The sequence below is a fragment of the Agrobacterium sp. 22-221-1 genome, from assembly GCF_053522445.1.
The window spans coordinates 1-56,330 of sequence record NZ_JBNWCL010000025.1 but is presented as its reverse complement, the minus strand read 5'-3'; the positions used below and the strand labels follow the sequence as shown (position 1 = coordinate 56,330).

Genomic DNA, 56,330 nt, shown 5'->3' with positions numbered 1-56,330 from the left:
CGGAAGTCGCCGATCTCAAGGACAACATGCCGCGCGCGGAGGAGGAAGACCGTCAGGTTACCGCCGAGCTCAACGATGCGCTGTCGCGCCTGCCCAACATGCCCTTCGACGACGTGCCCGACGGCAATGACGAGCATGACAATGTGGTGGCCCGCGTGGTCGGCCAGAAGCCCGGCTGGAACCATGAGGCCAGGGAGCACTTCGATATCGGCGAAGCGCTCGGCTATATGGATTTCGAGCGCGCCGCCAAGCTTTCCGGTGCGCGCTTCACGGTGCTGACCAGCCAGCTCGCGCGTCTGGAACGGGCGCTCGGTCAGTTCATGATCGACCTCCACACCGGCGAACACGGTTATACCGAAGTGTCCTCGCCGCTGATGGTGCGCGACGAGGCGATGTTCGGCACCGGCCAATTGCCGAAATTCACCGAGGACCTGTTCAGGACCACGGATGGCCGCTGGCTGATCCCGACGGCGGAAGTGACGCTGACCAACCTCGTCTCCGGTGAAATTCTCGATCAGGAGAAGTTGCCGCTGCGCTTCACGGCGCTGACGCCGTCCTTCCGTTCGGAAGCGGGCTCGGCCGGTCGCGACACGCGCGGCATGCTGCGCCAGCATCAGTTCTGGAAGTGCGAACTCGTCTCCATTACCGATGCGGAAAGCGCCGTTGCCGAACATGAGCGCATGACGGCCTGCGCCGAAGAGGTGCTGAAGCGCCTCGGCCTGCATTTCCGCACCATGACGCTCTGCACCGGCGACATGGGCTTCAGTGCCCGCAAGACCTACGATCTGGAAGTGTGGCTGCCCGGCCAGAACACTTATCGCGAAATTTCGTCCTGCTCGGTCTGCGGCGATTTCCAGGCGCGACGCATGAATGCGCGCTATCGCGGCAAGGACGACAAGGCGACGAAGTTCGTGCACACGCTGAACGGCTCCGGCACGGCCGTCGGCCGCTGCCTGATCGCGGTTCTCGAAAATTATCTGAACGAGGACGGTTCCGTCACAATTCCAGACGTGCTGCTGCCCTATATGGGCGGTCTGAAGCGCATCGAGAAGGCGGCCTGATTGTTCGTCTTCTAAGGGCGCGGCCGTCATTCCGGCCTTGAGCCGGAATCCAGCCAGCCCAAGTCCTTGGGCTGAAAAAGACTCTTCCCGCCGCGCAGACGCGCGTCGACTGGATTCCGGCTCAAGGCCGGAATGACGGTCGTGGGGGTGCTTCTGTGAGAGAAATCATTGTGTCCTCATAGTGGGATACAGCAGCGGAGGAAAACATGCGGATTTTGCTGACGAATGACGACGGTATCCACGCCGAAGGTCTGGCCGTGCTGGAGCGTATCGCCCGCACGCTGTCCGACGATGTCTGGATCGTCGCGCCGGAGACCGACCAGAGCGGTCTCGCGCACTCGCTGACCCTGTCCGAACCGCTGCGTCTGCGAAAAGTTTCCGACAAGCATTTCGCGCTGCGCGGCACGCCGACCGATTGCGTCATCATGGGCATTCGCGAAGTCCTGCCGGAAAAGCCGGATCTCGTGCTCTCCGGTGTCAATGCCGGCGCCAACATGGCCGATGACGTGACCTATTCCGGCACCATTGCCGGCGCCATCGAAGGCACGCTGCAGGGCGTGCGCTCCTTTGCGCTCAGCCAGGCCTTCAGCCACGCCGATGGCCGCGTCGTGCCGTGGGAAGTCGCCGAGACTTATGCGCCGGATCTTTTGCGCAAGCTGATGAATGTCGATCTGCCCGATGGCACGTTCCTCAATCTGAATTTCCCCAATTGCGCGCCCAAGGATGTGCAGGGCGTTTCCGTGACCGGACAGGGCAAGCTCGATTTCGGCCTGACGGTGGAAGAGCGTCAGGATGGCCGCGGTTTTCCCTATTACTGGCTGCGCTTCGGCGAGCGTCTCGGCACCTTCCGCGAAGGCACCGATATCCACGCTTTGAAACATGGCAAGATTTCCGTCACACCGCTTAAGCTTGACCTGACGGACTACACGGTGAAGGATCGGGTTGCGCAAGCACTTGGATTCGGAGTCGCCGATTGAAATCCGCAATGGTCGAAAAGGAAGGTTTTGCCGCTCTCGTTCTCCGCTTAAGGGGCGAGGGGATTTCCGATCTTGACCTTCTGACGGCGGTCGAGCAGACGCCACGCTCCAAATTCGTGCCGCCGCAATTTGCGGCGGACGCCTATTCCAGCCGCACGATCCCGATCGACTGCGGCGCCTTCATGGAAGGCGCCGACATGGCGGTGAAGATCCTTGCCCGGCTGCAGCTGAAACCCGGCCAGCGCGTGCTGGAAATCGGCACGGGCAGCGGTTTCATGACCGCGATCATCGCTCGCCGGGTGGAGCGCGTCTTTTCGCTGGAGCGTTACAAGACGCTGGTGCAGCAGGCGCAGAACTGTCTCGACGATCTCTCCATCCGCAATGTCGTCATCCGTCAGGCGGATGGCAGCAACGGCCTGGTGGGCGAGGGCACCTTCGACCGCATCGTCTCCACCGCCGCCTTCACCACCATGCCACGCTTCTTTGCCGAGCAGATCGTTTCGGGCGGCATGATGATCGCGCCGATCATTCTTGAAGACGAGCGCTGCGTGATGACGCGCTTCTCCAAGACCGGCAGCCGCTTCGAGAAGGAAGAGCTGTTCGAGGCGCCTTACCTGCCGCTCAGCACTCATATTGCGCGTCATTTGTGACAAAATGAAAATTTTGGCGACATTCTATTTTTGTCTCCTAATGTTCTGAATTGCCGCAACTATCTGATTTTCAATATCATTATTGTATCAACATGACGCATCCGGTTTTCGTCATGGTTATCGAAGTGTCAAAAAAGCGCTGAACGGCTTAACGTTTTAACGGCGTGGTAACACTAACGCGCTTTAATCATAAACATCGACGCATGGTTTTCCCCACCTCGGGAAATGGGCCTTGCAAGAAGTGAAATTTGTGCCGGATCGGTCTCGATGCGGCGGGTTGGCGTCAGTGTAGATCGAGTCATGCGTATGAGACATTCGTCTAAAATCGGAAAATCAGTCGCAAAAATGTTCGCAGCGGCATTGCTGGCAAGCGTCGCAACGGGCTGTAGCTCGGATGCAACGCGGTTCAGCGGCCTCTTTTCCAGTGGACCGGATCAGATGACCACGGCGTCAATTCCTGCCCGTCAGGGCGGCGGTGCTTACGGGCAGGCCCCGGTTCCGCAGGGCGACATGAATGGCGGTTACGCCTCTGCCGCACCGCAGGGCGGTTATGCCAACCAGAACATGGCGGGCAATTCCTACCCGCAATCGGGTGGTTATGGCGGCGTTCAGCCTTCCACGGCCCGCTCGGCTTCGGCCTCTCCGGTGCAGCGTTCCGAGCTGTCGGCGCCGACGGCGGTGGCAAGTCGCGATCCGTCGACCCGCAACGAAGCCATGGCCCAGCCTTTCCCGTCCGCTCAGCCCAAGGCCGCGCCGTCTCTTGCAGCGCCCGCCCGGCAGGCTGCCGCTCCCGTCACCGACAATCTGACCACCGCAACCGTCCGTTCCGACAAGAACGGCTGGCACACCGATGGCGCTTCCTCCGTGACCCTGCGTCCCGGCGAAAGCATCGCGACCCTCTCCAACCGCTACGGCGTTCCGGAAAAGGAACTGCTGCGCGTCAACGGTCTGAAGACCGCATCCTCGGCGCAGGCCGGCCAGTCGATCCTCATTCCGAAGTTCGGTCAGGTCCGCAATGCCGCCAAGGACGCGGCCGGCGATATCGCTCTCAACCGCAATGGCGACCAGCCGACACCGCTGCGTAGTCCTGAAGGGAACGTGGCCGTGCTGCCGTCGCAGGCCGCCGCCCGTGACAAGGTTTCCTCCGAGGCCGGCAAGCTGACGCCTCCCGGCGGCAAGCCGCTGCCGCCGACCGGTGGTTACAAGGTTCAGCCGGGCGACAGCCTGGCGAAGATCGCCCGTGAAAACGGCGTGTCGGTCGCTGCCCTCAAGGCGGCAAACGGTCTCAGCAACGAAAGCATCCGCGTCGGCCAGACGCTCAATATGCCGGGCGCTTCGACGGATGCCATCAAGACGGCTTCCGTTCCCGCCAAGGAAGCGGCCAAGCCGGTCGAAACCGCATCGGCCAAGCCTGAGCCCTACAAGGCACCGGCTGCTGCCGCGGCTCCGACTGCGCCTGCCACACCGGCCACCGCCAGTGTCAGCGACATCGAGAAAAAGGCCGACATGGCTTCCGTCGCACCGGAATCCACGGGCATCGGCAAATATCGCTGGCCGGTTCGCGGCGCGGTCATCAACAATTTCGGCGACAATGTCGAAGGTAGCCGCAACGATGGCATCAACATCTCCGTTCCCGAGGGCACGCCGATCAAAGCTGCCGAAAATGGCGTGGTCATCTATGCGGGCAACGGCCTGAAGCAGCTCGGCAACACGGTTCTCGTCCGCCATGACGACGGCAAGGTCACCGTTTACGGCAATGCCGCCAATCTCGACGTGCAGCGCGGCCAGAAGGTTCAGCGCGGCCAGACCATCGCCACATCGGGCATGACCGGCAGCGCCAAGCGTCCGCAGGTTCACTTCGAAGTTCGCAAGGATGCGACGCCGGTGAACCCCTCCAGTTTCCTTGAATAGGTATTGCGTCTCAAGGAATGATGAAGCCGGGTGAAGAGCCCGGCTTTTTCATTTTTGGGGTGAGGGATCACGGGAGCTTGCGTCGTCGTTGCGGCAGGCGTTGTGGGTTTCGGCTTCACGGCACTTCTCCTCCGTCATGCCGGACCTGATCCGGCATCCAGCGCGTCGGCGCGGCGAGAGGGTCCTTTCAGCCCAAGGACTTGGGCTGGCTGGATACCGGCTCAGGGCCGGTATGACGGAAGTGGGGAGCCAGTCGGCTCGGACATCATCCCCGTTTCCAGCAGCAATTACCGCCTCACCAGTCCCACCGTCTTCTCGATGAAATCGGCAATGGCCCCGGTATCGTCGAGATCGAAAACCGGCAGCGCCGTGTCCGTCACCGCGTGGTCGGCGGCAATGGCGACGATATGCGGATCGAGTGGCGCAAGCGGTTCGGTCTTGGCGGCCTCCAGCCGGCGAGCTTCGATCTTCGGCACCGGCTCGTATTTATAGCCTTCGATCAGCACCAGATCGCAGGGGGCGAGGCGGGCGAGAATATCCTCGAAGGAGGGTTCCGGTTCGCCGCGCAATTCATGCATGATGGCGAAGCGGGTGCCGGAAACGATGGTGACTTCATGTGCGCCGGCCTGGCGGTGACGCCAGCTATCCGCCCCGACCTTGTCGATATCGAAATCATGATGGGCGTGCTTGATGGTGGAGACGCGGTAGCCGCGCGCCGTCAGTTCGGTGACGATACGGACCGCAAGGCCGGTCTTGCCCGAGTTTTTCCAGCCGGCGATGCCGAAGACCTTTTGTGCCGTCATGATTGCAGGTTCTCCAGATAACTGCGCGCCAGCGCCAGTTCATCCGGCGTGTTGATGTTGAAGAACGGATCGAGGCTGCCCTTTGCCGTTTCCAGCGGCGGGAAGGCCACGCCTATGGTGACATGCCGGGCGAGATAGGCGCGGATGCGCCGGTTCGCATCGTTCTTCAGCCACGCCTCGAGATCGTCGGCCAGCGCCAACGGCCACAGCGCAAATACCGGGTGAAGCTGGCCGCTGGAGGCGGCGATGACGATCGCATTGTCCGACAGGTGTTCGCAAAGCCGCGCCACGAGATCGTCCGGGAAAAATGGGCTGTCGGCAGGCGCCGTCAGAAAGTGGCTCGCCGCATCCCCGCGGTGCTGGAAATGGCGCATGCCGGCCAGAATACCCGCGAGCGGTCCGGCATGGCCGTTCAGCGTATCGGGCAGGAGCGGCAGGCCGAAACTCTCCGCCCAGCCATTGGCCGCGTTGATGGTGACATCTGAGACCTGCGGCGTGATGCGGCTGATGACATGGGAGATGAGGGGCGCATCGCCCAATTGCACCATCGCCTTGTTGCTGCCCATGCGCCGCGAAAGCCCGCCGGCGAGCACGAGACCGGGTATTTCGAAAGGGGCCGTCATTCCCGCTTTTCCTGCAGCCTTACGACATAGGTGGTGAGGAGGGCGACAAGGCCGGTCGCCAGCATCACCAGAAGAAGCGGCCAGGTTCCGTCCTCTCTGGACAGGACCGAGGAGGCGAGCACCGAGAGCGCTGCGCCGCCGCCGATGGTCATCGCGCCGCCGAGGCCGGAGGCGGAACCGGCCAGATGCGGCTGGACGCTGACCATGCCTGCATTGGCGCTCGGCAGTGTCACGCCGTTGCCGACGCCGATCAAGGCGAGCGGCACGAAAAACGCATAGGCGCTTTCCGCCCCGGCGGAGATCAGCACCATGGTCGTGGCGATGCCCGCAATGGCGATGACATTGCCCGACAGCATCATGCGGGTAATGCCGATTTCGCTGGCATAACGGCCGGAGATGAAGTTGCCGAGCATGTAACCGCTTGCCATGAAGAAGAATTGCAGGCCGAGCATGGCCGGCGCAAGCCCGTAAAGCACGCTGCCGACAAAGGGCGCACCGCCGAGGAAGGAGAAGAACATGCCTGACGAGAAGGTCGAGGTCAGTGCATAACCCCAGAACAGCGGCGAGCGCAGAAGTTCCGGCCAGGCGTGAAATTGCTGCGAAAAGCTCGCCGACTTATTGTGGTTGGTTTCGCCGAGATCGAACCAGGCGAGCACCAGAATGCCGACGCCGAGCAGGGAGAGGAGGGCGAAGCTCGACTGCCAGCCGGAGATGTCGTTAAGCAGCCCGCCAACCGTCGGCCCCACCATAGGCACCACGGACATGCCCATGGTCACGTAGCCGATCATCGAGGCCGCCTGTTCCATCGGCACCATGTCGCGCACGATGGCGCGCGCCAGCACGAAGCCGGAAACGACGGCCGCCTGCGCGACGCGCCCGATCATGAAGACGGTGATGTTGGGCGCGAGCATGCAGACGAGCGTTGCGACGATCATGATGGCGATGCTGGCCAGCATGACCGGGCGGCGTCCGAAGAGATCGGAAAGCGGGCCGATGATGAGCTGCAGGCAGGCGGTGGCGGCAAGATAACCCGAAACGGCAAATTGCATCACCGCGTAGTCGGTCTCGAAATAAACCGCCATGGCCGCAAGCGAGGGCAGGAACACATTCATGCACAGCGCCGCAACGCCGGCGATGACGACCAGCGTGATGATGTGGGGCGGGGTGGTCCTGTCCAGAAAACGGCCGCTGTTCATGTCATTCTCCCGCCTCTTCCGTAACGGCAGTTTTCGTTACGGAAGCCGGCCGTACCGTGGTCGCGGCGGTGGGTGTGGCGGCTGCGCGCTTGGCCATCTGCGAGCGCTTGCGCAGGCTTTCGCGGTAGAAGGTATAAAGGCCCGAACCGATGACGATCATGGCGCCGACGATGGTGTAATTGTCGATCTTTTCGTTGAAGAAGAACACGCCGATCATGAAACCCCAGAGCAGGCCGGTATAACGGAACGGCGCGACGAAGGAGATTTCGCCTGATCTCATCGACAGTATGATCGCCTGATAGCCGACCAGCACCAGAATGGCCGAAGCGGCCAGATGCGACACGATCATGAAGTTCATCGGTTGCCAGCCGCCGAAGGGCACGATCAGCAGGCCGCCCACCGCCATGTTGACGAAGGCGGTGATGACGGTGATGGCGAGCGAGGGCACATCGGCATACATTTTCCGGGTCAGCAGATCGCGCGCGGCAGTGACGGCGAGCGATGCGACGACCAGAAGCGCACCCGGCGTGAAGCCTTCCGGGCCGGGCCTGATGATGACGAGCACACCGATAAAGCCGACGATGATCGCCACCCAGCGCCGCCAGCCCACGGGTTCGCGCAGAAACAGCGCCGCACCCAGCGTCACCACCAGGGGCAGGGACTGCAATATGGCCGAGGCATTGGAAAATTCGATAAGGCCGAGCGCCGTCAGATAGAGCACGGCCGCAGTCACCTCGCAGAGACAGCGCAGGATGATGATGGGGCGCATGAGGGTTTTCAGCGGCCGGAGCGCGCCGAAGTGGCGGGCGGCGATGTAGATCAGCACCACCGTCATGATGCCGCGGACGAACATGATCTGGCCGGTGTTGATATAGGGGGTGACGGATTTCGTCAGGGCGTCATTGGCCGTGAAGCTTGCCATGGCGAGCGCCATCAACAGGGCGCCGCGCGTATTGTCCGTCAATGCCATTCCAAAATATCCCAGACCATGCGCGGTTTTCCCGGCCGCCCTTTCGGGGCGATTTGGGTCGCCTTTCCGGCGTGACCGCGCATTCCTCCATGTAAAGAGACGTGGCACGGCACAGCCGGCATTTCAACCGTTTATATGGGTGGGTGGACGAGAAACAGTGTCAGTCGTCGCTCAGCCGCCGGTCACGCTCATATGGCGGGAGACGGCAGGCCGGTTGTGGGTGCGGTCGATGATGAAATCATGCCCCTTCGGCTTGCGCAGAAGGGCTTCATCGATGGCGCTGGAAAGATAGGCGTCGCTGTCGGAGGCGCGCAGCGCGGTGCGCAGATCGGCGGCGTCATCCTGGCCCAGGCACATATAAAGCGTGCCGGTGCAGGTGAGGCGGACGCGGTTGCAGCTTTCGCAGAAATTATGCGTCATCGGCGTGATGAAGCCGAGCCGGCCGCCGGTTTCCTTCACCGTCACGTAACGGGCGGGGCCGCCGGTCTGGTAATCGCTGTCGATGAGCGTGAAATTCTTTTCGAGATCGGCGCGCAACTGCGAAAGCGGCAGGTAGCGGTCGGTCCGGTCTTCCTCGATCTCGCCCATCGGCATGGTTTCGATCACCGTCAGGTCCATGCCGCGACCGTGGGCGAAACGCATGAGATCGGGAATCTCGGCGTCGTTGAAGTCCTTCAGCGCCACCGCGTTGAGCTTGACCTTGATGCCCGCGGCCTGGGCGGCGTCGAGCCCCTCCATGACGCGGTCGAGATCGCCCCAGCGGGTGATGTGGCGGAACTTATCGCGGTCGAGCGTATCGAGCGACACGTTGATGCGGCGCACGCCGCAATCGGCGAGTTCTGCGGCGAATTTCGCAAGCTGCGAGCCGTTGGTGGTCAGCGTCAGCTCGGTGAGGGCGCCTGTGCGCACATGCCGGCCGAGGTTCCTCACCAGCGACATGATGTTCTTGCGCACCAGCGGCTCGCCGCCGGTCAGCCTCAGCTTGCGCACGCCGCGCGTTATGAAGACGGAACAGAGCCGGTCGAGTTCTTCGAGCGTCAGAAGGTCCTTCTTCGGCAGGAAGGTCATGTGTTCGGACATGCAATAGGTACAGCGGAAATCGCAGCGGTCGGTAACGGAAACGCGCAGATAGGTGATGGCGCGGCCGAAAGGGTCCACCATCGGTGTGCTGTTTTCCGTCAGGGTTTTCGCTTTTTCAAGCGAGCCGGAGAAACCGTTCACGTCTCCATCCTCAATGCGCCTTGCGCCGGGCATACACGCTGAATGTGTGCTCTATTAGCTGATGTAGTGGCTTGCCTATCGTGAGGCAAGTCCGTAATTCTGACGCATATGACGAGCTTGCGGAAGTGAAAAATGAGCGATGCCTGGCCGACCGAGCTGCTTGTGTCGAAAGACCGGCGCGAATTGACCGTTTCCTTCGACGATGGAAGCGTTTACCGGCTTCAAGCCGAGATGCTGCGCGTGCTTTCGCCCTCTGCCGAGGTGCAGGGCCATGGGCCGGGACAAAAGGTCACGGTGCCCGGCAAACGCGATGTTGCCATCCGTTCTATGGTCGCCACCGGCAATTATGCGGTTCGCATCGTTTTCGACGATGGCCACGATAGCGGCATCTATACCTGGAAATATCTGAAGGAACTGGGTGAGACCGGGGATGCGCTGTTTGCGGATTATGAGCGGCAGCTCGCCGAAAAGGGCTTGAGCAGGGAGCCGCGATACCGGTAAGCGGACGCAAGGCCTGCGGACGCTTCTCTCCTCATTCCTGTGCTTGTCACAGGAATCCAGCCAGCCCAAGTCCTTGGGCTGAAAAAGACTCCTCCCGCCGCGCCGACGCGCGTCGACTGGATTCCTGTGACAAGCACAGGAATGAGGGGAAGGAGGACAGCGGCATCTGAAGCCCGCATGCCTGATGGACAAATAACCCGTTGAATCTGCGCATCGTCCTTCAGTAAAATCGTTTTCGCTTTTCACGCCGATGCGCTAGGAAGTGAGGGAGGGAACACCCTCGTCTTATCGATTTTCAGCGGGGTGGCGTGTGGCTGTAGAAGCGAACGGAAATGATCTGGCCCAGGTGGTCGTGTTGCTGGCGGCAGGCGTTGTCGCCGCGCCGATCTTCAAGCGCATCGGCCTCGGTTCGGTGCTCGGCTATCTGGCCGCCGGTCTGGTCATCGGGCCTTACGGTCTCGGTTTTTTCTCCGATTCGCAGGCCATTCTGCATATAGCGGAACTCGGTGTGGTGATGTTCCTGTTCATCATCGGCCTTGAAATGCAGCCGTCGCGGCTGTGGTCGATGCGGCAGGATATTTTCGGGCTGGGGGCGCTGCAGGTGCTGGTCTGCATGGCGGGCCTGACATTGATCGGGGTCGGTCTCGGCTTTCCCGTCATCATGTCCTTCGTCGCTGGCACCGGTTTCGTGCTGACATCGACGGCGATCGTCATGCAGATGCTGCAGGAGCGCAACAGCATGTCGAGCCTGAAAGGCCAGCGCATCATCGCCATCCTGCTGTTCGAGGATTTGGCCATCGTGCCGCTGCTGGCGCTTGTCGCCTTCCTCGGTTCGGGCGGCGAACATGTCACGGCGTCGGAGCGCTGGGCTTCCGTCGGCATCGCGCTTGCCGCCGTCGGTGCGCTAATCCTTGCCGGGCGTTATCTTCTCAACCCGTTTTTTCGCCTGCTCGCGGCTTCCGGCGCGCGGGAGGTGATGACTGCCGCGGCGCTGCTGGTGGTGCTGGGTTCGGCGCTGCTGATGCAGGTCAGCGGCCTTTCCATGGCAATGGGCGCGTTTCTTGCCGGCGTGCTGCTGTCGGAATCCTCCTTCCGCCATCAACTCGAGGCGGATATCGAGCCGTTTCGCGGCATCCTGCTCGGCCTGTTTTTCCTCGGCGTCGGCATGGCGATCGATCTTGCCGTCATTGCCTCCAACTGGCAGCTCGTGGTCATCAGCGTCGCGGGCTACATGCTGCTCAAGGCCTTCCTGATCTATGGCGTGGCGCGGGCGCTCGGCACCACCCGGCGCGAAAGCCTGGAACGGGCGGTGCTGATGGCGCAGGGCGGCGAATTCGCTTTCGTGCTCTATTCGGCCGCCGTCAGCGCCGGCATTCTCGACCGGGAGGCGAACGCCATCCTGACGGCGACCATCATCATCTCCATGGTGCTGACGCCGCTGATGGTCATCCTGCATGATCGGCTGGTGCCGGCGGCGGTTCCGAATACCGACGATCTCGACGTGCCTGAAAATGTCGAGGGCAGCATTCTGTTGATCGGTTTCGGACGTTTCGGCCAGATCGTCAGCCAGCCGCTTCTGGCGCGGGGCTACACGCTGTCGCTGATCGACAAGGATGCCGACTTCGTGCGTGATGCGGCGGAATTCGGCTTCAAGGTCTATTATGGCGACGGCTCGCGGGCGGAAATCCTGCATGCCGCCGGTGCGGGCACGTCGCGCGCGGTTCTCATCTGCGTCGACGACAAGGAGGCGGCCGTCAGGATCGCGGAGATCGTCAAGCACGAATTCCCGCTGGTTCCGGTTCTCGCCCGTGCTTACGACCGCGGCCACGCCATCGATCTGCTCAAGGCTGGCGTCGATTACCAGATCCGCGAAACGCTGGAATCGGCGCTGAATTTCAGCGAGGAAGTGCTGGGCGCCATGGGTGAGGAGCGGGAAGACGCCGCGCGTCTGGTGGAAGAATTCCGCGACCGCGACGAGGAACGTTTCGCCATGGAAGTCGTCGGTGGCATTTATGCCGGCCGTTCGCTGATCCGCGGCAACGCCCAGCCGGCCGACCTCGTTGCCGCCCGGACCGCGCGCGAGCGGGCCGAGCGGGAAAAGGCGGAAGCGGCAGAGGAATAGGACGCCCCGGTCTTTCGGCGGCGACAGAGGGAATTGGCAGGGATAGGAACGGACATGACGATCATTCGCACGGTTGAGGAATTGAAGGCCATCTATGACAGCACGAGCGAGGCATCTATCGCCAAGGTGACAGCCACGCTGACGGCCGAATACCGGCTGATGATCGAGACTTCGCCCTTCCTGGCGCTTGCGACGGTCGGGCCGGAAGGCATGGACTGTTCGCCGCGCGGCGACAAGGGCGGCGTGGTCCGGGTGGCCGATGAGGGGACCGTGCTTTTGCCGGACTGGCGCGGCAATAACCGCGTCGATTCGCTTCTGAACATCGTGCGCGATCCACGCGTGGCGCTGATGTTCCTGATACCCGGCTCGAATACGACGATGCGCATCAACGGCCGCGCCGTGGTCTCCGTCGATCCCGATCTGCTGGAAAGCTTCGAGATGGATGGCAAACATCCGCGCACCGTCATCGTGGTGACAATCGATGAAGTCTATTTCCAGTGCGCCCGGGCGCTGATGCGCTCGGAATTGTGGAACCCCGATAATTTCGTCGACCCGGCCTCGCTTCCGACACCCGGTCTTCTGCTCAAGGCGGCCAAGGCGGAATTCGATCAGGAGACCTATGACCGGGAATGGGCGGCGCGGGCGGCGAAGACCATGTGGTGAGGCTTCCCCCTCCCACCCTCATTCCTGTGCTTGTCACAGGGATCCAGTCGACGCGCGTCTGCGCGGAGGGGAGGAGTCCTTTCAGCCCAAGGACTTTGGGCTGGCTGGATTCCTGTGACAAGCACAGGAATGAGGGTGGGGAGAGCGCCGTGTTTTTAATGCGCCCAAATTGGCGCAATTTGCTTCACGTCCGATAAATCAGCCAGTTCTTGCCGGTATAGTTCTTCTGCATGCCGTCCTCGTAATAGACGGAGCGGTTCCGGCCGGTTTCCTTGGCATGGTAGAGCGCGGTGTCGGCATGGCCGTAAAGCTCGCTCGGGTTGGTGGCCTGTGCGGCGGAAGCGAAGCCGAGGGAGATCGTCACCGTGCCGTAGTCGGCGCCCGATCTCGAATTGCGGAAGGGTGTGCTTTCCAGCGACAGGCGGATGCGCTCGCACATCACCATCACCTCTTCCGGCGTATTGCCATCCAGAATGATGGCGAATTCCTCGCCGCCGCTTCTGGCGACAAAACCATCTTTGCGGACATTGGCGCGGATGACCGAGGCGACGGTGGCGAGAATCTTGTCGCCGACCGGATGGCCGAAAGTGTCGTTGATCCGCTTGAAATGATCGATATCGAGCAGGACGAGCGTGGTATATTGCAGGCCGATGGAGCTGTCATAGACGGATGCCAACCGGTCGTCGAAGGCACGCCGGTTGGACAGGCGCGTCAGCGAATCCGTATTGGCGATGCGCTTGTACTCATCCAGCTCCAGACGCACCTGATGCATTTCCTCGGCATGGCGGTTGACATCGTTGAAGGCCTTTTCGCCGTCGATGATCTTCGAGCCGGTGGCCTCGGCCAGCAGCGAAATCGCATTCCTCAGAATATTGCTGCTGGCGGCATTCTTGTCATCGATGCGCTGGCGCGTTTCGCCGAGAATCCTGTTGTAGTTTTCGATGGAGGATTGTTCGCGCCTCAGGGTGCCCAGAAGGCCCTCCAGTTCGCGTCTGAGCTTCTCATGCGCATCGTCGATGGACCGGGCGGGATTGCCTTCCCCGTAACGTGAGGACAGCTCGTCCAGATCCTCCTGCGTGACCCGGTTTCCAAGCGCTGCCAGATCCTTCGTCAGGGCAGGGTTCGAACCGATATAGGCTTCGTAAAAGAGGCTGTAGTTACGCGGGATCGGCGAAACACCCATGCTCCGCATGGCATAGGCAATCTGCCCGGCAATGTCGGGCCCCGTGGTTTTGGGCGTGGATGCCGTGTTCATCAAGAAACTCCAGTGAGTCTGCTTATCGACTATGATCATTATTATGAAGCTCGTTTTGGAAAGCTTAATTTATGGGAAACTAATTTTTGTGCCCGGAAACTTCATTTTCGTCACTTTTTATTTTATTTAATTGATAAATATAAGTAATTTTCATTTTGAAGAATTCCGGAAGTTTTTCCCTCTACTATTCGCCTTGGTGACAGCATCGCATTTATTCTGTCAATCCCAATAACGGGATTCGTGTGATTTATTTTGGCACAACAATATGGAGAAATAATCCCGCGGCGGAAAGGCATGGTGGTTTTTGAATTCGTGGAGATCCCGCCTATAGGCGGTTTTTTTTGTCATTCGTGTCGGGATACAGGAATGTTACAGTCTTATCTTCGGTTTCCGTGCCATGCGGCACGCGGCGGTGCCGTTTTGTGACGGCGCGGCAACCATTCGGTAAGGTTCAGAAGGAGGCGAGTTATGCTGCTGGCCGCAGGTCCGGCCGTATCGCCTGCGTGTCAGGATCTCAGCCTGATGACCGGGCATTCCGCGCCGGCCACCGCCGCCGGCGCATTTGGCGGGCGCACGATCAAGCCGTCGGAATGGGCCAATATCTTCATCATCGATGAATCCTGCTTCGCATGGGCTTCCGCCACCAGCAGGCCGTTTTCGTCCGTGCTGAAACGGGCGCGCAGATAATCCTGCCGGTGATCATTCGCTTTCAACGGCGTGGCGGTGCGGGCGATGGCCGCGCGTTGCAACGGCGCGCGGCCGGCGATGCTGCGGAGCAGCGGCTCGAGGAACAGCAGGCCGCAGACGAGGCTGGCAACCGGGTTTCCGGGCAGGCCCAGAACCTGCATGGCGCCGATGGACCCGACCATCAGCGGTTTCCCCGGACGCATGGCGATGCGCCAGAAATCGAGCTGCATGCCTTCCGCCTTCAAGGCGGCCTGCACGAGGTCGTGGTCGCCGACGGAGGCGCCGCCGAGCGTCACCAGCACATCGACCTTCGCCGCGACCGCTTTGCCGATGGCGGCGCGGATCAGCCTGTCATCATCGGCGATGATACCGAGATCGACAACCTCGGCACCCGCCTGCCGGGCGAGGGCGGCGACGCCGAAGGTGTTGGAGGCGATGATCTGGGCGGGCTGCGGCGCGCTTCCCGGCGGCAGCAGCTCATCGCCGGTGGCGAGGATGGCGATGCGCGGCCTGCGATAGACGGTGAGCGCGGCATGGTTCATCGCCGCCGCGAGCGTCAGGTCGGTGAAACCGAGTTCCCGCCCGGCCTTCAGGGCCGCTTCGCCTTCGGTAAAATCCTGTCCGCGCGGGCGGATATGTCGCCCGGCGGTGACGTCGAAGGCGGTGCGGATTTTTCCGCCCTCCAGCACTTCGGCATCTTCCTGAATGAGAATGGTATCCGCACCCTGCGGCACGGGCGCGCCGGTGAAGATGCGCACGGCCTGACCTTCACCCACCGTGCCGGTAAAGGCATGGCCGGCGGCGGCCTGACCGATGACGGTGAGGACCGAGCCGATCTCCGCCGCATCGGTGCTGCGCAGCGCATAACCGTCCATGGCCGAGGCATCGAAGGGGGGCTGGGTGAGGCGCGCGGTGAGATCGGCCGAGAGAACCCGGCCATCGCATTCGGCGAGCGGCAGGGTTTCGCTTTCGGTCACCGGAACCGCTGCTTCCAGAAGGCGTCTCATGGCCTCATCCACGGGCAGCAGCGGTTTCATTCACGTCTCCTGTCGCCGGAAATCGCCGGATTTTCCGCCGCTCTTTTCCAGAAGGCGAATATTGACGATTTCCATCGCCTTGTCGGCGGCCTTGGCCATGTCATAGATCGTCAGGCAGGCGATGGATACGGCGGTCAGCGCTTCCATCTCCACGCCGGTCTTGCCGGACAGTTTCACCAGCGCTTCGACCCGCAGGCCGGGCAGGGCGGCGTCTTCGGCAATGTCCACCGCCACCTTGGTCAGCATCAGCGGATGGCAGAGCGGGATGAGGTTTGCCGTCTGTTTGGCGGCCATGATGCCGGCGAGGCGCGCGGTGCCGATGACATCGCCCTTCTTGGCGTTGCCCTCGCGGATGAGCGCCAGCGTTTCCGGCTTCATCTTCACGAAGCCTTCGGCGACGGCGACACGGACAGTTTCGGTCTTGTCGCCGACATCGACCATATGCGCTTCGCCGCCGGCATCGATATGGGTGAGCTTTCCCGCCTCGCTCATCGGTGCATTATTCCGCGGCCAGAATGCCGGATTGGCCGGTCAGAAGGGCTTTGGTGGCCGCCGTCACATCGTCCTTGCGCATCAGGCTTTCGCCAACGAGGAAGGTGCCGATGCCGCTTTTTTCGAGACGCTTACAATCCTCGAAGGTGGAGATGCCGCTTTCGCCGACCAGCAGCTTTTCGGCCGGCACGAGGCCTGCGAGCTTCTCGCTGGTTTCGAGGCTGACTTCGAAGGTGCGCAGGTTGCGGTTGTTGATGCCGAGAAGCGGCGAGGAAAGCTTCAGCGCCCGTTCCGTTTCTTCCTCATCGTGCACTTCCACCAGCACATCCATGCCGAGCGCGAAAGCCTCGTCCTCAAGGCGTTTCGCCTCGTCGTCGGACAGCGAGGCCATGATGAGGAGAATGCAGTCCGCGCCCCAGGCGCGCGCCTCATGCACCTGATAGGTCTCGAACATGAAATCCTTGCGCAGCGCCGGAAGCGAGCAGGCATTGCGGGCGGCGGTCAGGAATTCCGGGGCGCCCTGAAAGCTTGGGCTATCCGTCAGCACCGAAAGACAGGCGGCGCCACCGGCTTCATAGGCGGCGGCCAGCGCCGGCGGATCGAAATCCGGACGGATGAGGCCCTTGGAGGGGCTGGCCTTCTTGATTTCGGCGATCAGGCCGAACTTGCCTTCGGCCTGCTTTGCCCGGAGCGCCCTGTAGAAACCGCGCGGCGCGCTCTGGTCGGCGGCCATGGCCTTCAGGTCGGCCAGCGAAACCTTCGCCTTGGCGGCGGCGATTTCCTCGCGCTTGTAAATCTCGATCTTTTTCAGAATGTCGCTCATGATCTCGCTCTCATTCCTGATCCTCGTTGGACACGGCAACCAGACGGTCGAGCGCGGCTGCGGCCTTGCCGCTGTCCAGCGCCTCGCTGACGATCGCCATCGCCTGAGACAGTGTTTCCGCCTTGCCGGCGATAACCAGCGCTGCGGCCGCGTTGCACAGCGACACGTCGCGATAGGCGTTGCGCTTGCCGGACAGGACCTCGCGCAGCGCCGCCGCATTGGCAATGCCGTCGCCGCCCTTCAAATCTTCCATGGAAGCGGGCTCGACCCCGAAATCCTTCGGCGTCAGGTCGAAGGTGCGGATCTTGCCATTTTCCAGTGCCGCGACATGGGTAACGCCCGTGGTCGTCACCTCGTCCATGCCGTCGCCATGCACGACCCAGATGCTTTCTGAACCCAGATCGCGCAGCACTTCGGCAAGCGGCACCAGCCAGCGCGGCGAAAAGACGCCGAGCAATTGCCGTTTGGCGCCGGCCGGGTTGGAGAGGGGGCCGAGCAGGTTGAAGATCGTGCGCGTGCCGAGTTCGACGCGGCTTGGGCCGACATGGCGCATGGCCGAATGGTGAAGCTGCGCGAACATGAAACCGAGACCCGCCTCGCTGATGCAGCGGGCGATGAGTTCCGGGCCGATATCGAGCTTCACGCCGAGCGCGGAGAGCGCATCCGCCGTGCCGGATTTGGAGCTCAGCGCCCGGTTGCCGTGCTTGGCGACCGGCAGGCCGGTGCCGGCGACGATGATCGAAGCGAGCGTCGAGATATTATAGGTGCCGATGCCGTCACCGCCGGTGCCGACGATATCGATGGCATTGGCGGGGGCCGAAACCGGCAGCATCCGGGCACGCATGGAGGAGACGGCGCCGACGATTTCATCCACCGTCTCGCCGCGCACGCGCAGCGCCATCAGGAAACCGCCGATCTGCGACGGCGTGGCTTCGCCCGACATCAGAATGTCGAAAGCCGCCCGCGATTCCTCGCGGTTCAGGCTTTCTCCATTTGCGACCTTGGCGATTAGCGGCTTCAGTTCGGCCATCTTGTCGCCCCCCGGGTTAGAAGCCGACCATCGCCTGATCGGCGAGGGCCTGATTGATGGTGACACCATAGTCATTCTGCAGGCGGTTGACCATCTGGTCCAGCATGTCGTCGCCGGCCGCGCGGGCAATGGCGGCGAACTGCTGGTCGTCATTGGCGAGCGCGTCGGCAGGCGCATTGGTGTCGACCGAGGTGACCTTGAAGAGGATACGGCTGGAACCGTCGGCATCGGCCGCCGTGCCCACCTTGCCCTCCGCGCCGGAGAAGACCGCCGCGATGGTCTGCTGGCCGAAAATGGCATCTTCGCTGTTGCGGCGCAGGCCGGACTTCTGTTCGACGGCAAGGCTCAGCTCACCGGCCACGGCTTCCAGCGTGTCGCCCTTTTCGACGCGCGCCTTCAGTTCCTCGGCCTTGGCGGCAAGCGCGTTGCGCTGCTGCTCCGCCGTCCAGTCGGCCACGACATCGTCGCGAACTTCGGCAAGTGTGCGGTCGCGGGCGGCGATGATCTGGTCGACATCGAACCAGATGTAGCCTTCACGGCCGAGATTGATCGGCAGCGCTTCCGTGCCGGGTTCGGTCTTGAAGACCTCCTGCGCGAGCTGCGGGGAGGGCAGGCCCTGAACCGCATCGCCCTTTTCATCGAGGCCGGAAGCGTCGATGGCGGCGATGGTGACGGGTTTCAGGTTCAGCTGCGTTGCGGCATCGGCGAGCGAAGAACCGCCGGCGCGCAGATCCTCGTAACGGTCGTGAACATTGGTGATTTCTTCCGCAGCGGCGGCGGTGGCGAGGTCCTTGCGGATATCTTCCTTCGCCTCTTCCAGCGTGCGGGTCGTTTCCGGCTTGATGCCGGTGACGCGCAGGAGAACCGGGCCGAAGGAACCCTGGACCACCGGCGATACGCCGCCATCCTTCTGGATGGCGAAAGCGGCGTCGGCAATCGACTGGTCGGGGATGGTATCCTTGGTGAATTCGCCGAGAGTGACGTCGGAAGCGGTCTTGCCCTGATCCTTCACCACCTGGTCATAGGTGGTGTTGCCGAGGCGGATCTGCTCGGCGGCGGCCTCCGCCATTTCCTTTTCAGGGAAGGTCAGTTGCTCCACCGTGCGACGGCCGGCGGTGCGGAAGCTGTCCTTGTGGCTGTTATAATAATCGGCGATCTGGGCGTCGGTGACGGCGGCCTGATCGGCGATATCGGACGGCTCAAGCTTCACATAGGTGAACTTGCGGAACTCGGGCGCGCGATATTTCGTCTTGTTGGTTTCGAACCAGGGGGCAAGCACGTCGTCGCCCGGCGCCTTGACCGGCGGAATGACGGCGTTCGAAAGAATGACGTAATCGACGGCGCGCTGCTCGTTGCGATATTGCTTCAGCGCATCCACCAGCACCTGCGGTGCGGCAAAACCGTCGGAAACGGCTTCGACGATCTGGCTGCGGACGGCGACCTTGCTGCGTTCCTTGATATAGTCATCCTCGCGGAAACCGGAATTGCGCAGGCGCTCGCTGAAGAGATTGCGGTCGAACTGGCCGTTCACCGCCTTGAAGGCCGGGTCTTCGGCAATGAGATTGGCGAGGCGGTTTTCCGAGAGGCCGAGATTCATTCTGGACGCGAGCTCATCAAGCGCTGCACCGGCGGCAAGCTGGCTGAAGACCTGACGGTCGATGCCGAAGGCCTTGGCCTGCTCGGTCGTCAGCCTTGTGCCGAACTGACGGCTGAGATCGGAAATCTGGCGCTGATAGGCGAGGCGGAATTCCTCGGGGCTGACCGTCTGGTCGCCCACCGTCATGACGGCGTGGGAATTGGCGGTGACAAGCGATGCGGAAACGCCCCAGATGCCAAAAGAGACAACAAGCAGGAGAAGCAGCAGCTTGGCTGCCATGGTTCGAGAAGCATTTCTCAGGGAATCGAGCATCGTTATGCAAACCTCACAGGAACGTCATCGCGGTCGCCGGCTGTCCGGCCCGCAACGTATCGGCGTTCCTTAAATCAATCCAAACGGAAATTGAAGGGAATTTGCCTTGGAAAAACGGGGTTTTGAAAACGCTTGTGTGATTGGAGGCGGGATTTTCCGCCATCGTCTTTGCCCCATCGCCCCCCGCGAGGCGCAAAATAAAACCGCCCGGAAGGTCCAGGCGGTTGAAAAGAATCACTTTTAAGCGGCCGTCTGCCCGGCCCGTCGCGCTCAGAAGGCGCGGTCGCGCCGGATCATCGCCTTGAATTCCTCGTCTTCACGCCGCATCTCGGCGACCACGGAGACCATCGATGTCACGAACATAACGCTGATCAGGGCAAGAAGCATTGTCAGAAATGTGAACATGATATCGTCTCCGGGAGTTTCGAGAAAATTCTCTCCGTTATCAGTAGTAATTCATATACTGATAACGGGCGGTCAGCTGCGGATAGTCCGGGCCCAGCTTTTCAGGCTTCTGTTCATAAAGGCTAAACGTCGTTGCTACCATTGCGATAACCAGTACTGTCCAGGCTGTGCTGATGACGCTGATTTTCGCCGAAGTAGACTGTTTTTCTCTTATAAACATCTGTCCGTTCCTTTGGTTCTTTCTTAACGCGCCATGTCTCGACATGTTCCGCGTCAACCGTAAAAATCGATTAGCATCGCGCCTGTGAAACTTCCTTGAATGGCTCGTTCATCTGGCGTTCAGGAAACTGGCTGATGTCGTCATTCGAGAAAAAGATACTCGGCAGCGAATGAAGCGATGATCGAAAGGACGATCATGAAGGCCAGCATTTTCAATTCTCCGGATGCTTAACGAGTGAGGGGCGTTTCGGTTTCCCGATGCCGTGCATTTAGACAAAATAGCTGTGAAACCGCACTGAACGGCCCATTCATCCGCGGTTCACGCCGCAGCCGCGCTTGTGAGGGGTGGTTATAAAGTCTTGCGCCGCGTGCCTCTCCATGACAAAAGGCGGCACATATGCTGAAGCGTCGAGACGCGCCCACCACCTGAGAGCGATATGACGATTGCCTTTTATCCAGGATCCTTCGATCCGATGACCAACGGACATCTGGATGTGCTTCTCCAGGCGCTGAACGTGGCGTCGAAAGTCATCGTTGCGGTCGGCATTCATCCCGGAAAAGCGCCGCTGTTCAGCTTCGAGGAGCGGGCAGGGCTGATAAAGCGGGCGCTTGCCGAACATCTGCCGGGCGAAGCGGCGCGCATGGAAGTCGTCTCTTTCGATAATCTGGTCGTCGATGCCGCCCGAGAGCACGGCGCGCGCCTTCTCCTGCGCGGCCTGCGCGACGGCACCGATCTCGATTATGAAATGCAGATGGCCGGGATGAACCGCCAGATGGCGCCCGATATCCAGACCGTATTCCTGCCCGCCGGCACCTCGTCGCGACCCATTACAGCCACATTGGTCCGGCAGATCGCCGCCATGGGCGGCAATGTCGACGCCTTCGTGCCGAAAGCCGTGCTTGAAGCCCTCAACGCCAAGCTGAAGCGCTGACTTCAGCCCCACATTCTGGAGCCAATCCGATGAAACTCGTTCGATTTGCCTTTGCCGGCGCCATGTTTGCAGGCGCGCTCGCCGCCAGCACCTTCGCTTCCGCCGCCGAACTCCTGACCGTGCAACTGAAGGACGGCCCCGTTGTCATCGAACTGATGCCGGATGTCGCGCCCAAGCACGTGGCGCAGATCGAGGCGCTGGCCAAGAAGGGCGCTTATGACAATGTGGCCTTCCACCGCGTCATCGACGGCTTCATGGCGCAGACCGGCGACGTTCAGTATGGCAACATGGAGAAGGGCTTCAGCGCCCAGCGCGCGGGTACGGGCGGTTCCGACCTGCCGGATATTCCGGCCGAATTCTCCAAGGTTCCGTTCACGCGCGGCGTGGTGGGCATGGCCCGCTCGCAGGATCCGAATTCCGCCAATTCGCAGTTCTTCATCATGTTTGCCGACGGCCCGTTCCTGAACGGCCAATATACCGTGGTCGGCAAGGTCGTGTCCGGCATGGAAGCCGTCGACAAGATCAAGCGCGGCGCCGGCGGCAACGGCGAAGTTTCCAACCCCGACCGGATGATCAAGGTCACCGTCGGCAAAAAGTAAGGTAAGGGCAATGGAGCCCGAACAGAGGAGAATAGTCATGGCCGAGATCAAGGATCCGGAAAACACCATCATCATGGAAACGACGACCGGCAAGGTCGTGATCCAGCTGCTGCCGGAAGTTGCTCCGGGCCACGTCGCCCGCATCAAGGAACTCGTATCGGAAGGCGCTTACGATGGCGTCGTTTTCCACCGCGTCATCGAAGACTTCATGGCCCAGACGGGCGACGTGAAGTTCGGCAAGAAGGGTGCGGAAAGCTTCAACCCGGCCCGCGCCGGCATGGGCGGCTCCGACAAGCCGGACCTGAAGGCCGAGTTCTCCGCCATTCCGCACGTGCGCGGCACCTGCTCCATGGCCCGTTCGCAGAACCCGAACTCCGCCAACTCGCAGTTCTTCATCTGCTTCACGGATTCTCCGTGGCTCAACAAGCAGTACACCGTCTGGGGCCAGGTCATCGAAGGCATGGAAGCCATCGACAAGGTCAAGCGCGGCGAGCCGGTGAAGGACCCGGATTCGATCGTTTCCATCAAGCTCGCTTCTGCGGCCTGATTTTCGGAAATTGCAGTTCGACCCGTCTCGCAGTCTATGCGAGGCGGGTTTTGACGTTTATTGACGGTACGTGATTTTAAGGATGGACGCGGCAGTTTTGACGCTTGCCATCCGTCGCGCCGTTCTCTTCTTCCCTCATTCCTGTGCTTGTCACAGGAATCCAGCCAGCCCAAGTCCCTGGGCTGAAAGGACTCCTCCCGCCGCGCAGACGCGCGCCGACTGGATTCATGTGACAAGCACAGGAATGAGGGGCGAGGGGTGCAGATGCGTCAGGCCGCAAAACACCGTGCCGTGTCAAATTGGATTTCTGGAAGACCCTTTCATGCGTGTAGACCTGTTCGATTTCGATCTGCCCGAGGAGAATATCGCCCTGCGCCCGGCGAACCCGCGCGACAGCGCGCGCCTGTTGGTTGTCGATCCGAATGAGAACCGCATGGAAGACCATCGCGTCTTCGATCTGCCGTCCTTCCTGAAGCCCGGCGATGCGCTTGTCTTTAACGACACCCGCGTCATTCCCGCCCAGCTCGAAGGTGTACGCCTGCGCGAAGGCGCGCCGGAGACGGCGGTTTCGGCCACGCTGCACATGCGCGCCGATCAATCCCGCTGGAAGGCTTTCGCGCGTCCCGGCAAGCGCATCAAGCAGGGCGACCGCATCCGTTTCGGTTATGAGCGCGACAATGCCTGCGGCCTTGCCCATCTGGAAGCCACCGTCGAGGAGAAGGGCGAGGAGGGCGAGATCACGCTGCTGTTCGACGTTTCCGGGCCGGTGCTGGACGAGGCGATTGCCTCCGTCGGCCATATTCCCCTGCCGCCCTATATCGCCGCCAAGCGGCCGGAAGATGCGCAGGACCAGACCGATTACCAGACCATCTACGCCCGCGAGAAGGGAGCCGTTGCCGCCCCCACCGCCGGGCTGCATTTCACGCCCGATCTGTTTGCCGCGCTGGACAAGGTGGGCATCGAGCGGCATTTCGTGACGCTTCACGTTGGGGCAGGCACTTTCCTTCCGGTGAAGTCCGACGATACCGACGATCACAAGATGCATTTCGAGATCGGCCATGTGTCGCGGGAAACCGCCGACCGGCTGAATGCCGTGAAGGCACGCGGCGGACGGATCGTTTGCGTCGGCACCACCTCGCTGCGCCTGATCGAAAGTGCGGCCGACGAAAATGGCGTTGTCCACCCGTGGTCCGACGCCACCGGCATCTTCATCACGCCGGGATACCGCTTCCGCGCGGTCGATATTCTGATGACGAATTTCCACCTGCCGAAATCGACGCTGTTCATGCTCGTTTCGGCTTTCTGCGGTCTCGAAACGATGCGTGACGCTTATAAGCACGCCATCGAAACCGGATACCGCTTCTATTCCTATGGCGATTCCAGCCTGTTGTTCCGGAAAAACTGATGCACGACAAATTCACTTTCACCCTGAAAGCCACGAGCGGCGGCGCACGCCTCGGCGAAGTCGCCATGCCGCGCGGTGTCATCCGCACGCCCGCCTTCATGCCGGTCGGCACGGTCGGCACCGTCAAGGCCATGTATCTCGATCAGGTGCGGGAGCTGGGGGCCGATATCATTCTCGGCAATACCTATCACCTGATGCTGCGGCCGGGTCCGGAGCGTGTTGCCCGCCTTGGCGGCCTGCATGAGCTGATCCGCTGGCCGCACCCGATCCTCACCGATAGCGGCGGTTTTCAGGTGATGTCGCTTTCCGGCCTGCGCAAGCTTGACGAGCAGGGTGTGACCTTCAAGAGCCATGTGGACGGTTCTCTGCACCATATGTCGCCGGAACGGTCCATCGAAATTCAGGGTATGCTCGATTCGGATATCCAGATGCAGCTCGATGAATGCATCGCGCTGCCGGCCGAGCGCAAGGAAATCGAGCGCGCCATGGAAATGTCGCTGCGCTGGGCCGAGCGCTGCCGCGTGGCCTTTGGCGAGCAACCCGGCAAGGCCATGTTCGGCATCGTGCAGGGCGGCGACCAGCCGGATCTGCGCGTCCGTTCCGCCGAAGGGCTGAAGCAGCTCGATCTGAAGGGCTATGCGGTCGGCGGCCTTGCCGTCGGCGAGCCGCAGGATGTGATGCTCGGCATGCTCGATATCACCCTGCCGGTGCTGCCCACCGAAAAGCCGCGTTACCTGATGGGCGTCGGCACGCCCGATGACATCCTGAAATCGGTGGCGCGCGGTATCGATATGTTCGACTGCGTGATGCCGACCCGTTCCGGCCGTCACGGGCTTGCCTTTACCCGTCGCGGCAAGGTCAATATCCGCAATGCCCGCCATGCTGAGGATATGCGCCCGCTTGACGAGCAGTCCAACTGCCCGGCCTCGCGCGATTATTCCCGCGCCTATCTGCACCATCTCACCCGCGCCAATGAGGCGCTGGGCGGCATGCTGCTCTCCTGGCACAATCTTGCCTATTATCAGGAGCTGATGCAGGGTATCCGCAAGTCTATCGAGGAAGGCCGTTTCGCCGATTTTTATGCGGAAACCATCGAAATGTGGGCGCGGGGCGATATAGACCCGGTTTAGGTTGCAGAGCTTCCCCCACACTCGACGTCATCCTCGGGCTTGTCCCGAGGATCTACCAATGTAGCAGAAATCAACGAGCGGCAGATCCTCGGGACATCCTCGGACTTGATCCGGGGACCGAGGATGACGGAGGAGAGGTTTCTATCCGCCGCTTTGAACACCCTAAACCTTCCTTCTACGGATTTTTCCTTGGCACACGCGCCTTACGTTCTTTTCCGGGATGATACGACCGGCACGGTGACAGCCTTCACCGAGCCGGAAGACATCATCGTCGCGGATGAACCGGCGTCGTTTTTTGCTGCGCTCAAGCGCATGGAAGAGCTGCGCCGGGCCGGGAAATACCTCGCCGGCTATATGTCCTACGAGGCGGGCTTCCTGTTCGAGCCGAAGCTTGCGCCTTTCGCGGACGAGCCTCGCAACGTGCCGTTTCTCAATTTCGGCGTCTTTTCCGGTCCGCAGCCGGATGAGGGACGGTTTGCGCGGCCGGCAAATCTGCCGGATGCGGATGCGTTTCTGTCCGATCCCGTGCCCGCATGGACCATTCAAGACTATTGCCAGCGTTTCGAGCGTCTGCACGACCATCTGCGTCGCGGCGACTGTTACCAGGGCAATCTGACCATGCCCGTTCATGCCCGCTGGAGCGGCGATCCGCTGACGGCCTTCTGGTCGCTGATCGAACGGCAGCCGGTGAAATATGGCGCGCTGGTCGATCTCGGCGGGCCGGTCATCCTCTCGCGCTCACCGGAACTGTTCTTCTCGGTTGACGGGGAAGGTTTCATCGAAACTCATCCGATGAAGGGAACGACACCGCGCGGAGCCGATGCGGAAGAAGACCGGGCGATTATCGCCGCAATGCTGGCGGACGAAAAGACGCTCGCCGAAAACCGCATGATCGTCGATCTGCTGCGCAACGATATTTCCCGCATCACCGAAGTCGGCAGCCTTGATGTGCCGCGGCTGTTCGATATCGAGACCTATCCGACCGTGCACCAGATGGTCAGCCATGTGCGGGCGAAACTTCTGCCTGACATGGCGGTGGAAGATATCTTCGCCGCCCTGTTTCCCTGCGGCTCCGTTACCGGCGCACCGAAAATGTGGGCGATGAAAATCCTGCGCGAGCTGGAAGCGACTCCGCGCGACGCCTATTGCGGCGCAATCGGCTTCATGTCTCCAAGTGGTGATATGCGCTTCTCCGTGGCGATCCGCACGCTCAGCCTGTTTGACGACGGCCGCGCCGTCTTCAATGTCGGCGGCGGTATCGTGTTCGATTCCGTTGCCGAGGCGGAGTATGACGAGTGTCTGCTGAAATCGAAATTCGCGGTGGGGGACAGGTTGCTTCGGGGTTAGTCGCCTCCCTCATTCCTGTGCTTGTCACAGGAATCCAGCCAGCCCAAGTCCTTGGGCTGAAAAGACTCCTCCCGCCGCACAGACGCGCGTCGACTGGATTCCTGTGACAAGCACAGGAATGAGGGAGGTTGGAGGAAGCTCCGGGGTAAGCAGCCAAATGTGTGCCCTTAGGAAAGCCGGCTACGGTTTTCGCTACCAAACGTCCTCAGCGCCCGATCACCTCAAACACACCATTCTCCACCAGCACCTCTTTCGCCGCCGCATGGCTCAGAAAACCCGCAGGGCTGGCGCTGGCGCCATAGGCGCCCGATTGCAGGATGGCGAGGAGATCGCCGGCCTTGAGCTTCGGCAGCGCCGCATTGCGGGCAAGCGTATCGAGCGGCGTGCAGAGCGGGCCGACGATGGTTGCCGTCTCTTCATGCTTCGCCAGCATCATGGCCGGTGCGACAATGGGATAGTTGCGCTTGACGATCTGGCCGAGATTGCCGGAGGCGGCGAGGTGGTGGTGCATGCCGCCATCCATCACCACGAAGGTGGTGCCGCGCGAGGTCTTTACCGAATTCACCTCCGCCACATAGACGCCGCCGGGACCGGCGAGGAAACGGCCGGGTTCGACGATGACATGGGCGTCGGTTATCAGCGGATGCGCCTTCAGGAGCGCCTTGAGGTCGGGAATGGCGGTGCTGACTTTTTCAAGATCGAGCGGCGTTTCGCCTGCGAAATAGGGAATGCCGAGACCGCCGCCGAGATCGATGGTTTCGAGCGGCTTACCGAGCATCTCGGCCATGCGCGCGGCAAGGGAAATGCCGTGTCTCCATTGGGAGACAAGCGTGTCGGCATCGAGAATCTGCGTGCCGCCGTAAATATGGACGCCGACGAGATCGATATATCGGGCGTCCTTGAAGAGCGGCAGGACATTTTCCAGCTCTTCCTCATCGAAACCGAAGGCGGTGGCCTTGCCGCCCATGCGCATCGCGCCGGCCTGTGCATCCGGCACCGGATTGATGCGGATCGAAGCTTTGACCGGCTTGCCGACTGCCTCGATGCGGGTGATTTCCTCGGCGCTTTCGATGTGGATTTCGCCGATGCCGCCCTCGATCACTTCGCGCAGCTCGGCCATTCCTTTGCCGGGGCCGGCAAAGATGATGTTTTGCGCTGCGACACCGGCCTTGATGGCGGCGCGGTATTCGCCGACGGAAGCGATTTCCGCACCCGCACCTTCCTGCCGGAAAAGCGAGACGATGGCGGGCAGGGGATTGGCCTTCACCGAATAATAGATATCGGCAAAACCGCCGAGCGCGGTTTCGAGATCGCGATAGGCGCGGCGCATGGCGGCGGCGTCATAGAGGAAGCAAGGCGTTCCGGTCCCGGCGACAATATCGCGCACGGGAAGTCCACCGATCATCAGATCGTTCTCGCTTATGTCGAATAACGCGGCTGCAAAAGCCGGGCGGTGGCTCTGGGGTTTATCCGTTGGCGTCATTGTCCGTCCGTTCGCGCACCAGCGCGCGGTAATCCACCTTGCCATTGGCCGTGACCGGCAGTCGTTCCACCAGTTCGATGGCGCGCGGGATCATGAAGGGGGCGAGCATTTCGGCTGCTTTCTTCAGAGCCGCCGTCACATCGATATTCTGGTTGGCGGCAGTCGCCACGGCATGGACCTTTTCGCCCGCAAAGGGGTCGGGCAGGCCGATGACGGCGACCTGCTGGAAAAGGCCTGTCGACATCAGGCTTTCCTCAACCTCGGTCGGGCTGATGCGATAGCCCGACGATTTGATCATTGCATCGTTGCGGGCGACGAAGCTGAAGAAACCATCCTCGTCCTCCACCGCCAGATCGCCGGAATAACACACGGTCTCGCCGCCCATCGCCGCCGGAATGAAGGGGTGAGGGCGCAACACCTTTGCCGTATCCTCCGGCCGGTTCCAGTAACCCAGCGAGACGGTCGGGCCGCGATGCACGAGAATGCCGGGTTCACCCGGCTTCGCCTTTTGTCCCTCGGCGGTGACGATGAAAATTTCGCATTCGGGAATGGCCTTGCCGATGGAGGTCGGGCGGCGGTCGATTTCTTCAGGCGGCAGGAAGGTGGAGCGGAAGGCTTCCGTGAGGCCATACATCAGGTAGATTTTCGTATCCGGCAGCTTCTCGCGCAGCGCTTTTACGGTTTCCTGCGGCACGCGCCCGCCGGAATTGGTGATGTAACGCAGATGCGGCAGAGGCGTCTTTGTGAGCGACGGGGCCGCCTTCGTCAGGATCGCCCAGATCGTCGGCACGCCGGCGAGACCCGTGATGGCATGGTCGCGCAGATCGCGGACGATCTCGTCGCCCAGCCGGAAGGTGGAGATGATCGTGGCCGCGCCCTGTTCCACCGCTGTCAGCAGCTGGTTCAGGCCATAATCGAAGCTGAAGGGCAGGAGGGACAAAATGCGGTCGCTGCCGGTAATTGCCAGATAGGTGCGCACGATGCGCGCGCCGGCGAGAAGATTGCGGTGCGACAGCATCACGCCCTTGGGCGATCCGGTGGAGCCGGAGGTATAAAGAATGGCGGCCAGGTCTTCGCCGATTGCCGCTGAAGGCCGGGCGGGTGTGTCGGCGCGGGCCTCTATCTCTTCCGCCAGCAGCACCGTGACCTCGGGAAGGTCTTCCAGTGCCGCTTTCAGCTCTTCCATCATTGCGGCGTCGCTGATGACGATTTTTGCGCCGCAATCCCTGACGATATGGCGGATCTGCTGCGCCTTCAGCAATGCGTTCACGGGCACGAAGACGCCGGACGCCATGCTCACGCCAAAGATCGACCAGCATTCCTCAATGCCGCGCGGCAGATAGATGACGACGCGGTCTCCGCGTTGCGCTCCGGCTTCCTGCAATGCCGCCGCGCAATGGGCCGCCGCTGCGGAAAATTCGCGATAATTCAGCGATCGGTCCTTGTGGACGAGGGCCTGATCGTCGCTCGCCGCGCGGGCGGTAAGCAGGTGGTGCAGCAGGAAATGGGGTGTCATCTCCTCCGTTCCCTGAGGACGAAGGCGATGAGATCGGCCGGCGTGCCGAGATTTTCAGGCGTGAAATGTTCGTCATCGAGAATGATGCCGAAACCCTCGCCGAGGAAGATCATCAGTTCCAGAAAGCCGAGCGAATCGATCACGCCTCCTTCGAGAAGCAGCGTATCGGCGGAAAAGGGGGCATAGGCGGGAAAACGGTTGGAGAGGTAGGAATAGATGGTATCAGCAACGTCGATTTCACTCTTTTTCGCTGCAAGCATGCTCGTTCTCCGATTTCCCGCGTGTTTCCCAATGACCTGCCCGGAACGGCGTTTTTTCTTTAAAGGCCAAGATTCCGTCAAGTCGCGCACGACTCACTAAAATACCTACGGTGGCAATAACACCAACTCTGAGTATGCTTCGTTAATAAATCGTGGGTTCCATGCGCCTTTTACTTGTATCGGTGCAGATTTATGTGCGGCAAGCCCGCCGACCTTTCGCTCTGCGCCCATCGCCGCCATGGTCAGCGCAAGCCGGCCATGGCCAAGAAGGTGGCGGGCAATTGCGGATATGTGCCTTTGCGCGACCTGCCGGTCTTCGCAATGGATGAGGCGCGCGGATGGCAGTCTTTTGGTCGCGGTTTTCAGGAAGACCAGCGGGTAATGGCGGTTCTCCGCCTCCATAACCGCCACGATGCAGCCGAGACGGGCGTGGTCTTCCAGCATGTCGCGCATTTCGGCGGAGAGTATTTCCGGTTTTATCTCGCCTGGCGGGCGCAGCCGTGCGCTTGCCGGGCGAAGTGCCGTGAAGGGCAGCGGATAAAAAAGCGTGCAATCGGTCACCGTCGCAAAGCCCAGCCTCTCATTCAGCTTGCAGGCTTCGGGAGAGGGGGTGAGATCGGTAAAGATTTCGTCCTCATTGGAGGAGGCCATCTGCAACATGCGCGGGGCGAACCAGCGGCAGGAAGGCTCCACATACCAGCTGGACAGGTTGACGACGATCCTGCCGGTTTCCGGCAGGCGGCTTTTGATCGTCAGCAGCACACCTGCGGCATCGTCGCCCTTCATCAGCAATTGCCCGATAGCGCCGAGTTCGCACCGCTCGTGATGTTCGCTGACGAGCGACAACCCGCGCGACCAGAAGGCCTCGCTTTTTTCCGGGAAGCCTTTCGCCAGAAGAGCGACGGCGGCGACGCGGTTTCCGTTGTCGATCGGTACGATTTTCAGGGTCGCTCTCCGCAGGTCTGGCGTCGTTCTGGGCGGGGAGGGATTTTCAACTCCACCGCGTAGTATCGGCTTACGACGATAGATTTACCGTCCCGTTAATCGCAATGGCTGCAGCGGGTTGGAGGCGATCACATTTGCATGAATGGCGGGCGGGCGCGGTTTCGCGCGCCCGCCTGCGTCTTGTCCAATCAATAAACCACGACGCCGCGAATGCTTTCGCCCTTATGCATCAGGTCGAAGCCCTTGTTGATGTCTTCGAGCGGCATGGTGTGGGTGATCATCGGGTCGATCTGGATCTTGCCTTCCATGTACCAGTCGACGATCTTCGGCACATCCGTGCGGCCGCGTGCGCCGCCAAAGGCGGTGCCCATCCAGTTGCGGCCGGTGACGAGCTGGAACGGACGCGTGGAGATTTCCTGGCCGGCACCGGCAACGCCGATGATGACCGACTTGCCCCAGCCGCGATGCGAAGCTTCCAGCGCCTGGCGCATGACCTTCGTGTTGCCGGTGCAATCGAATGTGTAATCCGCGCCGCCGATCAGGTCGCCATTGCGCTTCGTCATGTTGACGAGATAGGGCACGATGTCGTCGCCGACTTCCTTCGGGTTGACGAAGTGGGTCATGCCGAACTTCTCGCCCCAGGCCTTGCGGTCGGGGTTGATATCCACGCCGATGATCATGTCCGCGCCGGCAAGGCGCAGGCCCTGCAGCACGTTGAGGCCGATGCCGCCGAGACCGAAGACGATCGCCGTTGAGCCAATCTCGACCTTGGCGGTGTTGATGACGGCGCCGATGCCTGTTGTCACGCCGCAGCCGATGTAGCAGACCTTGTCGAAAGGTGCGTCGGGATTGATCTTGGCAAGCGCAATCTCGGGCAGAACCGTATAGTTCGAGAAGGTCGAGCAGCCCATATAATGATGGATCTTGTCCTTGCCGATGGAGAAGCGCGAGGTGCCGTCCGGCATCACGCCCTGGCCCTGTGTGGCGCGGATGGAGGTGCACAGATTGGTCTTGCGCGAGGTGCAGGAATAGCATTCGCGGCATTCCGGCGTGTAGAGCGGAATGACATGGTCGCCCTTCTTGACCGAGGTGACGCCCGGTCCGACATCGACGACGACGCCCGCGCCCTCATGGCCGAGAATGGCCGGGAACAGGCCCTCCGGATCGGCGCCCGACAGGGTGAAATCGTCTGTATGGCAGATGCCGGTCGCCTTGACCTCAACCAGCACTTCGCCGGCGCGCGGGCCTTCGAGTTGAACGGTCATGACCTCAAGCGGCTTTCCGGCCTGAATGGCAACTGCGGCGCGAACGTCCATATCTTATCTCCTGGCATTGTCTTGTGATTGAACAGGGCTGTTTTGCCCGAGCTTGGCTGGAGGGACAAGGGGCGAACCCAAGTTTGTGTTTTCGGAAGAAACCGTGAATGCAAACCCCACACTGCCGTCACGCGGTCATACGATTTTATTGGCTGGCTCTAATTTACTAATAAATAAACTAAGCATATGAATTTGCTTCATATTTTTAGGTTCCGATTGAGCTTTGATTTACGGTTTGCGTGTTAATTGACCCCTGTATTTCAGTGGTCAGGCGAAGTTGCTCGAAAAGCAGCGCCGCCGGCGACCAACGAGCAATTTTTGAGCGACCGGCGTGAGCCGGACATTTTTTAGCGTCGCAGAAAGCCAGGCCTGTCGCTTTTCACAGCGCGCCTTTCCCATGGCGATGAGCGACATGAGACGGTGTTTTGATGACGAGCAGGCGGATAAAAAAAGCGGCATGGAAATGGAGCCTGTTTTCATCGCTCCTCAGGGACCGTGCGGGTACCTTCGCCATCATGACCGCGCTGCTGCTGCCGGTCTTTATCATTTTGCTGGGGCTGCTTTTTGAGGGTGGCAGGGCGCTGGCCTATTACAACCAGTCAAAGCGGGTCATGGCGATGGCGTGCGAAAGAGCCACCAAGCCGACTCGCACCTTCACATTGTCCGATGAAGTGCGGCGCGCCAATGTGGCCGGGGCCTTCGATGCGATGATTCAATCCACCAAGCAGAAGGTCCTCTCGCGAGACGTGCAAGTGAAATGGACTGAGACAAAAATCAATGCCGAGTTCAGTTACGGGCTGATTTTCTCGGAGATGTTCAATCTCGAGAAGCTGAAATATCGCCTTGATGAGTCCTGCGAAGGTATCCCGCCCTATCCCGAGGACGATGCGGTTATCATTGACAATATGTTCGAGAGCAACGCTCTCGGCGTCGAGCGGGTTCTGAAAAACGGCGTCACCAAGGAAACCCCCGGCGGTTGCTGGGGTGTCTATCCCTATTCGGAAATCGGATGGGATGGTGGGACCGGCCCCGGCGTCGAGTTGCAGGACTGGAGCAGCCCCTGCTGCCGCCGCAACCACAATTGGGAGGGTTATCCGGCGGGAATGCAGAGCAAGAAACTCAACGAGGCCCCTACCGCCAACGACAAAGCCTGCACTTTGAAGGAGGTCGATAAGGCAAAGACCACCGACAAGATCGAAATCGACAAGAAGGCAGGCGCGGAGCTCTCATTGCCAACCCGTTATGTCATGGAGCTCGATAGTGACTGGGGCCCGCCTAAGCCCGGCAAGAAAAAAAATATCGAAGCCAATAGCTCGATTTACAAGAATGTCGAGCTTCATCCCGGAATATATAAGATCATGGTTTGGTATAATGGGCGCCGGGCCGCCGAGGACGTGGAAAAAACAAACGGAATCAAGATCTCGCTCCAACAGCTCCTTCCTGACCTGCAACCCCAGCAGAGGGTGTGGGAGTTGACCCAGGATAAGAAAAGTATTGCCTGGACGCCGAGGGAGTACATTTTAAGGGTCAAGGCCTACTCGATCTATCGGGTGACGATTGAGGCAACCGGCCTGAGCGACAGCTTCGGTGGCATCATCACCGGTTTCCAGCTCATCTACGTGGATCGAATGGAAGAGGGCTGAGATGAAATCTCTCCTTTTTTCGCGCCAGGATCAGAGCCGCGGCGTCGGGCTGAGATACCGGTTCGCGCATCGCTTATGCTCCCGGCTGCTCGGCGACCGAAAGGCAGCAACGGCGGTTGAGACGGCTCTGCTGTTGCCGCTGTTTTTTGCGCTGATTTTCGGGACGCTCGAAATCGGCCTGCTGATGCTCTACTACCTCTATCTCTCGTTCGCATCGAATGCGGGTATCGAGTATCTCCGCAAGGCGGCGGCGGACGGTAAACCGGCGACCGAGATTGCGTTGCGCAAGGCAATTTCCTCTCGCTTTATTGGCGGGACGGATGAGACCACTCTCAAGATTGCTCTTTTACCGATCCCCGACGACGATATTGCCGAAGCCAAAGTGCCCATACCGATCGTGAACGATTTTCGCCCGCCCGCCGATACCGCCGGGCAGTACATTCTGGCCATCGGTTACAACTGGAATTTTTTGATGCCAACGACGCGTTTCCTTGTGCCGGACACGGGCGGCATTCATCAGTTGCGCAATATTTCCCTGGCGATCACTGCCGTGCGGGTGACGGAATGAAAAAGACGACATGGGTGTTGCGTCTTGCTGGTTTCGGCCGTTGCCGTTCTGGCGCTGCGGCGTTGGAAATGGGGCTTTTGGCGCCGCTGCTTGTCCTTATGCTTGCAGCGATCATTGAGGTCGGGCGGGGTTGGCTCAGCTATGACCGGTTCATGACGATAGTCGACGATTCAGCGCGCTGGGCGGCAAGATTCCCCGAATTCGAGGAACGGGTGCGCACGGGGGTTCCGAGTTTCGTCGTCCTTTCCGGCAGCGGCATTCTCCAGACGGGCAAACTCGACCTGACGCTGAGAAGCGTCAAACTGGTGGATAAGGTCGCCCGGCTGCAATTTCCCGCCCACAATTTTCTGGGATCTGCCGAAGATGTGCCTTGGGAGAAAACCGTGATTGCCAACGGTTTCGTCGCTCAGGAAGCTATCATCGTCGTCTCTGGGCGGTACAGCTATCGGCCTCTGATCGCTGCCGTGGCCGATATCTCGCTCAAATTCGAATATGTCGCGGCCGTCAACCCGTTCTTTTCCCAGCGATATCCCTACCAGAGCGGCAAATCGGATTTCGCAAAGTGGAACCTCAAGCGCTCGCCGTTCAAACCGAACTGAGCGGCCTCAAGGCGCTTCTGTCTCGGCATGCGTTTCACCAAGCCACGCCGCACAATCCCGCAACGCCCGCGCTGCAATGAGCTGGCGTTTCATGATCGTCTTGTCCTTGCCGCGAAAACGCTTCACGCCTTCCGGCTTGACGATGGAACCCGGCGCCAGTTCCGGGAAGAGGCCGAAATTGATGTTCATCGGCTGGAAGGAGCGTTTGCCCGGCTCATCATCGGAAGAGAGGTGGCCGCCGGTGATGTGGTTGAGGAGCGAGCCGAGCGCGGTGGTGGCCGGCGGCAGGCTCGGGGCTTCGCCCTTCTGTTCGGCAGCGGCGAAGCGGCCGGCGAGGAGGCCGACGGAGGCGCTTTCCACATAACCTTCGCAGCCGGTGATCTGGCCGGCGAAACGCAGGTCCGGCCGCGATTTCAGTTTCAGCGAGCGGTCGAGCAGGATCGGGGAATCGATATAGGTATTGCGGTGCAGGCCGCCGAGGCGCGCGAATTCCGCATTTTCGAGGCCGGGTATCATGCGGAATACATCCGCCTGCACACCGTATTTCAGCTTGGTCTGGAAACCGACCATGTTGTAGAGCGTGCCGAGCGCATTGTCCTGTCGTAGCTGCACGACGGCATAGGCCTTGACGGTGGGGTTATGGGCGTTGGTCAGTCCCATCGGCTTCATCGGGCCATGGCGCAGCGTTTCGCGGCCGCGCTCGGCCATGATCTCGATAGGCAGGCAGCCGTCGAAATAGGGCGTGCCTTCCCATTCCTTGAAACCGACCGTGTCACCGGCAATCAGCGCGTCGATGAAGGCGTTATACTGCTCTTCGTTCAGGGGGCAGTTGATGTAATCCTTGCCGGTGCCGCCGGGGCCGACCTTGTCGTAACGCGACTGGTACCAGCAGATATCCATATTGATGCTGTCGCGGTGGACGATGGGGGCGATGGCGTCGAAGAAGGCGAGCGCATCCTCACCCGTCTCTGCCTGAATGGCGGCTGCGAGATCCGGCGAGGTGAGCGGGCCGGTGGCGATGATCGAGTTGCCCCATTCCTTCGGCGGCAAGCCGTTCACCTCTTCGCGGATAATTGTCACCAGAGGGTGACTTTCCAGTTCTTTCGTCACAGCCTCGGAGAACCCGTCACGGTCAACGGCGAGCGCGCCGCCGGCCGGCACCTGGTGCCTGTCGGCGCAGGCCATGATGAGAGAACCGGCAAGCCGCATTTCGGCGTGGATGACGCCAACCGCATTGGCGGTCGCATCGTCGGAGCGGAAGGAGTTGGAACAGACCAGTTCCGCCAGCGTATCGCCCTTATGCGCATCCGTGCCGCGCACGCCGCGCATTTCATGCAGGATGACGGGCACACCGCTTTGCGCGATCTGCCACGCGGCTTCCGAACCGGCCAGTCCGCCGCCCACGACGTGAATGGGAGAGTTGGTCTTGTCTTGCATGCTGGCGTCCATGGGCGGCCGCGGGCAAGGGCTCCCGTCCGGCGCTGTCTTTCGAGTGATTGTTCCGCGCGGGTCCCGAAGGACGCGGCATTGTTTGCGGATGCACTAGCATGCATGGCCGGGGCAGCCAAATGTTTTTGAGGGTGGGGGATGTGAGGGAGGGGATGTGGAGCGGGCGGGTGCCGCTTGTTTCTTCTCCCCGCCGGGGAGAAGGTCGCGGCAGCGGGATGAGGGGGCGAGCGTGCGGTCAATCGCTGGCGTTGCCCCCTCATCCGACCCTTCGGGCCACCTTCTCCCCGGCGGGGAGAAGAAATATGCCGCGATGCCGGGCGCCTTTCCAAAGGCCGGTTCCTCCAGCCAAACCCCAGAATCAAAAACGGCGCCAGAGGCGCCGCTTTTTTTACCTGTCGCTCAATCGTCGCGCCCTGGAGGTCGGGCAGCGGGACGATCGTTTACGCCTTAGCGGAACGAACGGGCTGCTACGTTACGGATGTCGTAACGGGTCAGGCCGATGTCGCTCAGAGCCTGGTTGGAAAGGCTGCCAAGTTCGTTGATCGTGCGGCGGTAGGAGATCCAGTTCTTTGCGATGCGGATGGGGTTCATGGTCGTTTCCTCAATCTATCTCTGTTGATTTCGTCTGCCGGCTCAGCGTTTCTCTGTGCTCTCGGCTGTTGAGGTTTATATATAGACATTGAGCCATGTTGTGCAGTGCAGAATTTAGGCTACTGCCATGCATTTGTGCAGTATGTCGGCTAAATTTGCGGCTTTGAATATCATCTGAGCAAAATATGAGCGGAAATGCCTGTGTTTCAGGCGGTTTTGACGGGTTTGGCAGCCTTTCGCGGCGCTAAAGGGGTTTTGCGGCGTGAAAAAGGGGTGTCGGGAGGGGCTCGGACGCTATCCGGGCGCTGCGCAAATGGTCGGCCATCGATGCATTTTTCATCTGCCGACGCTGCTGGCGGCTGTCGCAGTGCCGCTTCGACCCGGGGAACCGCCCAAAACGAAAAAAGGCCGGAGGCGGGAGCCTCAGGCCTTTTTGGGTGGGTCGTCTCGCATCCGCCGCAAGAAGCGGTGGGGCGTATAATCAGAAGCCGACGGCGGTCTTGGCGACGCGGCGGATGTCCTGACGGCCAATGCCGAGGTCACTCAGTTCGCGGTCGGTCATGCGGCCGAGTTCGGTTACGGTCTGACGATACTTGCGCCAGTTGGTGAGCGAGCGTGCAATGTTCATTTTCATCTTCCTCTTCGTGCTGTTCAGTCTCTGCGGCCAGTCTTGGGAGGCTTTGGTCCGGGGCTGAACTCGATCTCTGTATGACCATGAATATAATCGGTTTAATCAAAACAAAAACAGACAAAGCAAGATGTCACCTATGCACGTATTGCAATGCAAGCCGGTAAAACAGGCCGATTGCGGCGATTCATGCATAATTTGTGACCAATTTGTGTGCTTTTGGTGATCGTCTGGGGTTCGGCTGTGCGAAGGCGTGAGGGATGACCGGATAAGGGGCGGGGCGGGGTGCGGAGGCCCCTCAATTGCTGGTCTGGAGCAGCGGCCGGCAATCCGGTAACTGGGCTGCGGGGCGCGCTATATATAATGTCAATGTAGCCGCATAAATATTGCCTGTTTCTCCGCCTGCCTGCATGCGATGCGCCGGGCGAGGTGGTGCGGGAAGGCGATGAGAGGCGGATGCGGTGCGGCGCCGTTTTCCGCGCCAAATCGCCTCTGTCCGGCTGTTGCGTCCTGTTCCCCGGCGCGGGTGGCGAATAAGCGGAGAGGGTGGCCGGCTCCTGCCACCGGCGCGGGGGATGAGAAAAGTCCGGAGGAAACGAAAGGCGGCGATAAGGCGTGCTTGACCCTTTCTGAACATTGTGACATACCGCCGCCCAACGTGCGGGTATGGCGGAATTGGTAGACGCATTGGTTTTAGGTACCAACGCTTCGGCGTGGGAGTTCGAGTCTCTCTACCCGCACCACAAGCAAGGCATGGCTGCGCCACGCTTGCGCCAGAGTGCATCTTTATAAGATGCGGGGAGCTTCGGGGTTCATTTCTCCCCTTTGGTCTTTTCTCCGGTGCAGGCTAAATGGTGTCCGGCAGGCGCTTGTGTAAAGAAATAAGGGAAGCCACGGCCGGGGAACGATGTTTCCGGCGCAGTGCTCGAAAGTAAACCAACGGCTGTCTGAGCACCGCCGCCATGATGTGAAGGTTAGGAAAATGCAGGTTATCGAAACGCTCGCTGAAGGGCTGAAGCGCGAACTCAAGGTCGTTATTCCGGCCGCCGACATGAAGGCCCGTCTGGACGAGCGCCTGGTTGACGCCAAGGACAAGGTTCGCATCAACGGTTTCCGTCCCGGCAAGGTGCCGATGGGCCACCTGAAGAAGATGTACGGCAAGTCCATCATGGCTGACCTCGTCAACGAGCTGGTTCGTGAAAAGCCGACCGAAATCCTCTCCAGCCGCGGCGAAAAGTCTGCGACGCAGCCGGCCATCTCCATGACCGAAGACGAGCAGGAAGCCGAAAAGATCCTGTCGGCCGAATCCGATTTCGAATTCACCGTTGCCTACGAAATCATTCCGGCCATCGAACTGAAGGCCAATGACGGCATCAAGGTTACCCGCGAAGTCGTTGAAGTCTCCGAAGACGAAATCAACGAGCAGATCCTCAAGATCGCCGAAAGCGCCCGCACCTACGAGACCAAGAAGGGCAAGGCCGCCGATGGCGACCGCGTCACCATGAACTATCTCGGCAAGGTTGACGGCGTTGCCTTCGACGGCGGCGCTGCCGAAGATGCCGAACTGGTTCTCGGTTCGGGCCGCTTCATTCCCGGCTTCGAAGACCAGCTGGTTGGCGTCAAGGCTGGCGATGAAAAGACCATCACCGTGACCTTCCCGGCCGATTACCCGGCTGCGAACCTCGCTGGCAAGGACGCCAACTTCGACATCACCGTCAAGGAAGTCGCTGCCGCCGCTGCTGTTGAAATCAACGACGAACTGGCCACCAAGCTCGGTCTCGAATCGGCTGAAAAGCTGAAGGAAATCGTCAAGGGTCAGATCGAAAGCCAGTACGGCAACATCACCCGCCAGAAGGTCAAGCGTCAGATCCTCGACCAGCTGGACGAGATGTACAAGTTCGACACGCCGGCTGGCCTCGTCGACGCCGAGTTCGACAATATCTGGCGCCAGATCAACACCGATCTCGCACAGTCGGGCAAGACCTTCGCTGACGAAGACACGACCGAAGAAGAAGCCCGCGAAGAATATCGCAAGCTGGCTGAACGCCGCGTCCGTCTCGGCCTCGTTCTCTCCGAAATCGGCGAAAAGGCCGGCGTAGAAGTGACCGAAGAAGAAATGCAGCGCGCGCTGTTCCAGCAGCTGCAGCAGTTCCCGGGCCAGCAGAAGGAAATCCTCGATTTCTTCCGCAACACCCCCGGCGCTTCCGCTTCGCTGCGCGCTCCGATCTTCGAAGAAAAGGTCATCGACAAGCTGCTTTCCGAAATCTCGGTAACGGACAAGACCGTTTCCAAGGAAGAGCTTCTGGCTGACGACGGCGAAGAAGCAACGGAAACCAAGAAGAAGGCCCCGGCCAAGAAAAAGGCTGCTGCCAAGGCTGACGACGCCGCTGAAGGCGAAGAAGCCGCTCCGAAGAAGAAGGCTCCGGCCAAGAAGAAGGCCACTGAAGGCGACGCCGAATAATCTTCTTCAGTGCAAGCTGATTGAACAAGGGCCGTGGCGAAAGCTGCGGCCTTTTTGGTTTGGGCGTCCGGTTTCTGGGCGGTATTGCCCACCCGGTTTCGGACTTTTGACATCGTTGCGTTATTCTGGATCGCTATAATTAGAGATCGTGGCGGCAGAACCGGAAGGTGTAGACACATCGTCGCGAGGCTGATGAATGTTGGAGGGCCGTGCCATGGGCGTCAGAAACTATTTGATCGAGGGTGTTTCCGGCACCGGTAAAACTTCCGTGGCAACGGAACTCCAGCGGCGTGGCTATCATGTCATCCACGGCGACCGCGAACTTGCCTACAAGGGCGACCCTGAAACCGGCGAACCGGTCGATCTCTCCCTGTTTCAGGGCGATGGGGATATGGTCTACCGTCACCGGCGTCATATTTGGGATGTCGAAAAAGTTCAGGCGCTTGTCACAGATCGGCGTCACGCAAATACGTTCTTCTGCGGCGGCTCAAGGAACTTTCAGCGTTTTATAGAGCTCTTCGATCAGGTTTTCGTTCTCGATGTCGACGTTGCGACCCTGCGAAGACGGTTGACGGAGAGGCCCGAGGACGAGTTCGGCGGAAAACCGGCCGAACGTGAATTTGTCCTGCAACTCCATGCGACGAAAGAAGACCTTCCCGCAGATGCAACGGTCATTGATTCATCAAGGTCCTTGGACATGGTGGTCGATGATATTCTGGTCCGCTGCGTTGACTCAGCCTGAGGAAACTTGCAGCGCGCGGGCTTGCGTACCTTCGTTTCGATCACAATGCAGTGCAGCATGATTTTTTGCTGCATCTGCTCTTGTTCATCTCCCGTTCATCTGGCACCCTGCGCAGCATGATTTGCCCCGGCCGCTGCATGCGGTCGTTCGGGCATTATGTGCCGCTCTTACGCGGCCTTATCGCTGCCAAACCATTGGCCTTAAGCTTTTACCGTGCCTGCCGGGTTCTCCTGGTGCGCCCTTAATTTGCCAGGGGACAAGTATGTCACTCCGTACGGGTTCCGCCCTCTTCATCGCCCTTTATGCCCTCACGGGAGCTGCCGCCCATGCGGATGAGGCCGGGCTGATCTGGAAGCCGGTCAAGAATTCCGACCGCTCCTACACGGCGCGCATCGGCGCGAAACTGCCGGTCGATACGCCGATCCGTGCCGGGCTTGAAATGGGCATGAATGCCTCGAAGACAGGGCAGGTGGTGGATACGCCGGTGCGGGTATGGGGCAATGTCACGCTGCTGGCCGAACAGTTGCCCGGCGTTTCGCTGGCCCGTGATGTCGGCGTCATCTTCAACGCGCTGACAGGATCGAGCAGCGTTTCCGTGACCTCGCAGCAGAAGCGCATCGTCACACCGGAACTGGATATCGAGGCGAACCGCAATTTCACCGTACGTTACGACGGCACGGCGCAGCAATGGAATGGCCTCGATGTGTCGCAGTCGCTGCGTCTGTCCCGCTCGGAGACCGGCACGGCTTTCGTGCTGACGGGGGCGAGCCGCAACAGCTTCAACGAGTTCAGCAGCGGCGTGGCGGTGGAGCAGAAGATCGGCGACAATCTGACGGTGCGGGGAACGCTGGATCAGGGCTATGCGGATCATTTCCGGCCGGGGGTGAGTGCGCGGTATAGTATTCGGTGGTGAGTGCGGCGGGCTGCTTGGGCCGGGATCGTCTCTGGACAAGAGGAAAGATGCAGGTGAATGTCTCTCTTCCGTCATGCCGGACCTGATCCAGCATCCAGCCACGGCGCGTCTGCGCCGTGAGGCGAGTCTTTTCAGCCCAAGGACTTGGGCTGGCTGGACCCCGGATCAAGTCCGGGGTGACGAGGAGAGGAGGCTACGACCTTACCACAAGCGCCCGTATGGCGTTGTGCCGTCCCGCTGAATACTCTCTCAATCCTTCTTGATCTCACCCATGCGGTTCCACGCATCAAGCCCGGCAATCTTGTAGGCTTCGGCAAGGGTCGGATAGTTGAACGTATTCTCCACGAAATATTCCACCGTGCCTTTGAGATTCAGTACCGCCTGGCCGATATGCACCAGTTCGGTCGCGCCTTCGCCGACGATGTGGACGCCGAGCAGGCGGCGGGTTTTGAGCGAGAAGATCATCTTCAAGAGGCCGCTGTCGAGACCCATGATGTGGCCGCGTGAGGTTTCGCGGAAATGGGCGATGCCGCATTCATAGGGAATGCCGCGTTCGATGACTTCTTCTTCCGTCAGGCCGCAGGTGGAGATTTCCGGTACGGCATAGATGCCGTAGGGGAAGAATTGCGGCGGTTCGCCGGCCGGTGCGCCGACGGCGTGGCGGGCGGCGATGCGGCCCTGTTCCATGGAGGTGGAGGCAAGGCTCGGGAAACCGATGATGTCGCCGGCGGCATAGATGTTCGGCACCGAGGTCTGGAAGGTCTCGGGATCGACTTTCAGGCGGCCGCGGCTGTCGGCCTCCAGCCCGCAGGCCGAAAGATTGAGCGTATCGGTGGCGCCGACGCGGCCGGCGGCAAACAGCACCGTCTCGGCCTTCAGCACGCGGCCATTGCCGAGCGAGACGAGGCATTTGCCGCTTTCGTCGCGCTCCACCTTTTCCGCCTTCTGGCCGAAGATCAGTTTCATGTTGCGGTCGCGTAGCTGATAGGTGAAGTCCTCGACGATTTCCTTGTCGATGAATTCCAGCATGGTTTCGCGCGGCTCCACCACCGTCACCTGCGTATCGAGCGCGCTGAAGATGGTGGCATATTCGATGCCGATGACGCCGGCGCCGACGACGACCATGGAGCGCGGCAGTTCCTTGATCTCGAGAATCTCGTCCGAATCGAGCACGGCCTGGCCATCGAAGGGAATATGCGGCGGCCGGTAGGGGCGGGTGCCGATGGTCAGCAGGATGGAGGTACCCGTCACGGTCATGATCTCGCCGTCGCTCTTCACCACCTTCATGGTGTTGGCGTCGATGAAGCTCGCCGTGCCGCGAATGTGCTGCACGCGGTTGCGGGCGAACTGGTGTTCCAGCACTTCCACTTCGTGATCCAGCGTGATGAGCAGGCGGCGGCGCAGGTCTTCCGCATCGATCTCCTGCTTGACGCGATAGGCGCGGCCGTAAAAACCACGCTCGCGCCAGCCGGTGAGGTTGAGCGCCGTCTCGCGCAGGGTCTTCGATGGAATGGTGCCGGTGTGCACGGAAACGCCGCCGACGCGGCTGCCCTTCTCGATGACCAGAACCCTCTTTTCGAGCTTGGCGGCCTGAATGGCGGCCCGTCTTCCCGCCGGACCGCTGCCGACAACAATCAGATCGAACTGGTGCATGAAAAACCCCGGAACAGAATTATTGCGATGACCGGATGTCGCATCCGGCATGGCGTTGCCGCGAAATGGTCGTGATGCCATTTTGACGATGGGGAGTGATTCCCCTTCAGCCTTGCCCGCAAGAGTGCAATGCAACAAACGCCTGCGTCAATCTGTAGCGTAAGAATCTGACGGATTCGTAACTGGGGGTGAGGTTTCAGGAGGTTGTGCGATTCATGCAGGGGCGAAGGAGCGTGGGGCTTACCCCCCTCTGCCCTGCCGGGCATCTCCCCCTCAAGGGGGGAGATCGGCAAGAGGCCCTCTTGTCGCTTCATTCTCAAGCTTCAAGATGGACGAGACATCGCCGCAGATCGATCTCCCCCCTTGAGGGGGAGATGCCCGGCAGGGCAGAGGGGGGTAAGCCCCGCGCACTTCGGTCGACTTTTCCTGAAAACGCCCAAAACCCAACAGCTTCATCCCGCCCGGCGTTGCCGGTCGGGGATACTCAGCTTGCGTCGGGCGATTGCCCGGCTGCGCTTCGGTTGAGGTTGGTGTGGGTCGGATGCGTTGCGCAGCCGGGTCTTTCGCCATGCCGTATTTCGCAAGCGGCGGTGCACCGCCTTTTGCGAAATGGTCCTTTCCACGAACGTTGCCAGCGTTCCACCACCAGGACCGTCCCTCGGTTTCCGCCACGTCTGGCGTCCACCCGGCGGGACTGCGTTTAATCTAACAGCGCGTCGCGGGGTGGGGAAAAGCGGGGACGAATTTTTCCGGCGTCAGTCTTCCTTGCGGGTGACATGGCGGTGAAGTGCCGCAAGGTCCTGACGGAGCACGGCCAGTTCGGCCAGCACCTTCACATCGATCTTTTCATGCAGGGAAAGAACCTCAAGCTCGGCCTTCAGGTTCACCTCATAGTCCTTGGCGGCCTCGAAACGGTCGCGGGCGGCCTGGCGGTTCTGCGACATCATGATGATCGGCGCCTGAATGGCCGCCAGCATGGAAAGCAGCAGGTTGAGGAAGATGAAGGGGTAGGGATCGAAGGCGCCGGTCGTCAGGATGATGGTGTTGATGACAGCCCAGAAGATCAGGAAAAAGCAGAAACCGAGGATGAAACCCCAGGAGCCGCCGACTTTGGCGATATTGTCGGCCAGTCTGTCGCCGAAACTGGCGCCAGCGGAAAACTCCGCATTGGTGTCGCTCGAAACCAGCTTCTTCTGGTGCGACAGTTCCAGAATGCGCCGCTCCACTTCGCCGATTTCGCGAGAGGAACGCTTGAAATGCGAAACGATATAGTCGGAGATATCTGACACGGTGTGTCTCCGGTTCTGATGGGGCGATGCGGATGTTATCCCGAGATAAACCCGCATGGCGGTGGAATTCAAACGATTTCCACCGCCATGCGGTTCAGGCGTCCCCGCCGAAAAACATCAGACCGATGGCGCGCCCTCGTGCAGCCAGTTGAAACCGGGGAAGAAGCGCTCGCGGCCATATTGCTGACCGAACATCATGTCGAATTGCAGCAGGCGGTAATCGCGCACCACGTCGGGAACGGCATTGGGCGCGATCGACCAGTCGGGCAGGGCCTTGCCGTCGGTCGTCACCAGCATATGCCGGTCGATGACGGAAAAGGCCTGGTGAACCTCGCCCAGCGTGCCGGTATAGAAGGGATCGGAGAAGCCCGCCGTCTTCAGCACGTGATAGGGCAAAAGCGCCGGGCTGATGGTGCCGATATTCTTGCGTACGCCCTTCTTTGAGGACCAGACGACGAGCGGCGTTTCGTGTTCCTTCTTCATCACCTCCAGCGGCGCGCGGCGGCTGGCCACCATGCCCGGCATGTAGCCGCTTTCCACGAAGGCCTGGCCGAGCGGTGGCAGGTGATCGCCGAAGAGGACGACGATGGTTTCACGGTCGCGCTTCTTTGCCCAGCGCATCAGTTTCAGAAGGGCCTCGTCGGCCTCCACCACCCCTTGCGAATAGGTCGCGAGCGCCTGCGATGCCGAAGGAGAAAGATCGCCTTCCACGCTGACTGTATCGGCGGCATAACGGCCCGCCTCGTAGGGACCGTGTCCTTGCAGGGTGACGGCGAAGAGGAAGAGCGGGTTGCGGGCCTGCTCGGCCGTCGCCATGATCTCGTCCATCAGCGCGTCGTCGGAGGCGAAGTTGCCGCGTTTTTCCATGGCTGGCAGCGTCTCTTCGGAGCGGAATTCCTCGAAGCCGAAGTTTTTGTAGACCTGCTTGCGGTTCCAGAACCATTCCTGGAACGGGTGCATGGCGATGGCGGAATAACCTTCGCCACGGAAGAAGCTGGCGAGCGAGGGCACCGGGCGGCGGATATATTGCTGATAGGGAATGCTGCCATAGGGCAGGAAGGCGTTGGAAAAGCCGGTCAGCGCCTCGAATTCCACATTCGCCGTCATGCCGCCGAATTCCGGGGAAAAGATATTGCCGGACTGTTTGGCGCGGATCGTCGGCATGGGATCGGCGGAGAGCTTCACATTTTCCAGCCGCGTCGGATCCCACAGCGATTCGCTCATCAGCATGATGACATCGGGGTAATCGCCCTTGTTGGCGGCGAAGGCGGCGGGCTCGGAGGTCAGGTCGGCAATGGTGTTTTCGCCGTAACCCTGCGGCGCCGAGACATTGGCCATCGGAATATTGAAGGCGAAGGCCATCAGGAAGCCGTTATGGCGGTAATTTTCCTGCTGATCCCACATCATCGGAATGATGTTGAGGCGATCGCGCACCCAGGAATAATGCGAATAGTCCATAAGCGAGGCAAGGCCGGCAAGAAGCGGCAGCGCCAGCGCGAGACCGGCGGCGCGTTCGCGCCAGCTCAAGCCCGGTGAATGGCGGCGCGCCAGCAGCCACAGCGCTGCGAGAGCGGCAATCGTGGCGCAGATGCCGAGGGCGACGAGTGCTGCCGTCATCGGCTGGGCCTTCAGCATTGTCGGCAGAAGCTCGAGAATCTGGCGGCCGAACAGCAGGTCGGAGGGGTAAAGCGGATCGGAAAGATAGGTCTGTTTCTGTGCCGAAATCAGCCCCGTCAGCGCGCAGAGCGGCGCAAGCGCGATCAGCGACAGGTAACGCCTGCCAAGAAGTGCATCCAGCGCCACGAGAAGGGCAAGCACGGCGGCAATGGTGGTCATGCCGGGGCGGGCGGAGGAGGTGAGGAAAGCGCCGACATCGTTCAGCGAACCGCGGGCGATCCACTCCAGCGCCACGACCAGCACGACGGACGCGACCGTCAGATTGGCAAGCGGATAGGCGATGCCCGAAAGCTTGGAAAGGCTCCTTGTCCATGCAGGCGAAAAGACGAAACCAGCCTTTTCGGAAGCCGTTGTTTTTGGCGCCGAATCTCTCAAACCCATACTCCGGTATTGCAGGCGGCACGGCCGATCCGGGGAGGTGAATCGGGTGTCGCAAAAGTGTCATGTAACTGTCACATAAGCGCGATGAACGCGACATGAACTTTGAAGAGTCTGGCCGGCGCGGCGATAACCTTAGCGTGAACGCGCGCGGCCGAAGCGTAACGGACGCCGCCATGCAATTGCCGCGTTGCGGAGCGGGCACGGGCGCGGTATTGAAAAGCCATGAGCGACAGACACGATATCCAGAACCATCTCCGGATTGCCGTCGGGCAGTTCAATCCCACCGTTGGCGACGTGGCGGGCAATCTCGCCAGGGCGCGCGAGGCAAGGGCCGATGCGGCGACGCAGGGTGCCGATCTTCTGCTTTTGACCGAGCTGTTCATATCCGGCTATCCGCCGGAAGATCTGGTGCTGAAACCGGCTTTCCTGAAAGCATGCTTGAAGGCCGTGGAAGAGCTGGCGGCGGAAACCGCCGATGGCGGGCCGGGCATCGTCATCGGTTTTCCGCGACAGGGTGAGACGGGACGGCACAATTCCGTGGCGCTTCTGGATGGCGGCAAGATCATCGCGCTGCGCGACAAGATCGACCTGCCGAATTACGGCGAGTTCGACGAAAAGCGTGTTTTCTCGGAGGGCTCAATTTCCGGTCCCTATAATTTCCGTGGGGTCAGGATCGGCATTCCGATCTGCGAGGAAATCTGGAACGATATGGGTGTCTGCGAGACGCTCGCCGAAAGCGGGGCGGAAATCCTGCTGGTGCCGAACGGTTCGCCCTATTATCGCGGCAAGCTGGATGTGCGCCATCAGGTGGCGCTGCGGCAGGTTATCGAAAGCGGCCTGCCGCTCGTCTTCGCCAACCAGTTGGGTGGGCAGGACGAGCTGGTGTTCGACGGCGCAAGCTTCGGCTTTAATGCCGATACGACGCTCGCTTTCCAGATGAGCCAGTTCGAGGCCACACTTGCCGTCACCGACTGGAAACGCACGGCAGACGGCTGGCATTGCGACAGCGGACCTTTCTCGAAGATTCCCGAAGGCGAGGAGGCGGACTATCGAGCCTGCATGCTGGGCTTCCGCGATTACGTCAACAAGAACGGTTTCAAGAGCGTGGTTCTCGGCCTTTCCGGCGGCATCGATTCGGCCATCTGTGCCGCCCTTGCCGTCGATGCGCTGGGCGAGGAGCGGGTGCGCTGCATCATGCTGCCTTACCGTTATACATCGGAAGAATCGCTGAAGGACGCGGCCGATTGCGCCAAGGCGCTGGGCTGCCGTTACGATATCGTGCCGATTTCAGAGCCGGTGGAAGGATTCCTCTCGGCGCTTTCCGATCTCTTCGAGGGCACGGAAGAGGGCATTACCGAGGAAAACCTGCAGAGCCGCACGCGCGGCACCATTTTGATGGCCGTCTCGAACAAGTTCGGCTCCATGGTGGTGACGACGGGCAACAAGTCGGAAATGTCGGTGGGTTATGCCACGCTTTATGGCGACATGAATGGTGGTTTCAACCCCATCAAGGACCTCTACAAGATGCAGGTCTATGCCATTTCCAGCTGGCGCAACGGTAATGTGCCGCCGGGCGCGCTCGGCCCTTCCGGCGAGGTGATCCCCGCCAATATCATTTCCAAGGCGCCCTCGGCCGAATTGCGCCCCAACCAGACCGACCAGGATTCGCTGCCGCCCTATCCGGTGCTGGACGATATTCTGGAATGCCTCGTCGAGAAGGAAATGTCGGTCGAGGAAATTCTGGCGCGCGGCCATGATGTGGCGACGGTGCACCGGGTGGAGCATCTGCTTTATCTCGCCGAATACAAGCGCCGGCAATCGGCGCCGGGCGTGAAGATCACCAAGAAGAATTTTGGGCGTGACCGGCGTTATCCGATCACCAACCGGTTCCGGGATCGGTGATTAAACAGGTAGCGCGGGTAGGGAGATGTTTTGCCCGGCGTTGCCGTGCGTTTCTTCTCCCCGCCCGGGAGAAGGTGGCCCGAAGGGTCGGATGAGGGGGCAACGCTGCCGTAACTCACTGCCCTTGCCCCCTCATCCCGCTGCCGCGGACTTCTCCCGGGCGGGGAGAAGAAACAAGGGGCATGCGCTCGTTCCACAAAAAGCCTTCGTGTTTAAGCAAGCGGCGCGGAGAAAACCCCGCGCCGTTCGCTCATCTCAAATAACCTGCCCCACATCGATGCGGTTGCCATCCGGGTCTTCAAACACAAAGGCGCGCAGGCCGTAATCCTTGTCCTGCAGGCCCTTGATGATGCGCAAGCCCTGGCTCTTGCAGAGCGCATGCAGCGCATCGACATCGCTCACCATCATATGCGCCACATTGAAGGGTGCCGCCTTGTGGGTGGGCTGCAATGTCAGGTGCAGCTCGGCATTGCCCTGTTTGAGGATCATGAAGCCGACGGGGGTGCCGTTTTCGGAGGTCTTTTCAAAGCCTAGAACACCGACATAAAAATCATGGGCCTTTTCGATGTTTTTGACAGGAAGCATTGCGGCGATCCGGCCGAAGCGGATGCCGTGATCGGCGATGGTATTCATCGCGGAACCTCGGTTTTAGGAGAAACGGCAAGGGTCGCGGACGGTGCCGGAGCGCTGGCGTTTTTTCCGGTTTGAATTTGCAGGACGGTGCCTGCCGCCCTAGGATCATAATCATGGCGATGGCGGATGCAAACGGAATGTCTGCACCGGGCGCTTTGAACGAGACACGGACACGCCCGGGAGGCAGAATGCGCAGCTCCATCGAAATCTTCAACATCCGCACCCGGCAGATGCGGGTGGTGTGGCAGACGCCCGATCTTTTCGAAGCACCGAACTGGTCGCCGGATGGAAAATATCTGCTGCTGAACAGCGAAGGGCTGCTTTACCGCCTGTCCCTTGCCGGTGATGCGTCGCCGGAAAAGGTCGATACCGGCTTTGCGACGCTCTGCAACAACGATCACGGCATTTCGCCGGATGGTTCGCGCTACGCCATTTCCGACAAGGTGGAATTCGGCAAGAGCGCCATTTATCTCATGGCCTCGACGGGCGGCGCGCCACGGCTGATGACGAAAAATCTTCCCTCTTACTGGCATGGCTGGTCGCCGGATGGGAAAGGTTTTGCCTATTGCGGCATTCGCGATCAGGTCTTCGACATCTATTCGATGGATATAACAAGCGGTGCCGAGACGCGGCTGACCCATGGCGAAGGCCGCAATGACGGGCCGGATTATTCGCCTGACGGTGAGTGGATCTATTTCAATTCCAGCCGCACCGGGCGGATGCAGATCTGGCGCGTGCGGGTGGATGGCTCCGCCGTCGAGCGCATCACCGACAGCCTCTATGGCGACTGGTTTCCGCACCCGTCTCCCAAGGGAGACAAGGTGGTGTTCGTTTCCTATGACGGCGATGTCTTCGATCATCCGCGCGATCTCGATGTGCGGGTGCGGCTGATGGATATGGATGGCGGCAATGCCGAGACGCTGTTCGAACTTTTCGGCGGGCAGGGCACGATGAACTCGCCCAACTGGTCACCGGATGGGGATGAGTTCGCTTATGTCAGGTATTTCCCGGTGGAATGATGCGGTAAAAGGAGGACCCGTCATTCCGGCCTTGAGCCGGAAACCAGTCGACGCGCGTCTGCGCGGCGAAAAGACTCCTCTCAGCCCAAGGACTTGGGCTGGCTGGATTCCGGCTCAAGGCCGGAATGACGGAGGTGAGGGGTGCCATGGTCACATCGCCGCATCGCCCGCAAAGAAGCTTGCATTCGCAAACTTTTTTGCCCATAGCTTGCCTGTCAGGTGCCCGCCGTTGCGGCGGGAGAATCGGGAATCCGGTGAAAGACCGGAACGTGCCCAGCGCTGTGAGGCGGACGTTCTTTTTTAAAGCCACTGGAGCAATTCGGGAAGGCGAAAAGGGCGGATGAAGCCTAGTCAGAAGACCGGCCTGACGGGATAGACCGAACCGCGCGGACGGCGGCAGGTTGTTGTCGAGGCGGGGTGCGCATTTGCGCCCGGCCTTCGCATTGTTGGGGATAAACGATGCCAGCCGATTCGTCCGTAAGCAATCCGCCCTGCGCCAGTTCGTTCGATCATGCGCTCTCGCCCGCCCGCCCGTTTTCCTGTGAGGAACGCGAGGCGATTTATCGTGCCATCGAGACCCGTCGCGACGTGCGCGACCAGTTCCTGCCGGACCCGCTGCCGGACGATCTGGTGGAGCGTCTTTTGAAGGCGGCCCATTCCGCGCCCTCGGTCGGTTTCATGCAGCCGTGGAATTTCACCCTCGTCACCGATGGCGCGATCCGTCAGGCGGCCTTCGTGGCCTTCAGCCGCGCCAATGAGGAGGCGGCGGCGATGTTTACGGGCGAGCAGCAGGCGCTTTATCGCAGTCTCAAGCTTGAAGGCATCCGCAAGGCGCCGCTCAGCATCTGCGTCACCTGCGATCCGACGCGCGGCGGCAAGGTGGTGCTGGGCCGCACCCATAATCCGCGCACGGATGTTTATTCCACCGTCTGCGCCATCCAGAATCTCTGGCTCGCGGCGCGCGCCGAAGGCATCGGCGTCGGCTGGGTCAGCATTTTCCACGATAGCGACATTCGCACCATTCTCGATATTCCCGACCATATCGAAATCGTCGCCTGGCTTTGCCTCGGCCGTGTCGATGCGCTCTATAACGAGCCGGAACTGGCGGTGAAGGGCTGGCGGCAGCGCGTGCCGCTGGAGGAACTGGTGTTTCGTAACCGCTGGGGCGGGGTGTAGAAGCGGAGGCCTGTGAATAAGGCGGGACGTTGCCGCGTGTTTCTTCTCCCCGCCGGGGAGAAGGTGGCCCGAAGGGTCGGATGAGGGGGCAAGCTCTCCGAATATCGCTGACGCCGCCCCCTCATCCCGCTGCCGCGGACTTCTCCCCCTCGGGGAGAAGAAGCAAGGGGAGCGCGCTCGCTCCGCGATGTATGTCACTGCTGCGGCTGTATACCCTTCAATGCCGGGTTCTTCAGGTCGATCCGGCCCGTCTGGTCGGGTAAGAACTTCGGGCCTATGACGCGGACGCGGCTGTCGTTCGGGTCATAGTCGCGTTCGGGAACGGGCTGTTCCGGCGGCTTGGCGGCCTGTTGCTGTTCGGCGGGTTTCTCAGCCTTGTCAGCTTGCGGTGATGGAATGGTGGTGATGCCGGAATAGGGTTTTTCGGGCTGCGGCCGGGCGGCCTCTTCCTGCTTTTGCATTTCCTTGTGATAGGCGGCCATGTTGCAGGCGCAGCTTGGCGCTTTTGCCGTGGCGTTTCTGTAAGCGAAGGCGGTTGGCAGGTCCCTGTAGGGTTTGCCTGTTTCTGCAGACACCATATCGGCGGTTTCCTGATCCGTCATGGAGTGGAAATAAAGCTCCGTCTCGGTCCCCGGACACATCTTTTCGCACTGCTCCGCCTGGGCGCGGAAATCGAGCGGCGAAGCATTGGAGGCGATGGGGAAAAACGAGCCGTCGCAGGTGCGCACGCAGAGGGTGCGAAGCCCGCCCTCGGCGGCGGCGTTGGGGTAGGGCGAAAGCCCCGCCTGTCCCGGATCGTCGCCATTCTGCCGAAACGCGTCGGGATAACGCGTCACATCCGGAGGCGGTGGCAATTGCGTTTCCGTTTGCGGCACGGTGTTGCAGCCATTCGCATCGAGGGCGGCGAGAATGCGCTGACGCCTGATGTCGCCGTCGTCGCTACGCGCGGCCGCCATGGCGTCGTCGCGGTCACGGATGATGGCGTTGCGCTCGCTTTCCGCTTCCGCCAACGCATCGCCGATTTCGGCGCAGATACCGGCATTGGGATTGCCATAGACGATGACGCTGCCGGATGAGCAGCCATAGCCGCGCAGGTCGTTCCTGATCTTGCGGATGACGATGTTCTGGCGGGCGAGCGCATTGGCATAACGGCGCACCTCGGCCGTATTGCCGATGACGCGGGGCGGTTCGCGCAATTGCGCATAAAGCGTATCGCAGACCTGATCCGCAAAAGCGGCGGCCGGGGCGATGAAAACAAGGGGAAGCAGGAGGCCGATGATGCGGCTGCGGCGGGTCAATTGTTCGATCCGTTCGATGTCCCCGGCCGGTGGCAGGGGCGTTATACTTCACGACATCCGTGTTTCGGGAAGATAACATAAGCTGTTGCCGCAAGGCGGCAACAGCCAGTTCAAAATTGCGTTAATGCGGCCTCTATCACACCGAAGGATGCGATGCCTGCACCACGGCAAAGGCCGCCATGTTGACGACGCCGCGCGAGGTGACGCTGGGCGACAGGATATGGGCGGGCAGGGCCGTGCCGAGCAGGATCGGGCCGACATGCAGGCCCTCCGTCAGCGTGCGGGTGACGCCGAGGGTGATGTTGGCGGCATCGAGGTTCGGGAAGACCAGCAGGTTCGCTTCGCCGGTCAGCACGCTGTTCGGCATGGCGCGCTTGCGCAGCGCTTCCGAAAGGGCCGAACCGCCCTGCATTTCGCCATCCACTTCCAGTTCCGGTGCGGCTTCCTGCACGATCTTCAGGGCGCGGCGCATCTTGCGGGCGCTTTCGGAATCGCGCGAACCGAAATTGGAATGGCTGGCGAGGGCGATCTTTGGCGTGATGCCGAAGCGGCGGATTTCCTTGGCCGCGAGAATGGCCATTTCCGCCACTTCCTCGGAGGTCGGGTCATAGTTCACGAAAGTGTCGGTGAGGAACAGCGCGCCCTGCTGGGTGATGAGCAGGCTGAGGCCGGCGAAGGAACGCACGCCTTCCTGCTTGCCGATGATCTGGTTGACGTCGCGCAGGTGGCGGTCGTAACGGCCTTCGAGGCCGCAGATCAGCGCATCCGCTTCGCCGCGCTTCACCGACAGCGCGCCGATGACGGTCGTGTTGGTGCGCACGATGGTGCGTGCTGCTTCCGGGTTGATGCCGACGCGGCCGACAAGGGCGAAATAGTCATCGACATAGTCGCGGTAGCGCGGATCGTCTTCCGGGTTGACCACGGCGAAATCCGCATGCGGGCGGATGCGCAGGCCGAAGCGCTTCAGGCGCGTTTCGATGATCTGTGGACGGCCGATGAGGATCGGGATGCCGGTGCCTTCTTCCAGAAGCACCTGGGCGGCGCGCAGCACGCGCTCGTCTTCGCCTTCGGCAAAGATGATGCGCTTCTTTTCGGCGGCTTTCGCGGCATTGAAGACTGGCTTCATGATGAAGCCCGAGCGCCAGACGAAACGGTTCAGCTGATCGAGATAGGCTTCGAAATCGGTGATCGGCCGGGCGGCGACGCCGCTTGCGGCGGCAGCGCGGGCAACGGCTGGCGCAATGCGCAGGATGAGGCGCGGATCGAAGGGCGAGGGGATGAGGTAGTTCGGGCCGAAGACCGGGGTTTCGCCGCTATAGGCTTTTGCCGCGACTTCGGAGACTTCCTCGCGTGCCAACTCGGCGATGGCCTGCACGGCGGCCATCTTCATTTCCTCGTTGATCGTCGTCGCGCCGCAATCCAGCGCGCCGCGGAAGATATAGGGGAAGCAGAGCACGTTGTTGACCTGGTTCGGGAAATCCGAACGGCCCGTGCAGATCATCGCGTCCGGGCGGGCCGCACGTGCAGCCTCCGGCATGATTTCCGGATTGGGGTTGGCAAGCGCGAGGATCAGCGGGTTTTCCGCCATGCGCTCCAGCAGTTCCGGCTTCAGCACGCCGGCGGCGGAAAGACCGAGGAAGACATCCGCGCCGTCGATGGTTTCGGCCAGAACGCGCTTGTCGGTCTTCTGGGCGTAAACTTCCTTCCACTCGTCCATCAGCGTGTTGCGGCCGTCATAAACGAGGCCTTCGATGTCGTGGACCCAGATGTTTTCTTTCTTCGCGCCCATGGCGACGAGGAGGTTGAGGCAGGCAAGGGCTGCCGCGCCGGCGCCCGAGGCGACGATCTTGACGCTCGAGAGCGATTTTCCGGCGAGTTCCAGCGCATTGGTGACGGCGGCGGCGACGATGATCGCGGTGCCGTGCTGGTCATCGTGGAAGACCGGGATATTCATCTTTTCGCGCAGCTGGCGTTCCACCTCGAAACATTCCGGCGCCTTGATGTCCTCAAGGTTGATGCCGCCGAAGGTGGGCTCCAGCGCTGCGATGGTGGAGACCATGTCGTTGATGCCGGGCGCATCGATTTCGATATCGAAAACGTCGATGCCGGCGAATTTCTTGAAGAGGACGGCCTTGCCTTCCATCACGGGTTTGGAAGCGAGCGGGCCGATATTGCCGAGGCCGAGCACCGCCGTGCCGTTGGAGATGACGGCGACGAGGTTGGCGCGGGCTGTATATTCCGCCGCCGTTTCCGGATTTTCATGGATGGCGAGGCAGGGGGCGGCAACACCCGGCGAATAGGCCAGCGCCAGATCGCGCTGGTTGCCGAGCGGCTTGGTGGCCTGGATTTCCAGCTTGCCGGGACGCGGATAGCGGTGGAAAAAGAGCGCCTGTTCCTCGATGTCGGCCTTTGCCGTGTTGGCGGGCGTGTTGTTCTTATCGTGAGAGGTCATTTTCCACCGTCATGTCTGGTTCAATTCCGGACCCCTGAATACAACAAACTTCCCCGTGGTACAGCCGTTATTTGACCGCACCTTATGCAAATGCGGCCATGGCTTATTCGCGTTTTCGTGAAGGCTTTCGTCATATTCCCTATAAAAACCGGCGTCTGTCATGTTGCTGAAACACGAGTCTGGTTCTGAGAGGTAAGAAAGCCGCAGGGACGCAACCGAACAGGGGGATGAAATCCGTGGCCGGTCAAATCGAAACCAGACAGTTCAGAACGCTTTTCATTTCGGATGTTCATCTTGGCTCCAAGGCGGCCAAGACGGATTATCTGCTCGACTTCCTGAAATATCACGAGGCCGAGACGATCATTCTCGTCGGCGACATCGTCGACGGCTGGCGCCTGCGTCGCAGCTGGTACTGGCCGCAGGGCTGCAACGACGTGGTGCAGAAGCTTCTGCGCAAGGCCCGCAAGGGAACGCGCATCGTCTACATTCCCGGCAATCACGATGAATTCCTGCGGGAGTTTCCCGGCATGCATTTCGGCGGCATCGAAGTGGCCGAGCGCATGATCCATGAGGCCGCCGACGGCAAGAAGTACCTCATCATCCATGGCGACGAGTTCGACGTGGTGGTGCGCAATGCCCGCCTGCTCGCCTATCTCGGCGACTGGGCCTATGACGCGGCGATTGCGCTCAACATCGCCATCGCCGCCGTGCGCCGCCGCATCGGCCTGCCTTACTGGTCTTTTTCGGCCTGGGCCAAGCTTCAGGTCAAGCACGCGGTCAACTTCATCGGCGAATTCCAGCGCGTGGTGGCCGAAGAGGCGCGCCGCAACAATGTCGATGGCGTCATCTGTGGACACATTCACCATGCTGTCATGGAAGACATGGACGGCATCCGCTACATCAACACCGGCGACTGGGTGGAAAGCTGCACGGCGATTGCCGAAAACGCCGATGGCAGCTTCGAGCTGATTACCTGGATGCAGACGAGCGACGTTGCCGCCGAACAGGCATCGGACGAGATGGAGCCGGTGGATATTCCGGGGCTGATCGGGAAACATGCGGCCTGAGTTGGGCGCTGCTTGATGGCGGCGGCGATCCCTAAGCGTGGTCTCACTCTCTGACGTCATCCTCGGGCTTGTCCCGAGGATCCAACCAAGCCTCGTTTAAAAGATACGTCGCAGATGCTCGGGACAAGCAACCGTGGATCTACTGTGCGAATGC

General features: G+C 60.8%; 51 protein-coding genes, 1 tRNA gene and 1 riboswitch (1 of these 53 running past the window's edge). Of the genes, 24 read left to right on the top strand and 28 right to left on the bottom strand.

Annotated features, from left to right (window positions below):
• The 4 genes from serS to ACQZ5N_RS24585 all read left to right on the top strand — a co-directional run.
• Positions 1-1,061 carry the 3' portion of a serine--tRNA ligase gene (gene serS / locus ACQZ5N_RS24600; protein WP_059760200.1) on the top strand. 223 nt of this gene lie to the left of the window's left edge, so 1,061 of the gene's 1,284 nt are visible here — the last part of the coding sequence; its start codon lies beyond the left edge, outside the window; it ends in the stop codon at positions 1,059-1,061.
• A gap of 206 nt (positions 1,062-1,267) precedes the next feature.
• Complete coding sequence (gene surE / locus ACQZ5N_RS24595; RefSeq protein WP_020811580.1) at positions 1,268-2,038, top strand: 5'/3'-nucleotidase SurE; 771 nt, start codon at positions 1,268-1,270, stop codon at positions 2,036-2,038.
• Positions 2,035-2,688 (top strand): protein-L-isoaspartate(D-aspartate) O-methyltransferase, encoded by a 654-nt coding sequence (locus tag ACQZ5N_RS24590; protein WP_003522731.1) that lies wholly within the window; start codon positions 2,035-2,037, stop codon positions 2,686-2,688. The genes surE and ACQZ5N_RS24590 overlap by 4 nt, the downstream gene beginning before the upstream one ends.
• 345 nt (positions 2,689-3,033) lie before the next feature.
• Positions 3,034-4,599 carry a peptidoglycan DD-metalloendopeptidase family protein gene (locus tag ACQZ5N_RS24585; protein ID WP_448734393.1) on the top strand — a complete coding sequence of 522 codons (1,566 nt, stop codon included), beginning with the start codon at positions 3,034-3,036 and terminating at the stop codon, positions 4,597-4,599.
• Between the two features lie 287 nt (positions 4,600-4,886).
• Here the strand turns inward: ACQZ5N_RS24585 and mobB are convergent, their stop codons facing one another.
• The 5 genes from mobB to moaA all read right to left on the bottom strand — a co-directional run bounded on the left by mobB (position 4,887) and on the right by moaA (position 9,445).
• Positions 4,887-5,402: a molybdopterin-guanine dinucleotide biosynthesis protein B gene (gene mobB / locus ACQZ5N_RS24580; RefSeq protein ID WP_269832058.1), complete on the bottom strand. Its 516-nt coding sequence runs from the start codon at positions 5,400-5,402 to the stop codon at positions 4,887-4,889.
• Positions 5,399-6,025 carry a molybdenum cofactor guanylyltransferase MobA gene (gene mobA / locus ACQZ5N_RS24575; protein ID WP_020809124.1) on the bottom strand — a complete coding sequence of 209 codons (627 nt, stop codon included), beginning with the start codon at positions 6,023-6,025 and terminating at the stop codon, positions 5,399-5,401. Before mobA ends, mobB begins: the two co-directional genes overlap by 4 nt.
• Positions 6,022-7,221: a multidrug effflux MFS transporter gene (locus ACQZ5N_RS24570; protein WP_304982689.1), complete on the bottom strand. Its 1,200-nt coding sequence runs from the start codon at positions 7,219-7,221 to the stop codon at positions 6,022-6,024. Before ACQZ5N_RS24570 ends, mobA begins: the two co-directional genes overlap by 4 nt.
• A gap of 1 nt (position 7,222) precedes the next feature.
• Positions 7,223-8,191, bottom strand: a complete 969-nt coding sequence (locus ACQZ5N_RS24565) for a DMT family transporter (protein ID WP_003522736.1) — start codon at positions 8,189-8,191, stop codon at positions 7,223-7,225.
• A gap of 171 nt (positions 8,192-8,362) precedes the next feature.
• Entirely contained in the window at positions 8,363-9,445 is a 1,083-nt protein-coding gene (gene moaA / locus ACQZ5N_RS24560; protein ID WP_448734392.1) for a GTP 3',8-cyclase MoaA, read from the bottom strand.
• A gap of 99 nt (positions 9,446-9,544) precedes the next feature.
• Here moaA and ACQZ5N_RS24555 point away from each other — a divergent pair, with 99 nt between their 5' ends.
• From ACQZ5N_RS24555 to ACQZ5N_RS24545, 3 genes are all read left to right on the top strand, one after another.
• Positions 9,545-9,913 carry a gamma-butyrobetaine hydroxylase family protein gene (locus tag ACQZ5N_RS24555; RefSeq protein WP_142779303.1) on the top strand — a complete coding sequence of 123 codons (369 nt, stop codon included), beginning with the start codon at positions 9,545-9,547 and terminating at the stop codon, positions 9,911-9,913.
• A gap of 310 nt (positions 9,914-10,223) precedes the next feature.
• Positions 10,224-12,035 (top strand): monovalent cation:proton antiporter-2 (CPA2) family protein, encoded by a 1,812-nt coding sequence (locus ACQZ5N_RS24550; RefSeq protein WP_304982688.1) that lies wholly within the window; start codon positions 10,224-10,226, stop codon positions 12,033-12,035.
• 54 nt (positions 12,036-12,089) lie between these two features.
• Entirely contained in the window at positions 12,090-12,698 is a 609-nt protein-coding gene (locus ACQZ5N_RS24545; RefSeq protein ID WP_448734391.1) for a pyridoxamine 5'-phosphate oxidase family protein, read from the top strand.
• 184 nt (positions 12,699-12,882) lie between these two features.
• Here ACQZ5N_RS24545 and ACQZ5N_RS24540 read toward each other — a convergent pair whose 3' ends face one another.
• The 9 genes from ACQZ5N_RS24540 to ACQZ5N_RS24500 all read right to left on the bottom strand — a co-directional run bounded on the left by ACQZ5N_RS24540 (position 12,883) and on the right by ACQZ5N_RS24500 (position 20,556).
• The gene (locus ACQZ5N_RS24540; RefSeq protein WP_020809132.1) at positions 12,883-13,953 is read right to left on the bottom strand and encodes a GGDEF domain-containing protein; all 1,071 of its coding nucleotides are present in this window, start codon (positions 13,951-13,953) and stop codon (positions 12,883-12,885) included.
• A gap of 506 nt (positions 13,954-14,459) precedes the next feature.
• Entirely contained in the window at positions 14,460-15,677 is a 1,218-nt protein-coding gene (locus ACQZ5N_RS24535) for a molybdopterin molybdotransferase MoeA (RefSeq protein ID WP_448734390.1), read from the bottom strand.
• The gene (gene moaC / locus ACQZ5N_RS24530) at positions 15,678-16,169 is read right to left on the bottom strand and encodes a cyclic pyranopterin monophosphate synthase MoaC (RefSeq protein WP_269832053.1); all 492 of its coding nucleotides are present in this window, start codon (positions 16,167-16,169) and stop codon (positions 15,678-15,680) included.
• 7 nt (positions 16,170-16,176) lie between these two features.
• Positions 16,177-16,992 (bottom strand): indole-3-glycerol phosphate synthase TrpC, encoded by an 816-nt coding sequence (trpC, locus tag ACQZ5N_RS24525; RefSeq protein ID WP_448734389.1) that lies wholly within the window; start codon positions 16,990-16,992, stop codon positions 16,177-16,179.
• 10 nt (positions 16,993-17,002) lie between these two features.
• The gene (gene trpD, locus ACQZ5N_RS24520) at positions 17,003-18,022 is read right to left on the bottom strand and encodes an anthranilate phosphoribosyltransferase (RefSeq protein ID WP_020809137.1); all 1,020 of its coding nucleotides are present in this window, start codon (positions 18,020-18,022) and stop codon (positions 17,003-17,005) included.
• Positions 18,023-18,038: 16 nt separating this feature from the next.
• The gene (locus ACQZ5N_RS24515) at positions 18,039-19,931 is read right to left on the bottom strand and encodes a peptidylprolyl isomerase (RefSeq protein ID WP_080707256.1); all 1,893 of its coding nucleotides are present in this window, start codon (positions 19,929-19,931) and stop codon (positions 18,039-18,041) included.
• Positions 19,932-19,944: 13 nt separating this feature from the next.
• Positions 19,945-20,169 carry a hypothetical protein gene (locus ACQZ5N_RS24510; protein WP_162935799.1) on the bottom strand — a complete coding sequence of 75 codons (225 nt, stop codon included), beginning with the start codon at positions 20,167-20,169 and terminating at the stop codon, positions 19,945-19,947.
• Positions 20,170-20,201: 32 nt separating this feature from the next.
• Positions 20,202-20,336 (bottom strand): hypothetical protein, encoded by a 135-nt coding sequence (locus tag ACQZ5N_RS24505; RefSeq protein ID WP_003522748.1) that lies wholly within the window; start codon positions 20,334-20,336, stop codon positions 20,202-20,204.
• 40 nt (positions 20,337-20,376) lie between these two features.
• The gene (locus ACQZ5N_RS24500) at positions 20,377-20,556 is read right to left on the bottom strand and encodes a hypothetical protein (protein WP_003522749.1); all 180 of its coding nucleotides are present in this window, start codon (positions 20,554-20,556) and stop codon (positions 20,377-20,379) included.
• Between the two features lie 436 nt (positions 20,557-20,992).
• Here ACQZ5N_RS24500 and coaD point away from each other — a divergent pair, with 436 nt between their 5' ends.
• The 6 genes from coaD (at position 20,993) to ACQZ5N_RS24470 (ending at position 26,515) form a co-directional block, all read left to right on the top strand.
• Positions 20,993-21,487, top strand: coding sequence for a pantetheine-phosphate adenylyltransferase (gene coaD / locus ACQZ5N_RS24495; protein WP_448734388.1), 495 nt, complete (start codon positions 20,993-20,995; stop codon positions 21,485-21,487).
• Positions 21,488-21,516: 29 nt separating this feature from the next.
• Positions 21,517-22,086: a peptidylprolyl isomerase gene (locus tag ACQZ5N_RS24490; RefSeq protein WP_020810244.1), complete on the top strand. Its 570-nt coding sequence runs from the start codon at positions 21,517-21,519 to the stop codon at positions 22,084-22,086.
• 37 nt (positions 22,087-22,123) lie between these two features.
• Entirely contained in the window at positions 22,124-22,633 is a 510-nt protein-coding gene (locus ACQZ5N_RS24485) for a peptidylprolyl isomerase (RefSeq protein WP_020810245.1), read from the top strand.
• A gap of 322 nt (positions 22,634-22,955) precedes the next feature.
• Complete coding sequence (gene queA / locus ACQZ5N_RS24480) at positions 22,956-24,038, top strand: tRNA preQ1(34) S-adenosylmethionine ribosyltransferase-isomerase QueA (RefSeq protein ID WP_448734387.1); 1,083 nt, start codon at positions 22,956-22,958, stop codon at positions 24,036-24,038.
• Complete coding sequence (tgt, locus tag ACQZ5N_RS24475) at positions 24,038-25,168, top strand: tRNA guanosine(34) transglycosylase Tgt (RefSeq protein ID WP_448734386.1); 1,131 nt, start codon at positions 24,038-24,040, stop codon at positions 25,166-25,168. The genes queA and tgt overlap by 1 nt, the downstream gene beginning before the upstream one ends.
• Before the next feature lie 189 nt (positions 25,169-25,357).
• The gene (locus ACQZ5N_RS24470) at positions 25,358-26,515 is read left to right on the top strand and encodes an aminodeoxychorismate synthase component I (RefSeq protein WP_448734385.1); all 1,158 of its coding nucleotides are present in this window, start codon (positions 25,358-25,360) and stop codon (positions 26,513-26,515) included.
• A 205-nt stretch (positions 26,516-26,720) separates the two neighbouring features.
• Here the strand turns inward: ACQZ5N_RS24470 and ACQZ5N_RS24465 are convergent, their stop codons facing one another.
• From ACQZ5N_RS24465 to ACQZ5N_RS24445, 5 genes are all read right to left on the bottom strand, one after another.
• A complete protein-coding gene (locus ACQZ5N_RS24465) occupies positions 26,721-27,998 on the bottom strand; it encodes a type III PLP-dependent enzyme (protein ID WP_448734384.1) in 1,278 nt (425 codons plus the stop codon).
• Positions 27,982-29,514 (bottom strand): AMP-binding protein, encoded by a 1,533-nt coding sequence (locus ACQZ5N_RS24460; protein WP_448734383.1) that lies wholly within the window; start codon positions 29,512-29,514, stop codon positions 27,982-27,984. The genes ACQZ5N_RS24465 and ACQZ5N_RS24460 overlap by 17 nt, the downstream gene beginning before the upstream one ends.
• Positions 29,511-29,774, bottom strand: a complete 264-nt coding sequence (locus ACQZ5N_RS24455; RefSeq protein ID WP_020810249.1) for an acyl carrier protein — start codon at positions 29,772-29,774, stop codon at positions 29,511-29,513. The genes ACQZ5N_RS24460 and ACQZ5N_RS24455 overlap by 4 nt, the downstream gene beginning before the upstream one ends.
• Positions 29,775-29,879: 105 nt before the next feature.
• The gene (locus ACQZ5N_RS24450; RefSeq protein ID WP_448734382.1) at positions 29,880-30,620 is read right to left on the bottom strand and encodes a hypothetical protein; all 741 of its coding nucleotides are present in this window, start codon (positions 30,618-30,620) and stop codon (positions 29,880-29,882) included.
• A 287-nt stretch (positions 30,621-30,907) separates the two neighbouring features.
• Positions 30,908-32,035 carry an S-(hydroxymethyl)glutathione dehydrogenase/class III alcohol dehydrogenase gene (locus ACQZ5N_RS24445; protein WP_003525152.1) on the bottom strand — a complete coding sequence of 376 codons (1,128 nt, stop codon included), beginning with the start codon at positions 32,033-32,035 and terminating at the stop codon, positions 30,908-30,910.
• Positions 32,036-32,463: 428 nt separating this feature from the next.
• Here ACQZ5N_RS24445 and ACQZ5N_RS24440 point away from each other — a divergent pair, with 428 nt between their 5' ends.
• The 3 genes from ACQZ5N_RS24440 to ACQZ5N_RS24430 are packed head-to-tail and all read left to right on the top strand — an operon-like array spanning position 32,464 to position 34,845.
• A complete protein-coding gene (locus ACQZ5N_RS24440; RefSeq protein ID WP_448734381.1) occupies positions 32,464-33,678 on the top strand; it encodes a TadE/TadG family type IV pilus assembly protein in 1,215 nt (404 codons plus the stop codon).
• 1 nt (position 33,679) lies between these two features.
• Positions 33,680-34,246 carry a TadE/TadG family type IV pilus assembly protein gene (locus ACQZ5N_RS24435; RefSeq protein ID WP_448734380.1) on the top strand — a complete coding sequence of 189 codons (567 nt, stop codon included), beginning with the start codon at positions 33,680-33,682 and terminating at the stop codon, positions 34,244-34,246.
• Complete coding sequence (locus ACQZ5N_RS24430) at positions 34,243-34,845, top strand: TadE/TadG family type IV pilus assembly protein (protein ID WP_448734379.1); 603 nt, start codon at positions 34,243-34,245, stop codon at positions 34,843-34,845. Before ACQZ5N_RS24435 ends, ACQZ5N_RS24430 begins: the two co-directional genes overlap by 4 nt.
• Positions 34,846-34,851: 6 nt before the next feature.
• Here ACQZ5N_RS24430 and trmFO read toward each other — a convergent pair whose 3' ends face one another.
• The 3 genes from trmFO to ACQZ5N_RS24415 form a co-directional block, all read right to left on the bottom strand.
• Complete coding sequence (gene trmFO / locus ACQZ5N_RS24425) at positions 34,852-36,294, bottom strand: methylenetetrahydrofolate--tRNA-(uracil(54)-C(5))-methyltransferase (FADH(2)-oxidizing) TrmFO (RefSeq protein WP_448734378.1); 1,443 nt, start codon at positions 36,292-36,294, stop codon at positions 34,852-34,854.
• Between the two features lie 447 nt (positions 36,295-36,741).
• Positions 36,742-36,885, bottom strand: a complete 144-nt coding sequence (locus tag ACQZ5N_RS24420; RefSeq protein WP_003495735.1) for a DUF1127 domain-containing protein — start codon at positions 36,883-36,885, stop codon at positions 36,742-36,744.
• A 481-nt stretch (positions 36,886-37,366) separates the two neighbouring features.
• The gene (locus ACQZ5N_RS24415; protein WP_004433052.1) at positions 37,367-37,513 is read right to left on the bottom strand and encodes a DUF1127 domain-containing protein; all 147 of its coding nucleotides are present in this window, start codon (positions 37,511-37,513) and stop codon (positions 37,367-37,369) included.
• 660 nt (positions 37,514-38,173) lie between these two features.
• On the opposite strand from ACQZ5N_RS24415, the gene ACQZ5N_RS24410 reads away from it, so the two are divergent.
• The 4 genes from ACQZ5N_RS24410 to ACQZ5N_RS24395 all read left to right on the top strand — a co-directional run bounded on the left by ACQZ5N_RS24410 (position 38,174) and on the right by ACQZ5N_RS24395 (position 41,629).
• A tRNA-Leu gene (locus tag ACQZ5N_RS24410) sits at positions 38,174-38,256 on the top strand.
• Positions 38,257-38,495: 239 nt separating this feature from the next.
• Entirely contained in the window at positions 38,496-39,974 is a 1,479-nt protein-coding gene (gene tig, locus ACQZ5N_RS24405; RefSeq protein ID WP_448734377.1) for a trigger factor, read from the top strand.
• A gap of 214 nt (positions 39,975-40,188) precedes the next feature.
• Entirely contained in the window at positions 40,189-40,716 is a 528-nt protein-coding gene (locus tag ACQZ5N_RS24400) for an AAA family ATPase (protein WP_448734376.1), read from the top strand.
• A gap of 262 nt (positions 40,717-40,978) precedes the next feature.
• Positions 40,979-41,629: a hypothetical protein gene (locus tag ACQZ5N_RS24395; RefSeq protein WP_448734375.1), complete on the top strand. Its 651-nt coding sequence runs from the start codon at positions 40,979-40,981 to the stop codon at positions 41,627-41,629.
• 249 nt (positions 41,630-41,878) lie between these two features.
• Here the strand turns inward: ACQZ5N_RS24395 and sthA are convergent, their stop codons facing one another.
• The 3 genes from sthA to ACQZ5N_RS24380 all read right to left on the bottom strand — a co-directional run bounded on the left by sthA (position 41,879) and on the right by ACQZ5N_RS24380 (position 46,629).
• A complete protein-coding gene (sthA, locus tag ACQZ5N_RS24390) occupies positions 41,879-43,282 on the bottom strand; it encodes a Si-specific NAD(P)(+) transhydrogenase (protein ID WP_035261139.1) in 1,404 nt (467 codons plus the stop codon).
• A gap of 755 nt (positions 43,283-44,037) precedes the next feature.
• A complete protein-coding gene (locus ACQZ5N_RS24385) occupies positions 44,038-44,571 on the bottom strand; it encodes a DUF1003 domain-containing protein (RefSeq protein ID WP_448734374.1) in 534 nt (177 codons plus the stop codon).
• Between the two features lie 117 nt (positions 44,572-44,688).
• Positions 44,689-46,629: an LTA synthase family protein gene (locus ACQZ5N_RS24380; protein ID WP_448734373.1), complete on the bottom strand. Its 1,941-nt coding sequence runs from the start codon at positions 46,627-46,629 to the stop codon at positions 44,689-44,691.
• 222 nt (positions 46,630-46,851) lie between these two features.
• Between ACQZ5N_RS24380 and ACQZ5N_RS24375 the strand changes: the two genes are divergently transcribed.
• Complete coding sequence (locus ACQZ5N_RS24375; RefSeq protein ID WP_448734372.1) at positions 46,852-48,531, top strand: NAD+ synthase; 1,680 nt, start codon at positions 46,852-46,854, stop codon at positions 48,529-48,531.
• A 255-nt stretch (positions 48,532-48,786) separates the two neighbouring features.
• On the opposite strand, the gene ACQZ5N_RS24370 is transcribed toward ACQZ5N_RS24375, so the two are convergent.
• Complete coding sequence (locus ACQZ5N_RS24370; protein WP_448734371.1) at positions 48,787-49,164, bottom strand: glyoxalase superfamily protein; 378 nt, start codon at positions 49,162-49,164, stop codon at positions 48,787-48,789.
• A 188-nt stretch (positions 49,165-49,352) separates the two neighbouring features.
• Here ACQZ5N_RS24370 and ACQZ5N_RS24365 point away from each other — a divergent pair, with 188 nt between their 5' ends.
• The gene (locus ACQZ5N_RS24365) at positions 49,353-50,183 is read left to right on the top strand and encodes a TolB family protein (protein ID WP_448734370.1); all 831 of its coding nucleotides are present in this window, start codon (positions 49,353-49,355) and stop codon (positions 50,181-50,183) included.
• 200 nt (positions 50,184-50,383) lie between these two features.
• Positions 50,384-50,565, top strand: a riboswitch (cobalamin riboswitch).
• Between the two features lie 77 nt (positions 50,566-50,642).
• The gene (gene bluB / locus ACQZ5N_RS24360; RefSeq protein WP_448734369.1) at positions 50,643-51,359 is read left to right on the top strand and encodes a 5,6-dimethylbenzimidazole synthase; all 717 of its coding nucleotides are present in this window, start codon (positions 50,643-50,645) and stop codon (positions 51,357-51,359) included.
• A gap of 194 nt (positions 51,360-51,553) precedes the next feature.
• On the opposite strand, the gene ACQZ5N_RS24355 is transcribed toward bluB, so the two are convergent.
• A complete protein-coding gene (locus ACQZ5N_RS24355; protein WP_448734368.1) occupies positions 51,554-52,657 on the bottom strand; it encodes a DUF2865 domain-containing protein in 1,104 nt (367 codons plus the stop codon).
• 136 nt (positions 52,658-52,793) lie between these two features.
• Positions 52,794-55,109: an NADP-dependent malic enzyme gene (locus ACQZ5N_RS24350; protein ID WP_448734367.1), complete on the bottom strand. Its 2,316-nt coding sequence runs from the start codon at positions 55,107-55,109 to the stop codon at positions 52,794-52,796.
• Between the two features lie 227 nt (positions 55,110-55,336).
• On the opposite strand from ACQZ5N_RS24350, the gene ACQZ5N_RS24345 reads away from it, so the two are divergent.
• On the top strand, positions 55,337-56,176 hold the full coding sequence (locus tag ACQZ5N_RS24345) for a UDP-2,3-diacylglucosamine diphosphatase (RefSeq protein WP_448734366.1): 840 nt from the start codon (positions 55,337-55,339) through the stop codon (positions 56,174-56,176).
• The last annotated feature ends 154 nt before the right edge of the window (positions 56,177-56,330 follow it).

Bases quoted from the DNA above. Each gene is read 5' to 3' on its own strand.
- surE (WP_020811580.1), top strand. From the start codon at position 1,268: ATGCGGATTTTGCTGACGAATGACGACGGTATCCACGCCGAAGGTCTG.
- ACQZ5N_RS24585 (WP_448734393.1), top strand. From the start codon at position 3,034: ATGTTCGCAGCGGCATTGCTGGCAAGCGTCGCAACGGGCTGTAGCTCG.
- mobB (WP_269832058.1), bottom strand. From the start codon at position 5,402: ATGACGGCACAAAAGGTCTTCGGCATCGCCGGCTGGAAAAACTCGGGC.
- mobA (WP_020809124.1), bottom strand. From the start codon at position 6,025: ATGACGGCCCCTTTCGAAATACCCGGTCTCGTGCTCGCCGGCGGGCTT.
- ACQZ5N_RS24570 (WP_304982689.1), bottom strand. From the start codon at position 7,221: ATGAACAGCGGCCGTTTTCTGGACAGGACCACCCCGCCCCACATCATC.
- ACQZ5N_RS24565 (WP_003522736.1), bottom strand. From the start codon at position 8,191: ATGGCATTGACGGACAATACGCGCGGCGCCCTGTTGATGGCGCTCGCC.
- moaA (WP_448734392.1), bottom strand. From the start codon at position 9,445: ATGCCCGGCGCAAGGCGCATTGAGGATGGAGACGTGAACGGTTTCTCC.
- ACQZ5N_RS24555 (WP_142779303.1), top strand. From the start codon at position 9,545: ATGAGCGATGCCTGGCCGACCGAGCTGCTTGTGTCGAAAGACCGGCGC.
- ACQZ5N_RS24545 (WP_448734391.1), top strand. From the start codon at position 12,090: ATGACGATCATTCGCACGGTTGAGGAATTGAAGGCCATCTATGACAGC.
- ACQZ5N_RS24540 (WP_020809132.1), bottom strand. From the start codon at position 13,953: ATGAACACGGCATCCACGCCCAAAACCACGGGGCCCGACATTGCCGGG.
- ACQZ5N_RS24535 (WP_448734390.1), bottom strand. From the start codon at position 15,677: ATGAAACCGCTGCTGCCCGTGGATGAGGCCATGAGACGCCTTCTGGAA.
- moaC (WP_269832053.1), bottom strand. From the start codon at position 16,169: ATGAGCGAGGCGGGAAAGCTCACCCATATCGATGCCGGCGGCGAAGCG.
- trpC (WP_448734389.1), bottom strand. From the start codon at position 16,992: ATGAGCGACATTCTGAAAAAGATCGAGATTTACAAGCGCGAGGAAATC.
- trpD (WP_020809137.1), bottom strand. From the start codon at position 18,022: ATGGCCGAACTGAAGCCGCTAATCGCCAAGGTCGCAAATGGAGAAAGC.
- ACQZ5N_RS24515 (WP_080707256.1), bottom strand. From the start codon at position 19,931: ATGCTCGATTCCCTGAGAAATGCTTCTCGAACCATGGCAGCCAAGCTG.
- ACQZ5N_RS24505 (WP_003522748.1), bottom strand. From the start codon at position 20,336: ATGTTCACATTTCTGACAATGCTTCTTGCCCTGATCAGCGTTATGTTC.
- ACQZ5N_RS24500 (WP_003522749.1), bottom strand. From the start codon at position 20,556: ATGTTTATAAGAGAAAAACAGTCTACTTCGGCGAAAATCAGCGTCATC.
- coaD (WP_448734388.1), top strand. From the start codon at position 20,993: ATGACGATTGCCTTTTATCCAGGATCCTTCGATCCGATGACCAACGGA.
- ACQZ5N_RS24490 (WP_020810244.1), top strand. From the start codon at position 21,517: ATGAAACTCGTTCGATTTGCCTTTGCCGGCGCCATGTTTGCAGGCGCG.
- ACQZ5N_RS24485 (WP_020810245.1), top strand. From the start codon at position 22,124: ATGGCCGAGATCAAGGATCCGGAAAACACCATCATCATGGAAACGACG.
- queA (WP_448734387.1), top strand. From the start codon at position 22,956: ATGCGTGTAGACCTGTTCGATTTCGATCTGCCCGAGGAGAATATCGCC.
- tgt (WP_448734386.1), top strand. From the start codon at position 24,038: ATGCACGACAAATTCACTTTCACCCTGAAAGCCACGAGCGGCGGCGCA.
- ACQZ5N_RS24465 (WP_448734384.1), bottom strand. From the start codon at position 27,998: ATGACGCCAACGGATAAACCCCAGAGCCACCGCCCGGCTTTTGCAGCC.
- ACQZ5N_RS24460 (WP_448734383.1), bottom strand. From the start codon at position 29,514: ATGACACCCCATTTCCTGCTGCACCACCTGCTTACCGCCCGCGCGGCG.
- ACQZ5N_RS24455 (WP_020810249.1), bottom strand. From the start codon at position 29,774: ATGCTTGCAGCGAAAAAGAGTGAAATCGACGTTGCTGATACCATCTAT.
- ACQZ5N_RS24445 (WP_003525152.1), bottom strand. From the start codon at position 32,035: ATGGACGTTCGCGCCGCAGTTGCCATTCAGGCCGGAAAGCCGCTTGAG.
- ACQZ5N_RS24440 (WP_448734381.1), top strand. From the start codon at position 32,464: ATGACGAGCAGGCGGATAAAAAAAGCGGCATGGAAATGGAGCCTGTTT.
- ACQZ5N_RS24435 (WP_448734380.1), top strand. From the start codon at position 33,680: ATGAAATCTCTCCTTTTTTCGCGCCAGGATCAGAGCCGCGGCGTCGGG.
- ACQZ5N_RS24430 (WP_448734379.1), top strand. From the start codon at position 34,243: ATGAAAAAGACGACATGGGTGTTGCGTCTTGCTGGTTTCGGCCGTTGC.
- trmFO (WP_448734378.1), bottom strand. From the start codon at position 36,294: ATGGACGCCAGCATGCAAGACAAGACCAACTCTCCCATTCACGTCGTG.
- ACQZ5N_RS24420 (WP_003495735.1), bottom strand. From the start codon at position 36,885: ATGAACCCCATCCGCATCGCAAAGAACTGGATCTCCTACCGCCGCACG.
- ACQZ5N_RS24415 (WP_004433052.1), bottom strand. From the start codon at position 37,513: ATGAACATTGCACGCTCGCTCACCAACTGGCGCAAGTATCGTCAGACC.
- tig (WP_448734377.1), top strand. From the start codon at position 38,496: ATGCAGGTTATCGAAACGCTCGCTGAAGGGCTGAAGCGCGAACTCAAG.
- ACQZ5N_RS24400 (WP_448734376.1), top strand. From the start codon at position 40,189: ATGGGCGTCAGAAACTATTTGATCGAGGGTGTTTCCGGCACCGGTAAA.
- ACQZ5N_RS24395 (WP_448734375.1), top strand. From the start codon at position 40,979: ATGTCACTCCGTACGGGTTCCGCCCTCTTCATCGCCCTTTATGCCCTC.
- sthA (WP_035261139.1), bottom strand. From the start codon at position 43,282: ATGCACCAGTTCGATCTGATTGTTGTCGGCAGCGGTCCGGCGGGAAGA.
- ACQZ5N_RS24380 (WP_448734373.1), bottom strand. From the start codon at position 46,629: ATGGGTTTGAGAGATTCGGCGCCAAAAACAACGGCTTCCGAAAAGGCT.
- ACQZ5N_RS24375 (WP_448734372.1), top strand. From the start codon at position 46,852: ATGAGCGACAGACACGATATCCAGAACCATCTCCGGATTGCCGTCGGG.
- ACQZ5N_RS24370 (WP_448734371.1), bottom strand. From the start codon at position 49,164: ATGAATACCATCGCCGATCACGGCATCCGCTTCGGCCGGATCGCCGCA.
- ACQZ5N_RS24365 (WP_448734370.1), top strand. From the start codon at position 49,353: ATGCGCAGCTCCATCGAAATCTTCAACATCCGCACCCGGCAGATGCGG.
- bluB (WP_448734369.1), top strand. From the start codon at position 50,643: ATGCCAGCCGATTCGTCCGTAAGCAATCCGCCCTGCGCCAGTTCGTTC.
- ACQZ5N_RS24350 (WP_448734367.1), bottom strand. From the start codon at position 55,109: ATGACCTCTCACGATAAGAACAACACGCCCGCCAACACGGCAAAGGCC.
- ACQZ5N_RS24345 (WP_448734366.1), top strand. From the start codon at position 55,337: ATGAAATCCGTGGCCGGTCAAATCGAAACCAGACAGTTCAGAACGCTT.